Annotated in this window: 32 protein-coding genes and 4 pseudogenes; 17 read left to right on the top strand and 19 right to left on the bottom strand. The window is 57.8% G+C overall.

Annotated elements, in window-relative coordinates; translation table 11 throughout:
• Positions 1 to 192: hypothetical protein (locus tag ACFO3E_RS10125; RefSeq protein WP_380804366.1), on the bottom strand; the 192-nt coding region annotated here is incomplete at its 3' end.
• 921 nt (positions 193 to 1,113) lie between these two features.
• Here ACFO3E_RS10125 and ACFO3E_RS10120 point away from each other — a divergent pair.
• Genes ACFO3E_RS10120 through ACFO3E_RS10110 form a run of 3 tightly spaced genes read left to right on the top strand, consistent with a single transcriptional unit; the run spans position 1,114 to position 4,154 of the window.
• Complete coding sequence (locus ACFO3E_RS10120; RefSeq protein WP_380804363.1) at positions 1,114 to 2,136, top strand: aldo/keto reductase; 1,023 nt, start codon at positions 1,114 to 1,116, stop codon at positions 2,134 to 2,136.
• The gene (locus tag ACFO3E_RS10115) at positions 2,133 to 2,870 is read left to right on the top strand and encodes an SDR family oxidoreductase (protein WP_380804361.1); all 738 of its coding nucleotides are present in this window, start codon (positions 2,133 to 2,135) and stop codon (positions 2,868 to 2,870) included. Before ACFO3E_RS10120 ends, ACFO3E_RS10115 begins: the two co-directional genes overlap by 4 nt.
• 33 nt (positions 2,871 to 2,903) lie before the next feature.
• The gene (locus tag ACFO3E_RS10110; RefSeq protein WP_380804359.1) at positions 2,904 to 4,154 is read left to right on the top strand and encodes a sugar MFS transporter; all 1,251 of its coding nucleotides are present in this window, start codon (positions 2,904 to 2,906) and stop codon (positions 4,152 to 4,154) included.
• 22 nt (positions 4,155 to 4,176) lie between these two features.
• Here the strand turns inward: ACFO3E_RS10110 and ACFO3E_RS10105 are convergent, their stop codons facing one another.
• A complete protein-coding gene (locus tag ACFO3E_RS10105; protein WP_380804357.1) occupies positions 4,177 to 4,935 on the bottom strand; it encodes an IclR family transcriptional regulator in 759 nt (252 codons plus the stop codon).
• Between the two features lie 163 nt (positions 4,936 to 5,098).
• Between ACFO3E_RS10105 and ACFO3E_RS10100 the strand changes: the two genes are divergently transcribed.
• The 5 genes and pseudogenes from ACFO3E_RS10100 (at position 5,099) to ACFO3E_RS10080 (ending at position 10,294) form a co-directional block, all read left to right on the top strand.
• A complete protein-coding gene (locus ACFO3E_RS10100) occupies positions 5,099 to 6,316 on the top strand; it encodes an enolase C-terminal domain-like protein (RefSeq protein WP_380804354.1) in 1,218 nt (405 codons plus the stop codon).
• A 44-nt stretch (positions 6,317 to 6,360) separates the two neighbouring features.
• Positions 6,361 to 7,218: a 2,4-didehydro-3-deoxy-L-rhamnonate hydrolase gene (locus tag ACFO3E_RS10095; protein WP_380804352.1), complete on the top strand. Its 858-nt coding sequence runs from the start codon at positions 6,361 to 6,363 to the stop codon at positions 7,216 to 7,218.
• 102 nt (positions 7,219 to 7,320) lie between these two features.
• Positions 7,321 to 8,244, top strand: coding sequence for an amidohydrolase family protein (locus ACFO3E_RS10090; RefSeq protein ID WP_380804349.1), 924 nt, complete (start codon positions 7,321 to 7,323; stop codon positions 8,242 to 8,244).
• Positions 8,241 to 9,396, top strand: a pseudogene (locus ACFO3E_RS10085) (L-lactate dehydrogenase). The gene ACFO3E_RS10090 and the pseudogene ACFO3E_RS10085 overlap by 4 nt, the downstream one beginning before the upstream one ends.
• Before the next feature lie 430 nt (positions 9,397 to 9,826).
• Positions 9,827 to 10,294, top strand: coding sequence for an acid phosphatase (locus ACFO3E_RS10080; RefSeq protein ID WP_380804346.1), 468 nt, complete (start codon positions 9,827 to 9,829; stop codon positions 10,292 to 10,294).
• A gap of 94 nt (positions 10,295 to 10,388) precedes the next feature.
• Here ACFO3E_RS10080 and ACFO3E_RS10075 read toward each other — a convergent pair whose 3' ends face one another.
• The 4 genes from ACFO3E_RS10075 to ACFO3E_RS10060 form a co-directional block, all read right to left on the bottom strand.
• Positions 10,389 to 11,570, bottom strand: a complete 1,182-nt coding sequence (locus tag ACFO3E_RS10075) for an MFS transporter (RefSeq protein WP_380804343.1) — start codon at positions 11,568 to 11,570, stop codon at positions 10,389 to 10,391.
• Positions 11,571 to 11,799: 229 nt separating this feature from the next.
• The gene (locus ACFO3E_RS10070; protein ID WP_380804341.1) at positions 11,800 to 14,043 is read right to left on the bottom strand and encodes a TonB-dependent receptor; all 2,244 of its coding nucleotides are present in this window, start codon (positions 14,041 to 14,043) and stop codon (positions 11,800 to 11,802) included.
• A gap of 322 nt (positions 14,044 to 14,365) precedes the next feature.
• Complete coding sequence (locus ACFO3E_RS10065; RefSeq protein ID WP_380804338.1) at positions 14,366 to 15,169, bottom strand: CmcJ/NvfI family oxidoreductase; 804 nt, start codon at positions 15,167 to 15,169, stop codon at positions 14,366 to 14,368.
• A gap of 212 nt (positions 15,170 to 15,381) precedes the next feature.
• A complete protein-coding gene (locus ACFO3E_RS10060; protein ID WP_380804336.1) occupies positions 15,382 to 16,008 on the bottom strand; it encodes an IclR family transcriptional regulator in 627 nt (208 codons plus the stop codon).
• A gap of 450 nt (positions 16,009 to 16,458) precedes the next feature.
• On the opposite strand from ACFO3E_RS10060, the gene ACFO3E_RS10055 reads away from it, so the two are divergent.
• Positions 16,459 to 17,493: an IS110 family RNA-guided transposase gene (locus ACFO3E_RS10055; protein ID WP_380804333.1), complete on the top strand. Its 1,035-nt coding sequence runs from the start codon at positions 16,459 to 16,461 to the stop codon at positions 17,491 to 17,493.
• A gap of 258 nt (positions 17,494 to 17,751) precedes the next feature.
• Here the strand turns inward: ACFO3E_RS10055 and ACFO3E_RS10050 are convergent.
• Positions 17,752 to 18,881: pseudogene (locus ACFO3E_RS10050) on the bottom strand (IS256 family transposase); the annotation flags it as partial.
• Between the two features lie 436 nt (positions 18,882 to 19,317).
• Here ACFO3E_RS10050 and ACFO3E_RS10045 point away from each other — a divergent pair.
• Positions 19,318 to 19,848: a DUF2975 domain-containing protein gene (locus ACFO3E_RS10045; protein WP_380804330.1), complete on the top strand. Its 531-nt coding sequence runs from the start codon at positions 19,318 to 19,320 to the stop codon at positions 19,846 to 19,848.
• A complete protein-coding gene (locus tag ACFO3E_RS10040) occupies positions 19,848 to 20,081 on the top strand; it encodes a helix-turn-helix domain-containing protein (RefSeq protein WP_380804328.1) in 234 nt (77 codons plus the stop codon). The genes ACFO3E_RS10045 and ACFO3E_RS10040 overlap by 1 nt, the downstream gene beginning before the upstream one ends.
• A 105-nt stretch (positions 20,082 to 20,186) precedes the next feature.
• On the opposite strand, the pseudogene ACFO3E_RS10035 reads toward ACFO3E_RS10040, so the two are convergent.
• From ACFO3E_RS10035 to ACFO3E_RS10015, 5 genes and pseudogenes are all read right to left on the bottom strand, one after another.
• A pseudogene (locus ACFO3E_RS10035) lies at positions 20,187 to 20,605 on the bottom strand (IS5 family transposase); the annotation flags it as partial.
• 73 nt (positions 20,606 to 20,678) lie between these two features.
• Positions 20,679 to 21,161, bottom strand: a complete 483-nt coding sequence (locus tag ACFO3E_RS10030) for a beta-ketoacyl-[acyl-carrier-protein] synthase family protein (protein WP_380804326.1) — start codon at positions 21,159 to 21,161, stop codon at positions 20,679 to 20,681.
• A gap of 49 nt (positions 21,162 to 21,210) precedes the next feature.
• The gene (locus ACFO3E_RS10025; RefSeq protein ID WP_380804324.1) at positions 21,211 to 23,001 is read right to left on the bottom strand and encodes a TonB-dependent receptor; all 1,791 of its coding nucleotides are present in this window, start codon (positions 22,999 to 23,001) and stop codon (positions 21,211 to 21,213) included.
• Between the two features lie 90 nt (positions 23,002 to 23,091).
• Entirely contained in the window at positions 23,092 to 23,517 is a 426-nt protein-coding gene (locus tag ACFO3E_RS10020; RefSeq protein WP_380804321.1) for a TonB-dependent receptor plug domain-containing protein, read from the bottom strand.
• 260 nt (positions 23,518 to 23,777) lie between these two features.
• Positions 23,778 to 25,007, bottom strand: coding sequence for an MFS transporter (locus ACFO3E_RS10015; RefSeq protein ID WP_380804319.1), 1,230 nt, complete (start codon positions 25,005 to 25,007; stop codon positions 23,778 to 23,780).
• A 498-nt stretch (positions 25,008 to 25,505) separates the two neighbouring features.
• Between ACFO3E_RS10015 and ACFO3E_RS10010 the strand changes: the two genes are divergently transcribed.
• From ACFO3E_RS10010 to ACFO3E_RS09995, 4 genes and pseudogenes are all read left to right on the top strand, one after another.
• Positions 25,506 to 25,937: a MaoC family dehydratase gene (locus tag ACFO3E_RS10010; RefSeq protein WP_380804371.1), complete on the top strand. Its 432-nt coding sequence runs from the start codon at positions 25,506 to 25,508 to the stop codon at positions 25,935 to 25,937.
• 1 nt (position 25,938) lies between these two features.
• Complete coding sequence (locus ACFO3E_RS10005; protein WP_380804317.1) at positions 25,939 to 27,540, top strand: class I adenylate-forming enzyme family protein; 1,602 nt, start codon at positions 25,939 to 25,941, stop codon at positions 27,538 to 27,540.
• Between the two features lie 64 nt (positions 27,541 to 27,604).
• A complete protein-coding gene (locus ACFO3E_RS10000; protein WP_380804314.1) occupies positions 27,605 to 28,000 on the top strand; it encodes a nuclear transport factor 2 family protein in 396 nt (131 codons plus the stop codon).
• A gap of 61 nt (positions 28,001 to 28,061) precedes the next feature.
• Positions 28,062 to 29,229 (top strand): annotated as a pseudogene (locus ACFO3E_RS09995) (acyl-CoA dehydrogenase family protein).
• Positions 29,230 to 29,329: 100 nt separating this feature from the next.
• Here the strand turns inward: ACFO3E_RS09995 and ACFO3E_RS09990 are convergent.
• From ACFO3E_RS09990 to ACFO3E_RS09975, 4 genes are all read right to left on the bottom strand, one after another.
• Positions 29,330 to 30,298: an NADPH:quinone oxidoreductase family protein gene (locus ACFO3E_RS09990; protein WP_380804311.1), complete on the bottom strand. Its 969-nt coding sequence runs from the start codon at positions 30,296 to 30,298 to the stop codon at positions 29,330 to 29,332.
• Positions 30,299 to 30,455: 157 nt separating this feature from the next.
• Positions 30,456 to 32,204: an N-acyl-D-amino-acid deacylase family protein gene (locus ACFO3E_RS09985; RefSeq protein WP_380804308.1), complete on the bottom strand. Its 1,749-nt coding sequence runs from the start codon at positions 32,202 to 32,204 to the stop codon at positions 30,456 to 30,458.
• The gene (locus ACFO3E_RS09980) at positions 32,201 to 33,151 is read right to left on the bottom strand and encodes an SDR family NAD(P)-dependent oxidoreductase (protein WP_380804369.1); all 951 of its coding nucleotides are present in this window, start codon (positions 33,149 to 33,151) and stop codon (positions 32,201 to 32,203) included. The genes ACFO3E_RS09985 and ACFO3E_RS09980 overlap by 4 nt, the downstream gene beginning before the upstream one ends.
• A 65-nt stretch (positions 33,152 to 33,216) precedes the next feature.
• The gene (locus ACFO3E_RS09975; protein WP_380804307.1) at positions 33,217 to 33,912 is read right to left on the bottom strand and encodes a phytanoyl-CoA dioxygenase family protein; all 696 of its coding nucleotides are present in this window, start codon (positions 33,910 to 33,912) and stop codon (positions 33,217 to 33,219) included.
• A gap of 90 nt (positions 33,913 to 34,002) precedes the next feature.
• On the opposite strand from ACFO3E_RS09975, the gene ACFO3E_RS09970 reads away from it, so the two are divergent.
• Both ACFO3E_RS09970 and ACFO3E_RS09965 read left to right on the top strand, forming a co-directional pair.
• Positions 34,003 to 35,169 (top strand): phosphotransferase family protein, encoded by a 1,167-nt coding sequence (locus ACFO3E_RS09970; RefSeq protein ID WP_380804305.1) that lies wholly within the window; start codon positions 34,003 to 34,005, stop codon positions 35,167 to 35,169.
• A 199-nt stretch (positions 35,170 to 35,368) separates the two neighbouring features.
• A complete protein-coding gene (locus tag ACFO3E_RS09965) occupies positions 35,369 to 36,778 on the top strand; it encodes an aldehyde dehydrogenase family protein (RefSeq protein ID WP_380804302.1) in 1,410 nt (469 codons plus the stop codon).
• Positions 36,779 to 37,133: 355 nt separating this feature from the next.
• On the opposite strand, the gene ACFO3E_RS09960 is transcribed toward ACFO3E_RS09965, so the two are convergent.
• The 3 genes from ACFO3E_RS09960 to ACFO3E_RS09950 form a co-directional block, all read right to left on the bottom strand.
• A complete protein-coding gene (locus ACFO3E_RS09960) occupies positions 37,134 to 37,973 on the bottom strand; it encodes an SDR family oxidoreductase (protein ID WP_380804300.1) in 840 nt (279 codons plus the stop codon).
• A 97-nt stretch (positions 37,974 to 38,070) separates the two neighbouring features.
• Complete coding sequence (locus ACFO3E_RS09955) at positions 38,071 to 38,850, bottom strand: SDR family NAD(P)-dependent oxidoreductase (protein ID WP_380804297.1); 780 nt, start codon at positions 38,848 to 38,850, stop codon at positions 38,071 to 38,073.
• A 232-nt stretch (positions 38,851 to 39,082) separates the two neighbouring features.
• Positions 39,083 to 41,467 (bottom strand): TonB-dependent receptor, encoded by a 2,385-nt coding sequence (locus ACFO3E_RS09950; protein ID WP_380804294.1) that lies wholly within the window; start codon positions 41,465 to 41,467, stop codon positions 39,083 to 39,085.
• Positions 41,468 to 41,822: the final 355 nt, after the last annotated feature.

Here is a 41,822-nt window from a genome sequence, read left to right as displayed (position 1 = left end):
GGCTATTCCCGCCGCCCCTTCACGATGGCATTCCGCCATGAGCGGCAGTCGGCCTGGTTCGATGGCATGGAGGCAGCCTTTCGCCATTTTGGCGGCGTAAGCGAGATAGTGGAAGGAGCCGACACCGCGTATACCGAAGAAAGCGATCGTCAGCTTTTCAAAGCGGTTCGCCTTGAAGGATTCCTGGCGCACTCATGTGCGACCAGGGAAGTGGAAATGCTTTGCTACACCCTCCGCCTCGCAAATCCGGCGACCAGGACAATTTCTCGTCCTCGTGGCCAGCGAGTGTAGGCCTTCCAAACGGGTTTCCGCTCAAATGTTATGGCGCGGGCAAAAAAATGGCTGGTCGAGACCGACCAGCCAATTAAGTTTTAAGGAGAGGATGCCTGAAAGGCAGGTGCCATGTGACACTGGCAACGCAATTCGACAAATGCGAATTATGCAATCGCAGTTGTGCATTTTGAAAGGCACCTTTCCGGCGAGGCCAGTACCGGTCTGTAAAATCTCAACTGGGAGACGAAGTTTAGGTGCCGCCCCAAGCAGCGTAGCCAACCTTACCTAGTTGCACCTTCACCAAGCACAGGCACCCTGAGCAGATCAATTCAGAATACTGACAGCCGATTGCGCGGATTAGACGCGCGTGGCGATTTGAAGTGATCGGCAGGCGACAGCGGCCCTAACAGCCGTTTGCGTGTATGAACCCAACTTCCTATGCCGCCTATGCCGCAGCGTTCCTCATGCGATCTCGCACAAGCGGCCGAAGCCTCTTGGCCGAGCAAGCCTTTCGCGAACTTGCGCTTTGTAGAGGGCAATCGACCGTGCAGACTTCGCGGATCCATTCTCCGAGACTAAAGGCGCTCAGCAGAAAATCCAGCGCACCGTAGTTCGCCAACCCCTCCCCAACAGTCGAGAGGTAGGCGACAGAAAATAGATGCAAAATGGCCCGTGATGTTATGTTATCAAGTCTTTGTGCGCGACGAGGATACTCTGGGCGCGAGCCTTCGGCTCACCACGATCAAACGCACCAACGAGAGGCCTCTTAGGCAGTGGCTGCTTGCCAGCCCGATGGCAAACCTCCTTTCATAGCTTGTTTCATATGTGATCTTATGTATCATGGGTGGCATGATTCTGCCGTTTGATTTCCAGCCTATCGGGCACACGGATGTACTGTTGCCTAGGCTCGGCGTGGGAACAGCTCCAATCGGCAATCTTTTTACTTCGGTCAGTGAGGAGGCAGCCGAGCAGATGCTCGCCTATGCCGAGCGGGTGGGTGCAAGTTGGTTTGATACAGCACCGCTTTATGGTCACGGCTTGGCAGAACAGCGTCTCGGTGCCTATCTGCGCGCAGCGGCGCCCGCGCGGCGAACCATCTCGACCAAAGTAGGACGCGTGCTTAATCCTGCACCTCACGCAGAGCCGCCTCCGCATTTCGTCAATCCGCTGCCGTTCCAACCCGCGTTCGACTATTCGGCTGCCGGCATCCGCCGGTCGCTCGAGGAGAGTCTGGGAAGGCTAGGCCTCGCGAGCGTTGACATCGCGCTACTGCATGATGTGGATCGGTTGACCCATGCGGGGGGGCACCGGCGCCTCGTGCCGCAACTGCTCGTCGACAGCCTGCCGGCCATGGTGCAGCTTAAGGCGGATGGGTTGGTTCGTGCAATCGGCCTTGGCATTAACGAATGGGACATCGGCTATGAACTCCTGATGGAACACCCCCTTGATGTCATTCTGCTCGCCGGGCGCTACACCCTACTTGACCAGTCCGCCTTCACTTCTGGTTTCCTTGATGCTTGCGCGCGCCGCCACACATCAGTCGTGCTGGGTGGAGTGTTCAATTCTGGCCTGCTCGTCGGTGGCGAAACATTCGATTATGCACCCGCTCAAGCCAAGCTGCGGGACAGGGTCAAGGAACTCACGCGCCTATGTGATGCGCATGGCGTGCCGCTTCCTGCCGCAGCGCTGCAATTTGCGGCGGCTCATCCCGCGGTCCGCGCACTCACGGTCGGCGCGCGCACCGCGGTGGAGCTGGAGGAAATCGTTCGATGGTCCTCGACTTCGCTGCCGGAGCAGCTTTGGCGTGATTTAAAGGCGGGAGGACATATCCCCGTCGAAACACCAGTACCGGAGACTTTATGACTAAATCCAGGCTCGCGGGAAAGCGCGCGCTCGTTACTGCTGCGGCAGCCGGCATCGGCTGGGAAACCGCGCTCATCATGGCGCGCGAGGGTGCCGAAGTGCTGGCGACTGACATCGATGAAGCAGGGCTTGCATCGTTGCCCAAAGAGGTCCAGCGGGAGCGTCTCGACGTAATCGATACTGGTGCGGCAGCGGCGCTGCTCGAACGGCACGGTGCGTTTGACATTCTCGTCAACGCTGCCGGCTATGTTCATGCTGGCACAATCCTGGACTGCGACGAAGATGCGTGGAACCGCTCGGTGACATTGAACATGACTGCCATGTTCCGCATTATCAAAGCCAGCCTGCCCGGCATGATCGCAAACGGCGGAGGCTCTATCGTTAACATCGCCTCGGTCGCATCTAGCGTCCGTTCCGTTCCCAATCGCTTCGCTTATTCCGCCACAAAAGCGGGCGTGATCGGCCTTACGAAATCGGTAGCGGCCGATTTCGTGACCCAAGGCATTCGTTGCAACGCCGTTTGCCCCGGCACCGTCGATACGCCCTCACTGCGTCAACGGCTGCGCGACACCGGCGATGAGGAAGCAGCATTTAAGGCTTTTTCTGCTCGCCAACCAATGGGCCGCCTGGGCCGCGCGGAGGAAATCGCCAGCCTCATCCTTTACTTGGCGAGCGACGAAGCAGCGTTCACGACGGGTGCCATTCATGTGATTGACGGCGGCTGGGCCAACTAAGCGCCACCGGATTGGCGGATATAGGGAGAGGCAATGATGGCGACGCAGGCGGAAGCACACCGCGAGAGTGATGCTGAGCGGCAGGGGATAAAGCTGGCGCTTGCCTTCGCCATCAGTTGCTTCGTCATCTGGGGCTTAGCTTATGGCTTGCTCGACGTGCTGAATAAGCATTTCCAGGAGACGCTGCACGTCGGAAAGGCAGAGTCTTCCCTGCTGCAGATGGCATATTTCGGCGCCTATCTGATAATGAGCGTGCCAGCGGGCATGCTGATGAAGCGGGCTGGGTACAAGGCAGGTCTGGTTTCTGGCCTCGTTATAACGGCTCTTGGCGCCTTCCTGTTCATCCCGTCGGCCGGTGCGGAGAGCTTCCCGCTATTCGTTGGATCGATGTTCGTTCTGGCGACCGGTATAGTGGTGCTAGAAACCTCCGCCGACACCTATGTGAACGTGCTGGGTGACCCTGCGAAGGCGTCTTACCGACTGAATTTGGCACAGTCGTTTAATGCCGTCGGCGTATTCATTGGCCCGCTTATAGGTGGCGCCTTCTTCTTCAATCCGGATGTGACCGCTCGCTTGGGCGGAGAGCTCACGTCGGTTCAGATCACCTATGGCATCATCGGCGTCCTTGTCCTCGCCTACGCGTTCGTGCTGGCGCGGGTACATCTGCCGGAAATCCGCGCGGCCGAAGATACGCTTGAGCAAGAACGAGGCCAGCCGCTGCCGCTATCTCGCCACCGCCACTTCGTGTTCGGCGTGGCGACGCAGGCGCTTTACATCGGCGCGCAGGTAGGTGTCGGTGCCTATTTCATTAACCTCGTGACGGAAACCTGGGATGGCCTCAGCTCGCAGCAAGGCGCCTACCTGCTGTCAATCGCCATGTTTGGCTATCTCATCGGACGTTTCGTCTCGACCGCGCTGCTGGTGCGGATACCACCGCGTGCTTTGCTCACGGCCTATGGCGTGTTCAACACCATGCTGACTGTTGTCGTTGCGATGGGGATCCAGAAGGTTTCAGCGATCGCGCTGATAGGCGTCTTCTTCTTCATGTCCACCATGTTCGCGACGATCTTCACTCTAGGCGTGAAGGATCTGGGCAGCCATACCAAGAGCGCGGCGTCGATTATGGTGATGTCGATCGGCGGCGGGGTTCTGCTGCCCTATCCGATGGGGATGATCGCCGATCACTACGGATCGCCTGCGGCCTTCTGGATGCCCGCCGTCATCTTCGCCATCGTAGCGCTCTATGGCTGGAAGGGCGCCGAACAGAAGCTGATCGCCGCTTGACTTGCTGGCGTTGAGCGCCGCCTTACAACATCAAACCGCGCCCGATGGTGGCGGCTTCCTCCATCACGCATGTCGCGACTTCATCCAGCGTCGTGCGTGTTGACTGCCCGGAGATGAAGGGTACGACCAAGGTCGCAACGGCGTAGGAGCGCCCCTCGGGAATAATTGGTGCGACCACGTCAGTCACTGCATCTACATAGAAGCTGGGAGTGATGTAGTGGCCGTTGTCCAGCACCGCCTGCGCGGCCGCCTCGACCTCCTGCCAGCGCTCTGCATCTTCGGGCGTGTTGGCAAGGCTTCGCCAGGTCATACGTATCCCCGCAGATTGGTAGGCATAGAGCACACGCCCGCTAGCTGAAAGATTTAATGGACGGCGAAATCCCACCCGCAGGGAAAAGCCGAGCATGTCAGGACTTTCCACCCGCGCCGCTACGACCAGATCAGTGCCGCTTGCCACGCCCAGATGGCAGCTTTGCTGCAAGCGGACTGCCGTGCGATGCATCGCCGGCAGCGCGGCGTCTATAAGGTCGCGTTGGGGCGGTGCGCGCAAGGCGACATCATAGAGCTTTGAGGTCAGCGCATATCGATCCCCATCAACGCGGCTAAGATAGCCGCCACGTTCCAGCACGACGAACATGCGGAACAACTCGCTGCGGGAGCGTCCCAGTTCGCGTCCCATTTCAGCCAGTGTTGCAGGTCCCCCCAGTGTCGCCAACCGCTCAAGAATCTCAAGCCCCCGCTCCAGTGCGGGTGCTTGGTAAGTTTGCCGTTCGTCAGTCATCCGCCGTCTCTGCCACGCAAAATTATCCTTTGCACGTAAACATTTTTCATCATATATAAAACGTGAAACTATATACGAAACGGCTTTTATGACTAAGATCACTGCGATTCGTACTCACGACCTGCGTTTCCCCACATCACGCCACCTAGATGGCTCAGATGCGATGAACCCCGATCCAGACTACTCCGCCGCATATGTGGTCTTGGAAACCGACCGGCCTGGGATGGAGGGGCACGGCTTCACTTTCACGATCGGCCGGGGCAATGAGCTGTGCGTCGCCGCGATCGCAAGCTATATACCGTTGGTCGTTGGAAAGACTCTGGAAGAGATCACCACGAACATGGCCGGTTTTTGGCGGGTTCTTGCGGGTGACAGCCAGCTGCGGTGGACAGGTCCGGAAAAAGGCGTAATTCACCTGGGTCTCGCAGCGATCATCAACGCGATCTGGGACCTGTGGGCAAAGGTCGAAGGCAAGCCGGTCTGGCGCCTGGTGTCGGACCTTACGCCCGAACGGTTCGTGTCGTTGATCGACTTCCGCCATATTCAGGACGCAATCACGCCGGAAGAGGCGATCGCCCTGCTGCGCGAGCAGGAAGCGGGTAAGGCCGAGCGGATCGCTTGGCTGGAAGCGAACGGCTATCCTGCCTACACGACCTCGGCAGGTTGGCTCGGCTACGATGACGATAAAATGCGCGGTCTGCTGCGACAGGCCATGGCTGACGGTTGGAAGGCGATCAAGATCAAGGTCGGTGTCGATGTCGAGGAGGACGTGCGCCGCTCACGCATCGTCCGCGAGGAGATCGGTCCAGACAAGCGCTTCATGGTCGATGCCAACCAGGTATGGGAAGTCCATGAAGCCGCCGCATGGATGGAGCGCCTCGCAGAGTTCAACCCCTGGTTCATTGAGGAGCCGCTGAGCCCCGATGATATTCTGGGCCATGCCAAGGTGGGTGAGGCCGTCCGCCCGATTCGTGTGGCGACCGGGGAGCATTGTCACAACCGCACCATGTTCAAGCAGTTCTTCCAGGCGGACGCGATCGACGTCGTGCAGTTGGACGGATGCCGATTGGGTGGTCTTAACGAAGTGCTAGCAGTGCTGCTGCTGGCTGCCAAGTTCGGTAAGCCGGTCTGTCCGCATGCGGGCGGCGTAGGTCTCTGCGAGGTCGTGCAGCATATCTCCGCGATCGATTATGTCGCGGTCAGCGGGACATGTGACGAAGCGATGACTGAATATGCCGCGCATCTTCATGAGCATTTTGTCGATCCGGCGGTTGTGAAATCGGGCCGCTATGTTGCCCCGAGCCAGCCCGGCTACAGCACGGAGCTGAAGGTAGAGGCGATCGAGCACTTCCGCTTCCCCGATGGGCTCGCTTGGGCTTAATTGAGCGTGCTGCAGATCACTCTTCTTCCTTCTAAGGATAAGTCATGAAGTTTTGTCGTTATGGCCCCCGTGGCTCTGAAAAGCCCGGTCTTGTCGATGCGCAAGGCCGCATCCGAGATCTCTCCGGCGTCGTCCCTGACATCACGCCCGACACTTTGCGTGTGGCATCTGCTGTCCAGCTGGAAACTCTTCCCCTGGTCGACGGGGAGCCACGCTATGGAGTTCCCGTCAAGGGCATCGGTAAGATCGTCGCGATCGGGCTCAATTACGAAGATCATGCCATTGAATCCAACCTGCCGATCCCATCCGAACCTGTCATGTTCATGAAAGCGTTGTCGAGTTTGACCGGACCCAACGATGAAGTGATGCTCCCTAAGGACTCGGCCCATAGTGACTGGGAAGTCGAACTGGGCGTCGTCATTGGCAAGACATGCCGTTATGTCGAGGAAGCAGATGCGCTCGATCATGTTGCGGGCTATGTGCTGGCCAATGATGTCTCCGAGCGATTCAATCAGAAGCAGCGCGGCAGCCAATGGTCAAAGGGCAAGGGTCACGACACTTTTTGCCCCGTCGGACCTTGGCTAGTGACGCCGGAAGAAATTGCCGATCCCCAGGATTTGGATATGAGCCTGTGCGTAAACGGTGAGCGGATGCAGACGGGCAATACCCGTACAATGATCTTTAGCGTGCGAGAAGTGATCGCTTATATCAGCCGCTATATGACCTTGTTCCCTGGTGATCTGATTATAACGGGAACACCACCGGGTGTCGGTGAAGGCAAAAAGCCTGACGCTGTTTTCCTTAAGCCTGGCGATGTGATGCAGCTCTCCATCGCGAAGCTGGGCACGCAGACGCAAAGGGTCGTGGCATGGCGCCATTTGGGTGATGAGGTCATGGCATAAGCATCCGCTGCTGTCTGACCCTGAACCTGGATGGCGCGCTTATTCTTTCAGGAACAATAATGGACCTGCGCTCCGATCATTCTTGCGTTGTCGGCGGCTGACATGAAGGACCCGATCCCTTTTGTCGATGCGCACGTGCACCTGTGGAAGCTAGATGGCTCAATCGGCTATTCTTGGCTGAGGCCGCCTTTTTCCGATGACGGGCCCAACGGCAGCGTCGAAGCGATAGCAGTTGATTACGAGCTTGATGACTATTTGGCTGATGCCAAGCGCTGGAATGTGGTCGGCATGGTCCATGTGGAGGCCGGCGCTGACGCGTCTCAGGCGCTTGACGAAACCGATTGGGTTCAAACGATTGCTGACCGCCGCGGTTTACCAAACGGAGTGGTCGCTTTCGCGGCGCTCGACCATCCAAATATTGAACGATCGTTAGAGGCTCACGCCGGTCATGCCGCTGTTCGGGGGGTACGGCAGATTGTTAACTGGCACGCTAATCCACAACGCACCTATTCCGCGACGGACGTGACGTTGAACCCCACTTGGGAGCGCGGCTTCAGTTTGCTGGGGCAGCGTGGATTGTCATTCGATCTGCAATGCTATCCTAAGCAAATGCCCAATATAGCGGCAATTGCTCAAAGGCATCCAGAAGTTCCAATAATCGTCAACCATGCCGGAATGCCCGTAATCGATGATCCGAACGGCCTGGATGAGTGGCGGCGCGGCATGGCGTTGCTTGCCGCGCTTCCGCAAGTTTCGGTCAAACTGTCCGGGTTCGGCTTTATTGATCGTGGCTGGGCTGTCCAGTCGGTACACCATTTTGTGCGTGAGCTGATCGATTTGTTCGGACCTGATCGCCTGATGGCAGCAAGTGATTTTCCAACCGACAAATTGTTTGCCGATTTCGACAAGTGTCTGGAGGCACTTCATGCCCTCACGGCCGATCTCTCAAAGGATGAGCGCTCCGCAATTTTCGCGCGGAACGCGATGCGAACCTATCGGTTGAATATTTCGGGTCCGAATGCATGAAAGCGGCCTCAACGCTCGACTACCGCAAACTGGCCCGACGGCGGCTGCCGCGCTTTTTGTTCGAGTATAGCGATGGCGGCTCATACGCAGAAATAACACTGCGCAAGAACATAACGGATCTTGAGAAGGTCGCCCTGGGTCAACGGGCGCTGCGCGATGTTTCGGACATCGACCTGCTTGGCCAGCATTTTGATATGCCCCTCGTGCTCGCGCCGGTAGGACTTGCCGAAATGAATGCACGGCGCGGAGAGGTGCAGGCTGCTCGTGCGTCGGAGGCTGCCGGCGTTCCTTTCTGTCTCTCCACGGTCTCAGCATGTCCACTGGCAGAAGTGGCGGCAGCAACGAAAAAGCCGTTCTGGTTCCAGCTATAAATGATTCGGGATTGCGATTTTATGCGCGATTCTTTGGCACAAGCGCGCATGGCGGGATGTTCTGCCCTTGTATTTACAGTCGACATGCCCGCGCCTGGAACCCCTATCGGGACTATCGTTCTGGCCTCGTCGGCGCGGCTGGCCTTAGCGGTGCAGCGAAGCGTCTTTGGCAAGGCGCGATGCGACCAGGATGGGCATGGGACGTGGGGGGTCGTGGAAGGCCGCATCAGCTTGGAAATGTAGCACCGGTGCTGGGTCATCGTACAGGTATGGAGGACTTCTTTGCCTCGATGCGAGACAATTTTGATCCTACGGTCCCTTGGGATGATCTGAACTTGATTCGATCCGAATGGAGCAGCTATTGATCACCAAAGGCATCTTGGATCCCCAAGACGCGCGAGAGGCGGCCGAGCTTGGAGCTGATGGTATCATCGTTTCGAACCATGGTGGGCGACAACTCGACGGTGTACAGTCTACTGCTCGAGCGTTGCCGCCGATTGCCGCTGCTGTGGGTGACAGCTTGACTGTACTTGCTGACGGCGGCGTGCGCTCGGGATTAGATATAGTCAGAATGCTGGCGCTCGGTGCGAAGGGTGTCCTCATCGGTCGTGCATGGGCCTATGCCTTGGCGGGTGGCGGGCAAGCTGGCGTTGACCACGTGCTGCGCCTCATGAAGGCTGAGATGCGCGTGGCGATGGCGCTTACAGTCTGTACGTCCGTTTCTGCCGTTAGCCGTGATATCTTTGTTGGGAATGACGACAGTAGAAACGTCGACTTATAGCGTTTAATCTCAACTCAAATTAAAACACCGCTCGTAGAAGAGCCATCTTGGATGGGGTGAGGAAATGCCTATGCGTGTGAACTACGCACTTGCCGCGGTACCGGCGCTTCTGCTTGCCTGTGGTTGCGCCAGGCTTGATCACTATAGCGCAGTACCGCTGACGTCGACCGGGGCGGCCCAGAAGGGACCTTATCTCGGAGGTACGGCCCTTCCAAATGGGCTCGTGCTGGTGCCGGCTCCGCCAACGCCCGGATCGCCCGCAGAATTATTTGATCGAGCTGGAGCTGATCAGGCCACCAGAACGCCGTCTGGACCCAGGTGGGAACTGGCAGCCAAGGATGCAAATCTTGCTCCCGGCAGGGCCGCGGCCACCTTCAGTTGTGCGGCTGGTGTTGCGATCAGCAAGGAACGAACACCAGTCCTGGTGCAGATGATTGATCGTTCATCGCAGGATCTTGGGGCTGCGACGCTCGAAGTGAAGAAGCACTATAGGCGCCCGCGTCCTTTCATGGTGAATGGCAAGACGACCTGTACCCCAACCTGGGAGCGAGCTCTTCGTCATGACGGGTCTTACCCGTCGGGGCATAGCGCTATAGGGTTTGGCGTGTCGCTCATCCTCGCAGAAGTTTTCCCGGATCGAGCCGCACAAATCGTTGCCCGGGGTCGTGCATTTGGTGACAGCCGTCGAATTTGCAATGTGCATTGGCTAAGCGATATCGAGGAAGGGCGCGCAATGGCCGCTGCGACAGTAATGCGCCTAAACGCGGATCAAGCATTCCAAGCTGATCTTAAAGCGGCACTGGCGGAAGTTGCATCGATAAGCAACCAATCGACAGTGACCGGTCCCGATTGCGCGGAAGAGAGCCGAATTCTATCCCAAGCATCCGGTGCAAAATGAGCAGCAAAATCAATTTAGTCCGCAGGCGGCGATCCACAAGACTGGGACGACCAGGACAGCTATTTGGCTCAGCCTCTGATCGATCTATGCTGTATTAGGATCGTTGCAAATGTCCTTCGAGAGCCGTGGGATAGCGACCAAGCGATGCGAATAGCAGTGCGGCAACGGGGCATAGGGGCAGCGCGATCCATAGGGCGGGAACATAAGACCCGCCATGATCAAAGATCGCGTTAAACCAGACCGGCCCCAGCGATGTTGCCAAGCCTATCACGCCTGCGAGTGTACCGAAAAGCAGACCAAAATGTTCCGTCGCGAAAAAGCGCGATGTCATATAGGCAAGGACATCATACTCAGCGCCTAGCGTGAAACCGAGCGCGATGATGGCCAGAGCGGCCATTGGAACCGAAGCGGGAAAGGCCAATAGGATGCCGCAGGCGATGCTCGGAAGCAAGGCAAGCATCATACCCAGGACGCGCGCGTCCAGATGGTCGAGTAGGTAGCCAATGATGATACGGCCGCAAATGGCTGCGACTCCTGCCAAGGACGCAATAGTCACCACCTCGCCGCGCGGTAGCCCCGCCGAGGAGAGGATGGGAACCGCGCTGATAACCATCGGAGGCACAACGGCGGCAAAGCACAGGCCGGCCGCGAGAAGTCGAATGAAACGACCGGAGACGACATCGCGATTTACTGCAAGACCTTTTCTCCCAGCTCGGGCCGCCTGGTCTGCAGGTTCAGGGACATCATGGCGCTTCATGTTCTTGTGGAAAAAAAACAAAATTGGCAGCACGACGATGCCCCAAAGTAGAGGCATAGCTATGAAGGCGTAGCGCCAGCCAAGTCCGTCTATGAGCAGGTGGGCCGCGAGCGGGCTGATAAAGGTACTAATACCGGGTCCACACATGGTTGCGCCTATAGCTAAACCCCGGCCAGCGCGGAAACGCCGGACGACTCCGGCAGTCCAGACAGTCGGTAAAACGCAAACGGTCGCTAGGGCATAGCCAGTCCAGACGATAAGCCAGAGAAGGTAGTTGCCGTTGATGAAGGCGAAGGCAGCGATCATTGATCCAAGCGCGACCAAGCCGCCAATGCCGATCCATCGCGGCCCGAAGCGATCGACTGCTGCGCCAGTAACGGGCGAGAGCAGCACGCAGATGACCGCGACGATCGATGATCCAGCCATGATCTCGACCCGTGTCCAGCCGAAAGCCTGTTCCAATGGTTCAAGGAAGAGGCTTAGCGAATAGGTCAGCATCGTACTGGCAGCGTAGCCCATGCAGCCAGCAAGGACCGCGGTCCAGTGCTGGCGCCATTCGGCGCCTACTCCATGCGATATGGACAAACATCCTCCGTGTCAGGTTTCGGCAGATATCCTGCTCATGTCGCGCCATTTCAAAGTGCTTGCTGCAACTGAGTTCAGATATTTGATAAAGCTCCAGAAAGCGACAAAAGCCGCTCTCCGGAGCCGTGCATTTGGGTGTGCTCTATCGACTTTCTCGATGGATCTAGAACCTATACCCTACCTTCACGCCTATCTCCCGAGGCCAAGCGGGTGTCGAATAGTCGCCGCGCGAGTTGCCATTGTAGGTCAGGCGATAGCGTTTGTCGGTGAGGTTGCGCGCGTAAGCACCAATGTAGAGATGTTCTGAGGGATCAGTCCATGTGATCTGCGCATTTACCAAGGTATAAGCTTTTTGCCGGTATCGCTGCTTTCCGGCAAGTTCTGGCCCCGCTAGTGGGCCATAGAGAGACAGATTCTGGATAACGAAGCTGTCAGTATAATTTGCATTAACTGCCGTCAATAAGGTTCCGCCGGCCAAGGCCATTTCATAATCGATGCCGACGTTACCAGAGAAGTCAGGTGCGCGCGGTAGCTGCTTATTGCTCCAGTCCTGAGTCTGGTTCAACACATTCGTATTTGTAGTTGTATTTAGCCCAGTGCCCACCGCGTTGGGAAAATCACCGAAGCGCGCATGGAGGTACGAGGCGCCAGCGCGAATGTTGAGGCCGTCAATCGGTGTCGCTGACAGTTGCGCCTCCAAACCGTAAACCTTTGCCTTCGGGGCGTTCCCAAGCACGGAAGTAAAGGTGCAATTTGTCGGGGAGGTGCAGATCTGTGAAGTGAGCGAGATAAACTGGTCCTTGTCGCGATAGTAGAAAGCAGCAGCATCGAAGCGGAAGAAGCTCTGCGCGGTCTTAAAGCCTATTTCATAGGAGGTGATGGTTTCCGGCCGGACCGGAATAACGAGTGAAGGTGCGCCAACTGCGACCGGGAAGGTTCCGCTACGGAAGCCCTGGGAATAGGACGCATAGACGTTGGTCCTGGGAGCGATTTCATAGCGGAGTGAAGCGCGAGGGGTGAATTTGTCGAAGCTCGCGCGGCGCACAGTGAGAGGAAGCAGTGTCGCAAGCGCACCAGTCCCGACCATCTCAATCTTTTTCGTTTCATCGCTGTAGCGACCGCCAAGGCTGAGGCTGAGTGCATCGCTTAGGTGGATTGTGCCGTCAGCGTAAAATGCGAATGCCTCAGTCCGCAGGTCAGAGTCGACATAGAAGCTGAAGGCTCTGTTAGGTCCATAAGTCGTCTGGTGCAGTGGCGGAGTGCTTCGCGTGTGGTCATTATAATAACTGGCGCCTACAACAAGATCCAGGCCATTGATAGCGTTGATCGCATAGTCGAGCGTTTGCTGGTAAGTGTCTTCTCGGTAACTATTCTCACTGGAGGCGATATCTGCGTAGGTGCCATCGGTGTCGAAATCCTGCCTGCTATTGCGCCGCGCATAGCCGCTGTACGATGTTAGCGTGCCGATATCCGTGTTCCATTCCAGCTTCAGCGTGCCTTCGTAAACTTTCGCCCGATTGGCGGTGCGGTAATTGTAAGACATCTCCATTGGATCAGTAGCGCGCGGCAGTAGCGCGGTCGCCGGCGTGATATGGTCCCGCGGCGTGAAAAGGTTGCCGCGCGGGTCAGAGGAAAGCCCGTAGTTGAACCCGAGCGTCGCGGTGAAGTTCGAGGCGAGATCGGCTTGCACCTTGGAACGGATAGATTGCTGCTTGATGGGTGCGGCGTTGCCGCTGCGCGTGGGTTCGGCAAAGTCGAGATAACCGTCCGTCTTGCGCAGATACCCGGCGAGGCCAAAGCGCAGCCAGTCAGTCAGCGGACCAGAAATATAGGCGCTGGTGGTAAGAGTGTCATAGCTGCCGTAGCTGATTTCGGCTTTGCCCGTGTACGTCTTTGAGGGTGCAAGCGTACTGATCAGGATTGCGCCACCTGTAGCATTGCGGCCATAGAGAGTGCCTTGAGGTCCTTTGAGGACCTGCACGTCAGCTATGTTGCCTAGGTCCGAATTCAGGGCAATCATGTCGGGCGCGTAAAAGCCGTCGATATAAAGAGCGACGTTGTTCTCAAACCCGACCTGATTGGTGAGACTGGTGATCCCACGGATTGAGGGCTGGGTTGCGCCACCTGCCTGGTTTACTTGGACGCCAGGTGCGATGCTACCGATTTGCTGAATGTTGACCACACCCGCACGTTCGATGGTTTCAGCAGAAACGGCCACAATTGAACTAGGCACATCCTCTAACCGCTCCTGGCGCCGCTGAGCCGTTACGATGATGTGGGTAACGTTGGGGGTATCCGCCCGAGCGGCCGACTGGCTGCTCCCAGTGCCTTGCGCCTGGCTCGGTGGGGCAAATCCGATGACCGCCACTCCGCCCATGAGTGCTAGTTTGCCTAGAAACCTGTTCATGCCTTCCTCCCTATATTGATTTTGTCGGGAGATTACCAAGAAATGGACCGTAGTGCAATGCTCAATGATCTATGCAATACGGCGGCTTCGACTATTGGCATAGGATCTTACGGTCGGCGAAATCGCTGCATAAAGGACGTACCTTGTGGGAAAATGCCAGTTCCAGGGCGCCTGCAAGGATGCCGTGCCTGTCATAACTTGATGCGACCCTCAGGCGCCACTCAGGAACGGAGCCAAAATGGCATTCCAACCAACGCGGGCGCGGCAATGCAGCATATGGCTCATTCCATGGAGACAAGGCTCGTGGGCGGTCGCTCAGCTATCATCCCCAGTATACAAATGCGCGCAATTCGCAGGAGGTTCTAGGAACAGGATCGGTGATATTTGGCGTGTTATCAAAGCTGGAATGTAATATGCCAGGCATCTCATTATCGCTCTCGGACCCGATAAAGACCAGTACATCATCTTGTGTCATGTTCGACAAATACGACCAGCGATGGCGCGGATTGTATTTTAGTGAATAGCTGGAATAAGATCGCTCCTCTCCCGGCGCCCCGATGATCGACTGCATCTCTACTAATTCATGACTGGAGACTGTACGGCGGTCAACCAAGGCGAGGGGGAAATCCTGAGGGGGCGGACTGAGTGCTCGCCATGTTTGCACAACAGCATAACGCCCCGCCAGCCATCGATCCCGTTCAGGGTCATTCCACACCGCCTCCTTGGCCATGTCGTGGAACACGTCCTTGGCGAAGTCTCCGTGAACATAGTCGGCGGGCCCCGGGGCAAATTGCTCGCGCTCCATTCGGCGGCTCCAACGCAAAATTGGTGCGCGCAAAACGATCTTGGGGGCTCCGGTCAGCTGTTGAAGAAATCTCTGAATAGCGGGATTGTATGCTTCGGCGATGACTCTGGCATCCAGCGGCAGTTGGGGATCCAACGGGATAGAAGCCACCATGAAGCCTTCCCTCTCGAGGGTCGGCAGTTCGCTTGAATTGCGAATGTCGTGCATGAGGACCGAATGAGCATCGTGCTGTAAAGTGGAGCGTTCCCGCTGTTGAGTATATTTTACCCGACCCTCAGCTTGCCCGGAAAGATAGTTCACCACGCCCGTTACATCCGGCATGCGTTCCTCCTACGAATTATTCAATATATGTGTATCCCTAGGAGATACACATATCTCTCTTAGGGATAAGAATAGATCATTTCCAATGCGGGTCAAGTGGTGCCTCGCCATCATGGTGGTGAATGCAGCCTGTAAGAAAAGCTACGGGAGACGCGGTGTAATTTGAAAAATGGAGAGTCAGCACCGATGTGCGGAGGCGTCGTTCAAAAATTTTAAGCAGATGCGCTTTGGGACAGATTGCGGGCGCCGCTGAGGAGAAGCGTCCCGAGATGAGCATGTCGATCCTCCGGTATCCTGCTCGTCGGGCCAGCGAGTCCGATTGCGCCAATCGGAATTCCCATGTCATCGAAGATCGGTGCGGCGAGGCTGGTTGAACCCGTCAGCACGCCGTCAACGCTCACCGCGAATGCTCCTTGGCCGCTTTTTGCGCGGAGGGCGGCACCTTCGTCGTAGGTGGCACCTGCCAACATGACATCAACCGATTTCGGATCTAGGAAGGGCAGGATTGCTGCCGCAGTAGCGCTGCCGCGCACAGGGATTATATCTCCTTCTTTCAGCGCAGCACGCAACGGATGTGGTCCCTGTGCGACGTCGATTACGACGAAGCGTCCAACATCCGGGATGGCCAGAAACACTGTTTCATTGCTCTGATCGCGTACAGCCTCCAAGGTGCTGCGGGCGCGTTGCCGCAACTCGCCAGCACTGCGCGGTAAATGCGCAATTGTGAACAAGCGGGCGCTCACTTCCCAACGCGTGGGTGGCGAAGGAAGTGACCGGATCCAGCCGGCTTCCGCCAAGGTGACTACAGCCCTCTGAATAACGCTCTTATCTTCTTCCATCAGGCGAGCCAGAGCGCTGACGCCAATGGGTTGCCGTGCAGCTATATGTTCGAACGCCGCTAGAACCCGCGCCGCACCTTCACTACGCTTCACAGCCAATCGCAGATTTCCGTTGCACCTGGTAGACGATACGGTTGCCGTGACTTGGAAGATTGATCTTGTCAAGGATGTGCCATGTCTTCAAAGGAGTGCTTTCTGGGGTTTCGCTCAACAGCGCCGCGGATCGTGTCCCAACACATGGTGTAGGTTCGCCGGCGTAGCCATGGCGATCTCCGGCTAGAGCCGGGTTGATCATGCTGCCATAGGCGGCAGCGTGACGAGGGGATCATCGCCGATTTGGGCGACGCTTTCCAGTGTCATGTAGCGGGAGCGCTGGACGGCCCATTTGATGGCATGGACCACCCCTATTGAAGGGTGCACTCTCACGGCCAGTCATCAAAGGAGGGAAGCATGTCGGTTGTCACTATCGGTCTCGACCTTGCCAAGACGGTGTTCCAAGTACATGGCGTGGATAAGGCCGGCCATACGGTTCTTCGTCGGAAGCTTTCCCGCGGCGATCTTGTTGCGTTTTTCAAGAAGCAACCCCAGCGTCTGGTGGGCATGGAAGCGTGCTCCAGCGCACATCACTGGGGGCGCCTACTTGTAGAACTGGGACATACGGTAAGGCTCATTCCGCCGCAGTACGTCAAACCTTTTGTCAAAAGAAATAAGACAGATGCCGCGGACGCGGAAGCGATCTGCGAAGCGGTGGCCAGGCCGAACATGCGCTTCGTGCCGATCAAGACCAAGCAGCAGCAGGCGATCCTCGCGTTGCACCGGGTGCGTAGCCTTCTCGTGAGACAGCGGACAGCAACGATCAACGCGTTACGAGGGTTGCTTGGAGAATATGGGATCATCGCGGGCAAAGGAGTGCGGCAGCTTGCGACGCTAAGCGAGCGCCTTGTGTCGGCCGACGAAACCGTAGTGCCCAGCGAGGCACAGCAAGCACTGCGATGTCTGTTCCAACACATTGAGGAATTAAGCGAGAAACTCAAAGATATGGAATTGCGTATCGTGGCTTGGCACAAAGCAGATCCAGTCAGCCAGCGGCTCGCGTCGGCACCAGGGGTTGGGCCGATCACCGCATCTGCAATTGTCGCTGCCGTAGGGGACGGAAAGCAATTCAAGTCCTCCCGCCATTTCGCCGCCTGGCTGGGCCTTACACCGCGGATCAAAGCGAGTGGCGGCAAGGAGAAGATTGGGCGGATTAGCAAAGGAGGTGATCGTTATCTCAGAACGCTACTCATCCATGGTGCCCGTGCCGTCGTGGGAACGACATTCCGCAAGGACGTAGCGCCTCGTCCGTGGCTCACAGCGCTGGTTGCGAGGAGGCCAACAAACGTCGCGGCGACGGCTGTTGCGCATAAAACAGCGCGTTCGCTTTGGGCAATGCTGACCAGGGAGGAACTTTACCGCCGACATTCAGCCCAGCTGATGGCGGCGTAACCAGCTCGGTCCCGCCAAGGGACTGACTTGCAAGGCGAATGACAGAGTATGGCGAACCGGTCACACCGGGGTTCGACAAAGGTCATTGAAATGATGCGAACCGTTTTGAGTTCGTCCATTTGTCCGGCCGTCGATCCGCGGAAACCATAGGGGCCTGCGGCGTGTGAAGCCGCGCGACAAGGCCGGATACACGACCGCAAGATCCGAGCTCGCCAATCTTTATCGAAAAGCCTTGCATGGTAGGGGTGTTCCATACACATCATTTTGTTCCAGCAGGATAGCCCCGACTAAGCGGGTGATGGCGTCTTCGTTGGGGAAGATGCCGACCACTTCTGTTCGCCGCTTGATTTCGCCGTTGAGGCGCTCGAGCGGATTGGTCGAGTGCAACTTCGTGCGATGCTGGGGCGGGAAGGACATGTATGCCAATACATCTTGCTCTGCATCATCCATCAGCTTGGCGAGCTTGGGCACTGCCGGTCGAAGCTGATCAGCCACCTTGCGCCACTGGATCGTGGCGGCCTCGGCGGTTTCCTGAGCGTAAGCGGTGGCGATCAGTGCGGAGACGACACGGTTCCGGCTCCGCCCGGCATGAGCGATGGCATTGCGGGCAAAATGGACGCGACAGCGCTGCCAGGTGGCATTGAAGACACGCGACACCGCCGCCTTGATACCCTCATGGGCGTCGGAGATGACGAGCTTCACACCGCGCAGGCCCCGCCGCGCCAGATTGCGCAGGAAGTCGGTCCAGAAAGTCTCGGCTTCCGATGCGCCGATCGCCATGCCCAGCACCTCGCGGCGGCCGTCGCTATTGACGCCGACCGCTATGGTGACCGCCACTGAGACGACCCGCCCCGCCTGCCGTACCTTGAGGTAAGTGGCATCGACCCAGAGATAGGGCCAGTCGCCTTCGATGGGCCGATCGAGGAACGCCTTCACCCGCTGGTCGATCTCCTGGCATAGCCGGCTGACCTGGCTCTTGGAGATGCCGCTCATGCCGAGCGCGTTACGCCCTTCGGGCGTGGCCTTCGGCTGACCAGATCGTCGACGGAGCGCGTCGAAATGCCCTGTATGTATGCCTCCTGGATTACGGCTGTCAGCGCCTTCTCCGCCAACCGGCGAGGCTCCAGGAAGCCGGGGAAATAGCTGCCGGTGCGCAGCTTGGGGATGCGCAGTTCGACCGTTCCGGCCCGCGTCTCCCAATCCCGATCGCGGTAGCCATTGCGCTGGGCCTGCCGCTCTGCGCTCTTCTCGCCATAAGCGGCGCCCGTCAGCCCACCGACCTCGAGTTTCATCAGCCGCTGCGCCGCAAAGCCGATCATCTCGCGTAGAAAATCGCTGTCGGCACTCTTTCCCAGCAGCGCCTGAACGTCCATCATCTCCTTGGTCATCGGGATCTCCATAGCTTGAGTCTCGCAACCCAAATCTATCCGAGATCTCCGATGGCCACCCGCGAAACTGACCGGCCGCTACTGCGCTTGATCGATGAGCGCGCGTCCGGTCAGCTTCGCTAACCGTCGAGCTACACCATCACCGGGGACACGACCGCGCCGCGCGATCCGATCGCTTTTCTGAACGCATGCCCCCGAGTGGCGACGCCGGCTGCTGGGCACCATCGTGAAGTCTCTCGGCCCTGGAGGTGGCGCATATCGATTTTCGATAATTTGGTTGACGACCAGTAGAATCGGTGTTATTGAAAATCGATATGAAGCATATCGGAGAACAATCAATGGTGCAGTCTTACGAAGTTGTCGCCTCGCTCGCTCTTGCCATCTTCTCGGTGGTCCTGCTCTGGACTTCCGTACTCACAATGCTACCTGGCATTGCATGAGTTTGCATGTCCCCGCTCGGCGGGATCCGCTGCTGGCCATCGTGCAATTGCTCCTAGGCGTGTCGATGGCCGCAATGCTGTTCTTCGCCGTCATCATCGCACTCAGCGTGCCGTTGGTGCTCCTGTTTCGAGAGCAGGCGCTCGAGGTCCTCGTCAAGCAAGGGGCACCGTCTGATGCGATATGGGCGGTTACTGTTGTGGTGGCGTTGGCTGCCCTTATCTGTCTCCTCATCTATTTTTTCCTACGCTATCTTCGCAGGATTGTGGCGAGCGTCGGGGAGGGTGATCCTTTCACTCCCGCCAATGCTGACCGGCTGCGCGCGATGGCATGGCTCAGTGCCTCCGTCCATCTGCTGGCAATACCGATCGCGGTGCTCCGCCACTGGGCGGTAAGTCTGTCACCTCACTTTCGCTTCGATATGCAGACTCCGTTCTCGGGCCTGTTTCTCGCACTTATCCTATTTATTCTGGCGCGCGTGTTTCGTGAGGGCGCACGGATGCGTGAGGAACTGGATGGGACGGTTTGATGTCGGTGGAGTCCGCCCCGGAAGTATCTCGTATACAGGTCAAGCTGGACGATCTGCTACACGCCCGCCGAATGACGCTGACTCAGCTTGCGGAGCGAGTCGATATTACACTGGCCAATCTCTCAATTCTCAAGACCGGCAAGGCGAAGGCAATCCGCTTTTCCACATTGGAGGCGATCTGTCGCGAACTGGATTGCCAGCCTGGCGATCTTCTGCATTTCGATCCAGACTGATCCCTGCGGTGTTTACTGATGCGCTGAGAAGAGGTGCGCGATAAGCTAGGGCGTAAACTCATAAAGTGTCTTGAGGATTGGCGCTTTGCGTGATTCACGGCTCTCTGAGACAGGGCGACCGTCAGCATCGACAAGAGCGTGGAGTTTGCTGGTGAGGCCACCCCGGGAACGTCCCATGCCACCATCGCAGCCTCCCCCTTTTTGCCCGTCGCACCATGTTGGTGGACGCGCACGCAGGTGGAATCGATCATCACCAATTCGCCATTGTATCCGGCGGAAACCGCAGCCAGCAACCGGTCCCAGACCCCGGCCTTACGCCAGCGAACGAACCGGTTGTAGCAGGTCGTGGGTGGCCCGTAGCGCTTTGGAATTTCCGACCATGTCGCACCAGACCGGAAACGCCACATGATCCCGTTGAGCACCCGGCGATCATCCACCCGAGCCACGCCGCGTGGCTTGTTGGGCAACAATGGCTCGATAATCGCCCATTCCCGATCTGTCAGTTCATACCGCCGCCGTGCCATCCAGCCCTCCTGTCTCAGAGAGCCGTGAATCACGCGAAGCGCCAATCCTCAAGACACTTTATGAGTTTACGCCCTAATATCCGACCGCCGTTGACAGCATAGTCGGCGACGCGCGTCGTGCCCCATAGCCATTCATAGGGGCTCCCGAGCTTTGCCATCGAAGCGATCGCTGTGCTCCGGTCGCTGGAATTGAATCCCATCCCCGCCCGGCGGCTGCGGTTGGCACCAGCACAACATCGGCAATGCCTGCGGACACCGCCATCGCGGCAACCCCCACGCCCGCCGAGGAGGCGGCAGCGCCGATATGGGTCATTGCCTCAAATTTGAGAGGATGGCCGATGAGGTCCGCCAATGCGGCACCGGGCAACAGATGACGAATCCCGACGCCCTCTGGGGCATCGCCGATCAGGCCGTCCACGTCGGACAGAGTAAGGCCCGCGTAGGCCAGCGCCCCCTTAGCCACCTCAAAGTAAAGATCCTGCTGCGTGCGAGAGGCTAGGTCGCCCTGCAGGGATTGATAAACATCTCCGATAACGGGATTTCTGTTGTTGAACATACAATGTTCCCCTCGTCCGAATTACGAGGCACCAGCGAGGGTCAAGCTATCATGCGAAGAGAGGTATTGGCGAGACCGGCCGGATGCCAATCAGAGGTTGGAGCGGTAACGGTGCCGACCTATGCTTCTGACCGGGCCATAAGCCTTGGCTGCGGAAGAGTAGCGTGGACGGCAAGGCCGTCCACGCCATCTGGCGATCAGAACTTGTAGCCCGCCTTGACGCCATATTGACGTGGCGCGGCAGGTGACGAGTAGTCCCGACTCCGGCATTGCCGTTATAGGTCAGGCGATAATATTTATTCGTCAGGTTGCGGCCATAAATGCCCACATAGAAGTGATCGGAGGGATCAGTCCACTGAATCTGGGCGTTGACAAGTGCATATGCTTTTTGACGATAGCGTTGCGTGTTGGCCAAAGATCCCGCCAACGAGCCATAAAGTGACGGGTTTTCGATAACAAAACTGTCAGTATAATTGACGTTCGTCGACAGATCGAGTTTTCCGCCCATTAAATCTGCGGTATACTCAGCGCCAACATTCCCGGAGAAAGTAGGCGCGCGGGGCATCTGATGGCCGCTCCAATCCTGGATCTCGGTGAAGTTGCGGTTCGGGTTTACAACCGCGCCAGTCGGCAGAGTGACGGGTGCCCCTGTGAGGTTGACCGCCGTGCCCGTAGCGTTCGAGAAATCGATATGACGGGCATGAAGATAGGCGGCGCCTGCGCGGAGGGTCAGCCTTGGCGTCGGGTTAAATGACACGTCGCCGTCGAGACCGTAGATTTCCGCCTTAGGAGCGTTGCTCACGACCCCGAACAACGTGAATTGAGTGCAAGCGGCGTTAAGGCAGAGCGGCCGGGTCAGTGAGACCTGCAAATCCTTATAATCATAGTAGAATGCTGAAAGATTGAAGCGGAAGTTGTTCTGCGCGGTTTTAAATCCCACTTTATAAGCGTCGATCAGTTCCTGCTTGACCGGAATAATGGCAGCGATCGAAACGCCTTGGTTGATCGTTCCGCTGCGGAAGCCTTTCGAATAAGAAGCGTAGACGTTGGTGCGTGGCGCCAATTCCCAGCGGATCGATGCGCGTGGCGTCGCTTTCGCAAAAGACGCGCTTCTCGTATAAGGGGCAAGAACGATCCCTTGGAGGCCCTGGAAGGTGAACGTTTTCTTTTCGTCGGTGTATCGAGCACCAGCGGTGATACTCACCGTGTCGGACAGGTCCACCGTGCCATCTACGTAAAAGGACATGGCTTCGCTCTTGAGCCGAGTGCGTAGCACAGCCGAAAGCGTCTGGCCTGCACCATAGACAGATGTGAGGTAAGGTGGGCGGACGCCCGAAACATCATGGTAGTAGCTCGCGCCCGCGACCAAGGTCACGTTGTCGATGGCGTCGATCACATAGTCCAGCGTCTGCTGAAAAGACTTCGACTGCTGACTATTGCGTGAATATTGCTGATCGACATAGCTGCCATCGACATCGAAATGCTGATTTGCCCGCCGCCGGCCGTAGCCGGTGTAGGAGGTGAGGGTGCCGATATCGGTCTTCCACTCGAGTTTCAGCGTCCCTTCATAGGTCGTTGCGTCAGGATTGATGCCGTAATTGACAGCCTTTCGATACCGCGCCGAGTTGGGAATAAGGCCCGGAATAGCGAGGGCGGGGTTCGCAAACGCGACGGGTGTAAAGAAATAGGAGTTGGGATCCGAGACAAAGCCGTAATTGAAGCCAACGGTCGCCTTCAGATTGTCCGTAAGATCAGCTTCCAGCTTGGCCCGAACGGACCGCTGCTCAAGCGACGGAGATTTGTCAGGAACCGGAGCGCCGGAAGGGATCGGCTTGATCAACTTGATATAATTGTCGCTCTTGCGTCAATAGCCAGCGAGCCCAAATCGGATGTTGTCGGTGATCGGTCCCGAGACATAGGCGCTGATCGATCAATCGTCAAAATTGCCGTAGCTCGCCTGAACCTTGCCTGTGAAGGTGTCCGACGGCGCGAGCGTATTGATGAGGATCGCGCCACCCGTCGCGTTGCGTCCGTAAAGCGTCCCTTGCGGCCCCTTCAGAACCTGAACATCAGCGATATTGGCGAGGTCTGCATTGATCGTGATGAAGTCCGGCTGGTAAAAACCATCGACGTAAAGTGCGACGTTGTTCTCGTAGCCGAAGGTGTTGAGAGTCGTCGAAACGCCGCGGACCGCAGGCTGGGTTGCTGCACCTGCCTGGTTGATCTGAACGCCAGCGGCGATCTGGCCGATATCGCGAACACTGGTGACACCGGACTTCTCGATCGACTCCGCGCCAAGGGCCACCACCGCCATGGGCACTTCTTCAAGCCGTTCGGCGCGGCGTTGCGCGGTCACGATGATGTCATTGGAGCCAATGCCCGGCTGCGCCGCGCCCGTCGACCGATCGATCGATCGTATCTGGCGAGGAACTTAAACTGTCTTGAGCTAATGCGATTGCCGGGCTTACCACCGCGATCGCCGCGGCTGTGCAAAGAAGTAGACGCGTCTGCGCTCTGGTCATATGATCCCCTTCTAGATTTCTCGGTTGCAGCTTCTGAATGAGCCGTCGCGCGTGAATACTAAAACTGACGACGTAACCAATTCAATATGATTATTTAATTGCCCGTAGCCTCGCTGAGTTTGGGACGGCTTTCCTCTGATCGGTCGTTCGCGTCTGCAGGATAAGGACCTAGAGAAATAAATAATAAGGCTGCGAGCGGGCAGAGCGGAATGGTAGCCCACAGAGCGGGTACATAGCTGCCGAAATGATCGTAAACGGCGCTTAGCACCACGGGGCCGCCTGAGCCGGCAAGGGCGATAAGCGCAGTGACCGTCCCAAACAACATGGCGAAATGGTCGAGCTTGAAATAGCGCGACGTAAGATAGGCGACCATGTCGGATTCTGCGCCGAGCGCCAGGCCCAAGAACAGGATTGCTACCGTTGCTACCGGTACGGATCCAGGCGCCTTTATCAATAGAATGGCGGTAATCACGGGCAGGCAGACGACGGCGGCTGCTACAATCCGACCGTCGATCCGGTCGAGCAGCCAACCTATTCCCACCCGCCCTAAGATGGATGTAAAGCCTATCAGCGATGCGATCGCCGCAGCATCAAGGCGAGATAGGCCGCCGGCCGTGAGAACCGGGACTGCGTTGATCACCAGTGGCGGCACAACTGCGGCAGTGAGGAACGCGCCGAGTGCAAGCTGGATGAAGCGCCGTGTCAAAAGATGGCGTTTCCAATCGCGCAATCGGGTGGCTTCCGATCGCCGCTGTTCGCGCTTGCCCAGTCGCGCCTGATCACGCGCACTCGTCAGAAAGAGGAGCAACAAAGGGACGATGAAGATGAGTAAAAATCCACCTAATCCCAGGAAGGCGGACCGCCAGCCAAAATGACTGATCAGGAAATAACAATAGAGCGGCATGACAAGAGAGTTGAGGCTGCTGCCGCACAATGTGATGCCCATTGCGACACCTCGCCCAGCGTGAAAAAAGCCCGACACGGATGACGCCCAGATGTTGGGCAACAGAAAGCAGTAGGCGCAGGCGAGCAAGAACCACGTGAATAACCAGGACCAGATGTTGGGGCCGACCACGCCCAGGCATGATACGAGCAGACCCAGCACAATCATCCCGCCAATACCCAGTCGGCGAGCGCCCAATCGGTCAATTTGCGCTCCAACGAAGGGTGCTCCCAGAAAACAAACCAATGCGGTGATGCCTGGACCGGCCATGATCTCGACCCGGCTCCAGCCGAATTCCCGCTGCAACGGCTCGACAAAGAGGCCAACTGTATAGCTTAATATGCCACCGCCCCACATGCCGGCACAGGCGGCGAGCACCACAGTCCAGTGCGCGCGCCATTCCGCCTTTGCGTCGCCCTGCAAGCGTGAAGACATTTCTCTCCCTTCAACTGTCGGTCGCGTTATAACGGGGCACAGCGAGCCAATTTTGGATGAATCAGCCCGACGAATATAAAATACCTATGATGTGTTGCAATAATACGCAATCATGTTTCCAGGGGGAACCACCCGGTATGCCCACCATCCTCTGTGCTTGTGACACTCCAGCAATCTACGTGTCGCGCACAAATTCCCTTAATCCGGAGGAGGCTCCGACTTAATTGGATAGGTCTATTGAAATATATTGACCGCGGGTGAATATGTGGCCACTCAAAGCCTGTCCGCAAGATCTGAAGAGGCGATGGAGCGAAATGATCGACCGCTCGAGTGCGAAAAACGGCGATATCGCGGGGCAGTCAGAGGGAGCGGCGCCTCTTGCGAGCAGCAGAAGAGGGGGTATCGCGACGAGCCATATTTCTCTCGTGCTCAGGACATCGAGTGATGCACGACCTTGGAATTCGCGTCGGTGACGCCACCCGGTTTTCAAAAACAGTAGGTGAAACAGATATCTACTTATTCGCAGGGATAACTGGAGATCTTTCACCAAACCATGTGAATGAACAGGCGATGCAGGCGACGTCTTTCGGCGGTCGCATTGCTCATGGCGCACTGCTGATTGGCTATATCTCGACCTGCTCGACCAAGATGGCGGAGAAGGCGGCCACGAACGGCGCAGTTGGCGTTCCACTGTCCCTTGGCTTCGACAAGATACGCTTTCTAAAGCCTGTCCGCCTGGGTGACACGGTGACGATCGACTATTCGATCGCCGCCATTGATGAAGAGCGCCGCCGCGCGCAGGCGGCTGTTACGGTTACCAACCAGTCAGGCGAGTTGGTCGCGGTTGCCGACCACATCCTCAAGTGGAGCGAATGAGGTGCTGAACGATTTCAAGCAGCCTATCCGGCACGAGATGCACTTCGGGCGTATGGTCCGCTGCCACACGAACCGGGCCCCGACGGTCCACGCTCTGCTGCGCAGCGCCGCCGAGCATGCGCCCGAGAGGGTTGCGGTTGTCGCAGGCGATTTGCGGCTGACATATGAAGAGCTGGGGGACAAGGTCGAGCGGATCGCATCAGCATGGGTGGCGCGCGACATCAGCAAGGGCGATCGGCTTGCGATCCTGATTGGCAATCGGCCCGAATTTTTGTTCACGATATTGGCGGCTGCTCGCATCGGCGTCATCGTCGTGCCCCTCAACCCTCGGCAGAAGCTGCCCGAAATCCAGTTCATGCTTCAGAAATGCGAAGCAAAGGCAATCGTCTTCGAAGCGTCCATGGCTGAGGAGGTTCCAAAAGCCGAGACTCTGCCGCTTTTGTCCAGGCGGTTCGTGGTCAGTGGCGAGACGGAGGGGGCTGAACCGTTCGATTGGCTGGCCGAAGCTCCCTTTTCGGCCTCTTTCGCCGAAGTTGCCGAACCGCATGAGGACGATCCCTTCTGCATCCTTTACACATCCGGCACCACCGGGGAGCCCAAGGGCGCGACGCTCTCTCAACTGGGTGTCGTGCATTCGGTCGCACACTACCGGCACGGCTTTGGTCTGCGCGACGGAGATGTCGCCGCTCTGGCTGTGCCTGCATCGCATGTGACGGGGCTGGTCGCCATCCTGCTGGCGGCGATCGGCGTTGCAGGCACAACGGTGATGATGACCGACTTCAAGGCGCGCGACCTTCTCGCCCTGATCGATCGGGAACGCGTGACCTACACGCTCATGGTTCCGGCAATGTACAATCTTTGTCTGCTTGCACTGGACAGCGTGGAGGCGGACCTCTCCAGTTGGCGAGTGGGTGGGTTCGGCGGGGCGCCGATGCCCGATATTTCCATCACCAGACTCGCAGAGAAGATCCCAGGTCTGGGGTTATTCAACATCTATGGGGCGACCGAAACCACGTCGCCGGCGACCATTCTGAGGGCGGACCAACTCGCAGCCCGCGCCGATTCCGTCGGCCAGCCGGTGGATTGTGCGGACATCCTGATCGTCGATGAAGACGGACATGAGGTTCCGCGGGGGCAGTGCGGCGAGGTGTTGATCGGAGGGCCGATGACGATTTCGGCCTACTGGAACAATGCAGAGGCTAACGCATCCGCTTTCATCGGCGGCTATTGGCGATCGGGTGACATCGGCTCGATGGACGAGGAGGGATATTTGCGGATCAGCGACCGTCTCAAGGATGTCATCAATCGGGGCGGTTACAAGATTTACTCTCTGGAAGTGGAGCATGTGATCGCCCGCTTGCCGGGGGTCGTGGAATGCGCGGTGGTGGGCTATCCCGATTCCGTCTTGGGCGAACGGGTTGCAGCATTCGTCTGCGGATCGCTGGCCAATGCAGAGGCCGCGGTGAAGGCGCACTGCGCGCGCAATCTTTCCGACTATAAGCTGCCGGAGTTGGTGGTGCAGCTGGACGGGCCGCTGCCACGCAATGCCAATGGCAAAGTTATGAAGGCGCAGTTGCGCGCCCTGGTCGGGCCGGGCCGTTGAGATCGCTGTGGCAGCGTAATATGCTGCCATCTGCTCGCCAAGAAGAATGGATAGGAAGATTATCGTGCAAGATCTCGCAATACTCGACCGCTTTTACGGTGCCATCTGCATGGGTGATCTGGATACGGCTGTCGCCTGTCTGACGCCGAATGCGCGCATCTGGAACAATGGCATTGGCATGGCTCTGAGTGTCGATCAGATTCGACCCGGTTGGGAGCAGATGATTGCAGCCACGAAGGAGAGGGGGGTTGCGGATATCCAGCGCTACGCGACAGCCCAGGGCTGTGTGCAGCAGCACGTCTTCTTTACCCGCGACCAGGCCGGCGCGCGGCATGGCCTGGCTTGTTGCCTGGTTGTGCGGATCAAGGAAGGGCTGATTGATCGCCTTGAGGAATATTGCGACATAAAAAGCACGTTTCCGCTGGCGGAGGGTGCGCCCGTCGAGCGACGGGGCAAGTGAGTGGCCCTGCGCGACTTATCGACTGGCACGGGATCGCCAATTAAAGCTGGGAGGGAAAATGATGACCGAGCGGGCGAATGCCATTGCCGCCAGGGTCGAGGCCTTCGTTTGTGAGGTGGTGATCCCATATGAAGGCGACTCGCGCCTTGGCCATCACGATCCTTCTGACGATCTGGTCGAGGAGCTGCGGGGCAAGGCGCGCGAGGCGGGCGTTTTGACGCCGCACATCCTGAGTGGCGGGGCGCACCTGACCCAGCTGGAAACGGCGCTTATCCTCAAGAAGAGCGGCCTGTCGATCCTGGGGCCGATAGCCTGCAACACCGCTGCCCCGGATGAGGGCAACATGTATCTTCTCGGCAAGGCGGCGAGCGCGGAGCAAAAGGCGCGCTTTCTCGATCCGCTGATCGACGGCGCCCGCTCAGCCTTTTTCATGACCGAACCGGCAGCGGAGAATGGCGCGGGTTCCGATCCGTCCCTTCTCAGCACGACCGCAGTAAAAGATGAGGACTGCTGGACCGTCAATGGGCGCAAGGCGTTCATAACGGGCTTTGAGGGCGCAAAGGTCGGTATAGTCATGGCTAAGGCAGAGGAGGGGGCAACATTGTTCCTGGTCGATCTGCCTGACCCTGCGATCAAGCTGATCAAGGTGTACGACACCATCGACAGCTCCATGCCGGGCGGCCACGCGCTGGTATCGATCGAAAATCTGCGCGTGATCTGCGGACCAAATACTGGGCGCGCCTGGAGAGGCGTACAAATATGCGCAGATACGTCTCAGTCCCGCGCGTCTCTCTCACTGCATGCGCTGGCACGGCGTCGCCACCCGCGCGCACCAGGTTGCCACCGACTATGCCTGCAAGCGGATGGCGTTCGGCAAGCTGCTGGTTGATCATGAGGGCGTGGGCTTCCAGCTTGCAGAGAATCTCATCGATCTCCAGCAGGCGGAATTGATGATCGACTGGTGCGCCGGTGTGCTCGACACCGGTGATCTTGGCACCGTCGAAAGCTCCATGACCAAAGTTGCCGTGTCCGAGGCGCTGATGAGGGTTGTCGATCGCTGCGTTCAGGTGATGGGAGCTATCGGTGTCTCGGGCGAGACAATGGTGGAGCAAGCGTTCCGCGAAATCCGGGCCTTCCGTATCTATGATGGTCCGACGGAAGTGCATAAATGGTCCCTCGCCAAGAAGATCAAGCGAGACTTTTTGAAGAATGAGGCGGGCTACTCCTGAAAACTGACGCATCATGAGCCCGCAAGCACATAGATGCGCTCGCGGGCTCATCGATCAAAACCGATCGCGTCTCAAGCCACTTGGTGCATCTGTTCGCCCGTCAGAGCGCCACCACGGCTTTCCCGGCGATTCCTCCGGTTGATAGCTTGTTCAAAGCTGTCGGCAACTCGGCGAAGGAGAAGCGTTGGCCGATCTGAGGCCTGACATGTCCTGCCGCCGCCATTTCCATGAGCGATCGTCCCTGCTCCGCCATGAGGCCCGGATCGAGGTCAAGGAAGGCGCCGAACGCCGCTCCGACAACGGAAATGTTGCGGAGCAGAAGGCGGTTCACCTTGACCTGCGGGATCTCGCCGGCAGCAAAGCCGATGACCAGGAGGCGACCTTCCGGGGCGAGCACGCGGAGCGCTTCATCGAACAGCCAGTCACCCACCGGATCAACAACGATGTCGACCCCTCGATCACCCGACAGCACCTTCACCGCCTTGGCAAAGCCTGGTTCCAGGGTCAACACATCGGCCGCTCCGGCGGCACGCGCGACAGCGATTTGCGCTTCATTAGCAACGCCGGCGATGACATGCGCGCCAAAGCCGTTGGCTATTTGGATTGCCGCTGTACCGATGCCGCCGCCTGCGCCCATGACAAGCACCCTTTCCCCAGCGCGAATATGGCCGCGTCTGGACAAAGCGAAATGGACCGTGTGATAGTTCACGACGATGGCAGCTGCGTCGGCATGATCCATCGTCTGGGAAATAGGCATAACGGCCCGCAGCGGAACTGTTGCCCGTTCTGCAAATCCGCCTTGCCAGATAAATGCGGCGACGCGGTCGCCGGTCTGCAAGCCCGATCCCGCAGGTGCCGTTAGGACATCGCCGCTGATCTCGCAGCCCGGAATGGCCGGCAGTTCAGGGCGAAACTGATACTGCCCCTTGGTCATCAAAAGGTCAGGAAAATTGATCCCGATCGCCTTTACATCGACCAGCAATTCGTCCTGTCCCGGGGTGGGTTCCGGAACATCAACGGGCACAAGGCCATCGGGTCCGACATAATCCGTCAGCTGAAATGCGCGCACTATCTTACCTTTTGCTATAGATCAACTGCTTGCCAGTGGCCGAAGGCACTGAGGTACGAAAGCCGTATTGACCGCACCGTGCCGACAGCAGGGAGTGCATCATTCCCGCGCAAAAGGGGCCAAAATTTCAAGCGAGTTGGTCCCCTTGCTGCCTGCCTTATTCTGCGGCCAAGGCAAAGGGCGGCTGTGCGGACGGCGCTATGAGTTCACCCGGGAAACGTCCCGTTACGGTGCCGTTGTCGAAGGTAGCAACGCCATTGCACAGCGTGATGCGCATCGGCGCGGCAGCGCGTGTGTAGCGATAGGTGCGCCCACCTTCGCCGTCGGGCACATCCCAGATCTTTTCCTGGGGACGGCGCTCCACCTCATCGATGTTGAAGACAGCGATGTCGGCGCGCAGCCCTTCCTTCAAGATACCGCGGTCCGCAAGGGCAAAGCATTCAGCGAGCTTGCCCGTCATGACGTGGATGCCTTCCTCAATGGATAGAAGCTTCTGGTCCCGAACGAAATGCGTCAGAAGGTAGATGTTATCCCCGGCGCCGCACAGCGTCTGTCCATGCGCGCCTCCGTCCGACGCGTTGCCGCAGCCCCGGGGATCATGGAACAATTCCATGATGACGTCATCGTCAAACTCCCAGGCGCGCTTGTGAATGACCGATCCCGAACCATTGTAGAGCAGCCAGTCGGCGAAGGCGTCAGAGGGATGGTCGAAGCCCTTTGCCTTCATGTGATCCGCCAGGGTGATCCCCGTCGGGCCATAGCCTGTCTGGCTTTCGATGAAGGTGAGGGAGGTGGGGTCCAGCAAGGTGGAATGCGAATAGAGGCCATCCCAGGACTTGCGTGCCTGATCGAGCCAGGCAGGGTCCGTCAGCATCGCTTCCTTCTTCGCGCGCTCGGGTTCGTTGGTGAAGGCCTGCCACACGGGAGCACCCTGCTGTCCGAACATCATGCCCGCGTCCATGTTGAACACGACCGTTGGCGCAACATGACTGTAGGTGGTCCAGACCTCTTGTCCTTCGCCGTTCAGGCGATCATGCACTTCCTGAAAACGGGGTTTGATTTCCTTCTGGAACTTCAGCGTGGGCATGCCCGACCACTGGATGCGTGCGCCTGCTTCCCGATTGAGTTCGCCCAGATGCGCGAGTTGCTCCGCGCCGTTAAGGTCGCGCACGGTGTCAACCATGACTTGCAGCATGGCGCCCGGATAGCGGGCGAGTACCTTCAGCAGCGCCAGCCATTCCTCGTCGTTCGCCAGTTTGGTGGGAATGGGACGGTTCTGGCGGTCGCGGTCCATGAGGTTGGAGGACATGCCGATCGCCCCCGCTTGCAAGGCATCTTCCAGCAACTCCGCCATCGCGGCGATCTCGGCGCTGTTGGCCTCGCGGTCCCAGGCATCGAGGCCCATCACGGTCAGGCGGATCGGAATATGGCCGCATAGGGCTCCGAAATTCACCGGAAACTTGACGTTCTTCGACAGCGAATCCCGATATTCGCTCCACTTCGTCCATTTCCATGGAATCTGGTCTTGCTGAGCCTTGACGGGAATGTCCTCAAAATAGTTGAAGATGTTGATCATTTCATTGCGCACCGCAGGATCCTGCGAGAGCGGCGCGCAGGAAAAGCCGCAATTGCCGTTGATCGAAGATGTGATGCCATATGACGCCATCGGCTCGACCATCGGCGACCACCATACACCGGCGTCCCAATGATTGTGCGATTCGATGAAGCCGGGGGTTACATAGCAGCCAGTGGCGTCGATCACGCGTTCGCGCCCCTCGATGGCCAGGTCCTTGCCGATCTTCGTGATGATACCATCATCCACCCGCACGTCAGCGATGAAGGCCGGCGCACCGGTGCCGTCGACGACGGTGCCGTTCTTGATCAGGAATTGGTAACGAATGCTCATTTCATTTCCTCTGCAATTTGTTCACCAGGCCACGTGCGCGACGAAGCTGATCGTCCCATGTCAGTATATCTGCTGGCCAAGGAAAGCCCCAGCTGTTCGCCGGCAAAGATGACCTCTTCGCCCGAATTGGCGGGCGCGCGGAAGTCTTCAAGATCGAGTATATCTTCCAGGTGGCCGACAAAGTCTTCCGGGGCCAGGTGCCCTTTGCCCCAACCGCGGCTCACGCCTGTGAAAACGCGTGCGATGCGGCCTCCCCCGATCGAGAAGGCCTCGCCCGTGACGGAAACCGATTCATGCGCGAGCCAGCCGACCGCCGCAGCGACCTGCTCGGGAAGGAAGTTATCGCGCAATTGGGCGAGGAAAACCGGATCGGTGATGCCCGCATTCATTTTCGTGAAGGCTACAGGCAGGATCGCGTTGACGCGGATGCCCGCCGCGCGCCCTTCGAGCGCAGCGGCTCGGGTCAACGCGAGGATGGCGGCCTTAGGCGCCGAATAAGGCGCTGTTCGTTCCTGCCCGAAAATTGAACTGGATGATGTGGTGATGACACGTCCCCGCGTCTTGGCGAGTTCGGACCAAGCATGCTTCAGGAGATCGACGGCTCCGAAGAAGGTGACTTCCATCGTCTGACGCCATTGATCAAGGGGCGTTGTCGCCACCGGTCCGGTGAGGGCGATGCCAGCATTTGCTATTACTATGTCGATCTGCCCAAAAGCATCGACCGCGGCCTTCACGATGCTGGCCGCTTCGTTGGCGGCATCGTGACAGTCTGCTACGGCCTCACCACCGGCAGCCCTAATCTCTTCGACTACTTTCTCCGGGCTGGACATTCCGGCCCGGTTGTTGACCAATACGCGGGCCCCTCGGGAAGCGAGAAAAAGAGCATAAGCGCGCCCGAGGCCTGCGCCAGCCCCCGTGATGACGGCAGCCTGCCCATCAAAACGCATTTCTGTTGTCGCCGTCACTTTCACTCACCCACGCTCAGCGCCTTGCCCGACATTCCTCCGGTCGCTTAATGATCGGCAGCGGCATCAGGCTTGATCAGTTCCTCCCAGTCCACACTTGGACGGACGGACGGCTTCAGATAATAAGCGAAGATCAGCCGGCGTTCCTGATCCTTCGTGACGTTTGCGCCTGATGTGTGCCAAACACGCCCTTCCATCGCCACCAGCGACCCCGCCTTGGCCACAAACGGGGTCATTTGCGCTTCGGCGTCCGCAGGTAATTCCTCGAAGGTGCGGATGTTATGGCTACCCGGCAGATACCGCGTGGCACCATTTTCCTCGTAAATGTCGTCAAGGCACCAGATGATGTTCAGCGCCGTGATCTCTTCCCAAGGGCCGGGCTCAACCAGCGCCTGATCCGAATGGATTTTCATCGAACGCGAACCGGGCAGGGCGATATTCGCTGTAAAAGAGGCGACAATGGCGTCCGGTCCTAGTAGGTGATGAACGATTTCTATCGCCTCGGGCCATTCGAGCAACTCACCAAAGATCGGGTCGCGGTCAGGAAGGTTTTGAACCCGAATGTTGGCGTCGGTGTAATCGATCTTCTGATCAAAAGTCGATTCGCCCTCTGCTCGCATTTTCGTAACGGCGTTATCGAGTGCCTCCTTGGCTCGCCGCAGCGTTTCAGGGGGCAGCGCGTCGGGAATAACACAAAATCCGTCCTGCCGGAGTTGCTCGGCAAGGCGCTGATCCAAAGGCATCTTCATCTCCTTACGTCGTAGCGGCAGCAAAGCGCTGATCTCGCCAGCCGCAGATGGCGCTGCCCTTCTGGCAGCGCCCACCTTGATTAATTGGACAAGCCTTGTCAATTGTTTGGGGCAGCGTTTCCCACTATAGGCAGGGAGGTGTGCTCGATTGGTCGTCACCTAGCTTCGCGCTGTGCAGCAATATCCACAGCATTGGCGGGTGTAAGCGACGTGATAATAAGGCAGGTTATGGACAGATACGGCATCGACGTGGACCGATTGGACAGTTCTTTGAGGAAGATGATTCTAGGTCTCGATGGCGAGATGCGGATGGAAAAGGTCGGTGGAGGTCAATCCAACCCGACGTTCTTCCTGACCTATGATAATCGTAATCTCGTCTTGCGTAAAAAGCCTAGTGGAGCAGTCCTTGATTCGGCCCATGCTATCGAGCGGGAATACCGGGTGCAGGCTGCGCTTGAGCAAAGCGCGTTGCCGGTCCCTCCGATGCTGATCTTGCATGAGCAGTGCGACGTATTGGACACGCCTTTCTATGTAATGGAGCGTCTGGCTGGCCGCGTTTTTTCTGATTGCTCGCTCCGAGATGTTCCGTCCGAGGAACGGCGAGCTTTGTACTTGTCGATGGCGGATACGCTCGCGGTGCTGCATGATGTCGACTGGCGCGCGATCGGTCTCAGCGATTATGGCAAGCCGAACGACTATTTCGGACGCCAACTGAGGCGATGGGATCGGCAATGGCGTGACACCACGGGATCCGCCCCAAATACCCGGTCGATGATCGAGACACTCATAGACTGGCTCCGCGCGAACATGCCTATCGATGAGGATGACACGACCATCGCTCATGGTGATTTTCGGCTGGGGAACCTGATGTTTCACCCCACCGAACCACGCGTGATAGCGGTACTCGATTGGGAGCTTTCCACATTGGGCCATCCGCTTGCCGACCTTGCGTACAGCGCTCTGCCTTGGCGCACTGCACCGTCCGAATATGGTGGAATATTGGGCCTGGACCATCAGAAGCTTGGTATTCCGAGCGAGTCAGAATATCTCGCGCGCTATGAAGCGGCCAGAGGCAAGCCCGTAAAGGTGCGCCCGTTTCACTTCGCCTTCGCGCTGTTTCGTCTCGCCGTCATCTTCGAGGGCATCGCAGCGCGCGCACGCTCGGGTAGTGCGACATCCGGCGATGCGCTGGAAGTAGGCGCACTCGGGCCAGCTTTTGCACGTCGCGCACTGGAGGCGGCAGGTCTGTAATCAATGTCCCTGCGCGACACCACAGCGGTTCAACACACGACTGATCGCAAAGCTCATGCTGCACCCGCGTTAAAAACCTAATCTTTGAAAGAGATTGATGGCTGTCGGCTTAAAATTCAATTGAGCTGCACTATTCAATCGTTAGAGTTGGAGCGGATTAGAACCGATATCACGGCGAGATTAGTTTAGGAGAGATAACGTGACGACATATAAGCTTCTGATAAACGGAGCCTTGGTAGACGGTGAGGCAGCGCTTGAAGTTCTGAATCCTGCGACCGGGCAGGTAATTGCGAGCGTTCAACGGGCTTCAAAGGCGCAAGCTGAACAGGCAATAGCGGCCGCCAAAGCAGCGCAGCCCGCGTGGGCCGCGACGTCAATAGAAGAGCGTCGTGCGAAGCTGCGCCAGTTGGCCGATGCGATTGACGCTCGGACAGATGAGATTGCGCGCACGATGACTCAGGAGCAGGGCAAGCCGCTCACCGATGCCATCGGAGAGATTGGTTATGCGTCGCTGTTCGCGCGATATTTCGCTGACATGGAAATCCCGGTCGAAACTGTGCAGGACGACGAGGCATATCATATAGAGGTCCACTACAAGCCGCTGGGAGTGGTAGCAGGCATCACGCCGTGGAACTTTCCCTTCCTCATCCCCACCTACAAGCTGGCGCCCGCGGTCCTGCTTGGTAACGCCTTCATCCTGAAGCCAGCGCCGACGACCCCGCTGGTCGCTACGATTTTGGGCGAAATAGCATCGACGATCTTCCCCGCCGGTATCGTCAGCGTGCTCGTGGACGATAACGATCTCGGCCCTCTGCTATCCTCGCATCCCGACATCGCCAAGATCAGCTTCACCGGTTCAACCGCCACCGGCAAGCGGATCTTGGAGGCTTCAGCTAACACGCTCAAGCGCCTGACCCTAGAATTGGGCGGCAACGATGCAGCAATTGTGCTCGACGATGCCGATATCGAGCGCACAGCGCGGGGCATTGCTGCGTCGGCGTTCGGCAATGCGGGGCAGGTGTGCGTTGCGGTCAAGCGTGTCTATGTTCCAGAGGCGCTGTATGACACGCTGGCCGATGCGTTGGGCCAAGAGGCGAATGCCCTGCCAGTGGGTGACGGGCTGGAGCAGGGCACGCGCATGGGCCCGATGCAGAACCAAGCGCAATATGCGAAGGCGAAGCATTATCTGGAGATCGCTCATCGCGACGGGAAGGTCATTGCGGGTGGAGAGGTGCATCCGGGTGAAGGCCTGTTCGTGCAGCCGACGATCGTTCGTGACATAGAAGACGGATCACCGCTGGTAGAGGAGGAGCAGTTCGCACCAATTTTGCCACTGATCCGCTATGGGGACAATGATTTGGACAGCGTCATCGCTAGGGTAAATTCGTCTGAATATGGTTTGGGCGGGTCGATCTGGTCGACCGACATCGACCGTGCGGCGAAAGTCGCACAGCGCGTTGATAGTGGGACCGTGTGGATCAACCATGCATCTCACTTCGGGCCGCACATTCCCTTCGGAGGCGCCAAACAGTCCGGGATCGGCAGCGAGTTTACCGAGAACGGCCTTCTGGAATTTGCTCAACGCATTGTCATCAGCGTCGCGCACTGAGGAAATCTAACTCCGATTGTGAAGGAGCGTGCCTCACTGGAGGTGAGGAACGCTCTTTTCATCAGCGAGGTACTCGTAGTCATTTCCACTTGTACGCAACGGCCGCATCTGAGGTAGACGAAGTGAGCGGTCAAACGGCCGGGAATGAGGCGACAGGGCACGCTTTAGTGGCGGCGTGGACGGGCAGCTCGGCGGCACCGTATCTCATAGGTGCGGCATCATCACGAAAGTGCAGTTGTTCCTGCATGCTTAGCGGGACCTAAGCAACTTCCGATGGGGGAAGGGAGACGCCGGTTCGCAGGGGAGGGGGGAGCGTCCACTCACGTTATTCATTTGGTTGCTGGCCGCAGCGTAGCTAAACATGAAGTGCAGCGGTCTTGCCTGCTAAGCCGCCATCTATTCTGAAATCGCAGCCGGTGATGAATGATGCCGCATCGCTCGCCAGAAACTCAGCTAATCGGGCTATTTCCATCGGTCGCCCCGGCCGGCGCAGCGGGGCAGCTTCGATCATCGATCCGGCAGCAGGTGTAACAGCGATCTCCTTGCGGCCCATTGGTGACAGAATCATGCCGGGCGAAATCGACAGGATACGAGCGCCATATTGGCCCCAATGTTCCACGCGGCGTTCACAGATACGCATTACTTCTCGCTTCGCCATACAATATACCGTGCCGCTTAATCCGCTATTGCTCTGTCGCGCATGGGTGATGCCCTCAGCATGCGGTGCGATACGATCATTAAAATCCACATCCAGTGGATCTTTCAAGATGGCGTCGGCATCGTCATCACCTTTGTAGAAATGCCCCGCGATAGAGGCGATGAGAATGGCGACACTGTCGGGCCGCAGTTGCAACTCGACCATCCTCAGCAGCTTTTCCACTGCGACCAGATTGACTTTGAGCAATGTCGGCCATTCCGCCATTGAGGCGGACATTCCCGCTGCGTTCACCAGCGTAAAGGGACGGTCCTCCCGCAACTTCGTGACTAGATGGGTGAGAACTGTATCGTCCAGCAAGTCTCCAGCAACGGCGCAGCCTATGACATGACCTTCGGCAGAAAGCTCATCCACAACTTCTTGAAGACCTTGCCCATCTTTGTCGGTGAGCAGAAGGTCATGCGTGGTCCCCAGCAGGCGAGCACAAGCCCGACCCATTCCTCCTGCAGCGCCGGTAATCAACGCGGTGCGATGGTTCATATGGTCGCTTCTCTCCGGTCATAGGCGTTACTTTGTTTGCCGCGTCCGTTAACGGTCTATTCGGATGCAAGCGGTCTGCCATCTCAGGCAATTCTTACTATGCCTCGCCCCGCATTTGGCGAACTTTCGCCGGAATGTTCGGAAGTCCCGTCCAAGCCGTAACTCCGCCATCCGCGACGATGATCGAACCAGTGATATAGGAGGCCTCGTCGGATGCCAGGAAAGCGACGACATTCGACATTTCCTCAGAACGTCCCAGTCGCCCCAGCGGAATGGCGTCTAGCCAGGCTTGGCGATCTGCGTCCGTGCCATGGCTGCCGACTTGTACTACGGTATCCCCAATCGCGCCGGGGCAAAGGGCATTGACGCGGATGTTATGGCGCGCTCCGTCAAGAGCTACTGAGCGTGTATAATTATTCAGAGCCGCTTTGGTAGCATTATAAGCACCCATTCCGAAATCTGCGACGAGACCGCCGATCGAAGAAATGTTGACTATGGCGCCGCCGCGTTCCCGCATACAGGGCATGGCGGCCTTGCAACCGTAAAAGACGGAGGACAGGTTGAACGCGAGCAATCTTTCCCATTCCGTAACCGGTAAGTCGGCGGGTTCACCCATCGTCCCCACACCAACATTGTTGACTAGAACGTCAAGTCTGCCCAACCGCGCTACCGTGGAGGAAACAAGCGCCTCTACCTCTGAAAGATTACTGACATCGGTGCGATGGAAAGAGATGTTGGGGTCGTCTGAATCAAGTGGGTTGCGTCCTGCCACAACGACCAAGGCACCTTCAGCTGCCAAACGACGCACCACAGCTGCGCCGATACCGGCCGACCCGCCTGTGACGATAGCCACCTTTTGTTCAAAACGCCTGGTCAACTTCCTCTCCTTGGTTGGATCAATGCCCGCCGCGTCACAAAAGCCGGGACCGTATATCTAAGCCAGTTCCTTGCTATGCCGATCCCGCTCAAGCCGCAAGTGTAATTGGATATCATTATTCAATTATCGTCTGACCGGACCAAGGGCGCCGGAGCCAGGCGTCCCGTAGTGAGGCCCAAAAAATGGACGAGGCCGCTAAGCCCCGTCCACCTCCCCCATTATCGAAATCACGTCAGCGCGAGCCGAAGGCGACCCGCAAGTTGATGCCGAACTCACGCGGGCTGGTATAGCGAGAGCTGACATAGGCGCTCGTCGCTGATCCGCCGATCGGCGATGTGAAAGTAGGCGGCTGCAATGCCTGAATGCTGGTGAAAATTGCCTGATCGCCACGCTGAAGAACCCGTCCCGTGTTCGTGATATTCTTGGCGAATAGCGACAGTTCCCAACCATTGTCGGGTGCTCGAACGCCGAGGAAGAGATTGAGGATCCCGTAGGCTTTGACCGTATCGTAGGGGTTCGTTGGCGAACCTGAATTATGGCCATAATAGGAAAGCAAGCCACGGACGAACCCGTCAGCCCTGTCGGACAGGGGCAGATTATACTCCGGCTGAACTGTAAAGGTCAGGTTCGGTTCGGTTGATAGTCGCCGACTCACCGAACACGCCGCCACAGCATCACCGTTTGACGCAGCCTTGATCTGCGCAATTGTCGGCGTTCCTCCGTCCGGCACGCCGTCGCCGTTTAGGTCGTTGCAGGCGACCACCCCATTTTTGATCCTGCCCTTGGAGTATGCAAGACCGGCATTGATGGAGAGTCGTTTTGAGGGTTGGAAGGTAGCGTCGAGTTCCAGGCCCTTGATCGTTGCGGGAACATTTGCCTGGAAGTTGAATTGAGCGGGCACCTCCGTTCCGGTCGAACTGATGTTGACATAAGTGACCGGCGGGCCGCGATAGATGAAGCCATCGAACTTTTGATAGAATGCGGCCAGGTTCAGCCGGAGCTTGCGGTCAAACAGGTCGGACTTGATGCCGACTTCGTAGGATTTCGACTTTTCCGGCTCCAGCGCGGTGAACCGGGTTAGATTAGGCGTCGGCGAACGGAAGACGCCGATCGTGTAAGGCCCGCTGCGCCAGGAACTGCCGGTATTGGCATAGGCAAGCAATGAGTCGCTGAAACGGTGAGAAACTGAGAAGTTATACACGACTGGCTTATGCTTCGTGTCGAGATCGAGCAACGTCCCGCCGTTAATCGTTAGCGAAACATTGTTCTTGAAATTTATGTAACGGAGGCCCCCGGAAATTTCAGTATTATCGGCCACATGTGCGGTGAGATTGCCGAAGAAAGACGTTTCATCTTGGTGGCCATTGGTGCCGATGTTCGCGTTTGCAACCGCGACAAGTATCGGCCCGGGAGCAGCGCCCAGGAAACTGCCGTCGATCGTGATCGCGTTCGGGCTCACCAGATTGTTCGGCCCGGCAAAATAGGAGTGGAATACACCTACCGTGTAGTCAAGCATTCCGAACAGACGGTCATCCGATGACAGTCGACCTTCAGCGGTCCAGGTCTTGAAATCGGTGTTGAGCGTGCGAACCAGATCTTCGCCTGGGAAAGCATTGGCGAAGTCTTGAGGTTCGAGAGACGCGTATTTCCACCAAAGCCGCGCGCCGACAAATGACAGGCGCTGGCCGGCGAACCGGGCTTCTACATTAGCGGTCAATGTCCGTTGCGTTTCACTAACCTTGTTGGGCTCCTCGCTGATACCCATACGATCACTGCCGTGAATGATCTGGCTGGTTCCAGGGGAAATCGTCGGTTGCGACAGCGAAATGGATTCGACTTGAGTAAAATATACCAGATCGCGGGACACAACTTGATACATCACATTGGCGCTAATCGCGTCGGAGGGTTCCACGCGGAGGCTGATACGTCCGCCTTCGGTTTCCGAGCTGGGCTTGACGTTGCTGTTGATGCTTCTGGCGAAATCAAAGTCATTTTTATCGGTGATGCCCGATAAGCGGAGGCCCACCTTGTCATTGATCAGTGGAATATTGATTGCGCCGTTGATATTTAGCGCATCCTTGTTCGTCGCCGTGACGTTCAGATATCCACCGACCTCACTCAGATCCGGGCGGCGCGTCTGTACGGTGATCGACCCCGATGGCGAGGCGCGGCCGCGTAGCGTGCCTTGCGGCCCACGCAATACTTCCACCTGTCCCACGTCGAAAAGCGACTTGAAGACGAAGGTGGGAAACATAAGCGCATCGTTGGTGTAGAATTCCACGGTCGGTGATGCACTGCCGAGCGATTCAAACGTCGCGCCGCGTAGCGTGAGGCTGGACGAGACGCCGTTGTTGGCCGCAGTGAGCGTGAGGCCCGGCACCACGGTCTGAATGTCCTCGAAACGCTGAAGATTAAGCTTCTCGATGCTTTCTGCACCCACCGCATTCACGACCTGCGGCACGTCTTGCATGCTTTCATCGCGGCGGCGAGCGGTCACGATTATATCCATCGGGGAAGCCGCAGCGCTGCTTTCTTGGGAAGTCTGCGCCCACGCTGGGGCGGCTAAAGCCGCGCTGCTTGCGCCGGCGAGACCCAATATGGCCGTCGAAAACTTCATAAAGAACTCCTCCCCCATCGTCATGCCACGATGCGTTTCATGGTCTCGTGTTAAGAAGGCTCCCCGCCCGTCGTCAATGCTATTCGAACGGAGTATTGAAATAATATCAAGCGCAACTTTTTAATGAAAATGGACATTGTGACTGCTGGCCACAGCAGGCAACGGAGACCATGAGAAGCGGCGACAAGCTGAACTGCGCAGAAACCGCAGATCCCCTCGACAGTCGGCGCAGTGATGAGCACTGTCGCCTCAAATTGCTTAGAGCCGGATTCGGAAGTTTCTCAATTCTGACAAAGCCTTGCGGTTCTGCGCCTGAGCATGCGGATTGAAGCGATGAGGGTCCAAGCGGTGTGGA

The organism is Sphingobium tyrosinilyticum, from assembly GCF_042654265.1.
GTDB lineage: Bacteria > Pseudomonadota > Alphaproteobacteria > Sphingomonadales > Sphingomonadaceae > Sphingobium > Sphingobium tyrosinilyticum.
The sequence above is the reverse complement of the archived record's forward strand: the minus strand, read 5'-3'. Positions and strand labels throughout refer to the sequence as shown.

Coding starts and splice junctions, on each gene's coding strand:
- ACFO3E_RS10100 (WP_380804354.1), top strand. CDS start 5,099: ATGAACCCCGATCCAGACTACTCCGCCGCATATGTGGTCTTGGAAACC.
- ACFO3E_RS09960 (WP_380804300.1), bottom strand. CDS start 37,973: ATGAACCATCGCACCGCGTTGATTACCGGCGCTGCAGGAGGAATGGGT.
- ACFO3E_RS10070 (WP_380804341.1), bottom strand. CDS start 14,043: ATGAACAGGTTTCTAGGCAAACTAGCACTCATGGGCGGAGTGGCGGTC.
- ACFO3E_RS09980 (WP_380804369.1), bottom strand. CDS start 33,151: ATGCGTTTTGATGGGCAGGCTGCCGTCATCACGGGGGCTGGCGCAGGC.
- ACFO3E_RS09950 (WP_380804294.1), bottom strand. CDS start 41,467: ATGAAGTTTTCGACGGCCATATTGGGTCTCGCCGGCGCAAGCAGCGCG.
- ACFO3E_RS09975 (WP_380804307.1), bottom strand. CDS start 33,912: ATGCCTTTGGATCAGCGCCTTGCCGAGCAACTCCGGCAGGACGGATTT.
- ACFO3E_RS10065 (WP_380804338.1), bottom strand. CDS start 15,169: ATGCCGGATGTAACGGGCGTGGTGAACTATCTTTCCGGGCAAGCTGAG.
- ACFO3E_RS09985 (WP_380804308.1), bottom strand. CDS start 32,204: ATGAGCATTCGTTACCAATTCCTGATCAAGAACGGCACCGTCGTCGAC.
- ACFO3E_RS10010 (WP_380804371.1), top strand. CDS start 25,506: ATGCACGACCTTGGAATTCGCGTCGGTGACGCCACCCGGTTTTCAAAA.
- ACFO3E_RS10090 (WP_380804349.1), top strand. CDS start 7,321: ATGAAGGACCCGATCCCTTTTGTCGATGCGCACGTGCACCTGTGGAAG.
- ACFO3E_RS10105 (WP_380804357.1), bottom strand. CDS start 4,935: ATGACTGACGAACGGCAAACTTACCAAGCACCCGCACTGGAGCGGGGG.
- ACFO3E_RS10030 (WP_380804326.1), bottom strand. CDS start 21,161: ATGTTCAACAACAGAAATCCCGTTATCGGAGATGTTTATCAATCCCTG.
- ACFO3E_RS10080 (WP_380804346.1), top strand. CDS start 9,827: ATGATTGATCGTTCATCGCAGGATCTTGGGGCTGCGACGCTCGAAGTG.
- ACFO3E_RS10115 (WP_380804361.1), top strand. CDS start 2,133: ATGACTAAATCCAGGCTCGCGGGAAAGCGCGCGCTCGTTACTGCTGCG.
- ACFO3E_RS10040 (WP_380804328.1), top strand. CDS start 19,848: ATGTCGGTGGAGTCCGCCCCGGAAGTATCTCGTATACAGGTCAAGCTG.
- ACFO3E_RS10120 (WP_380804363.1), top strand. CDS start 1,114: ATGGGTGGCATGATTCTGCCGTTTGATTTCCAGCCTATCGGGCACACG.
- ACFO3E_RS10095 (WP_380804352.1), top strand. CDS start 6,361: ATGAAGTTTTGTCGTTATGGCCCCCGTGGCTCTGAAAAGCCCGGTCTT.
- ACFO3E_RS10075 (WP_380804343.1), bottom strand. CDS start 11,570: ATGGGCTACGCTGCCAGTACGATGCTGACCTATTCGCTAAGCCTCTTC.
- ACFO3E_RS10055 (WP_380804333.1), top strand. CDS start 16,459: ATGTCGGTTGTCACTATCGGTCTCGACCTTGCCAAGACGGTGTTCCAA.
- ACFO3E_RS10045 (WP_380804330.1), top strand. CDS start 19,318: ATGAGTTTGCATGTCCCCGCTCGGCGGGATCCGCTGCTGGCCATCGTG.
- ACFO3E_RS10110 (WP_380804359.1), top strand. CDS start 2,904: ATGATGGCGACGCAGGCGGAAGCACACCGCGAGAGTGATGCTGAGCGG.
- ACFO3E_RS10060 (WP_380804336.1), bottom strand. CDS start 16,008: ATGGAAGAAGATAAGAGCGTTATTCAGAGGGCTGTAGTCACCTTGGCG.